Origin of the sequence: Hyphomonas sp. GM-8P (assembly GCF_003263315.1) — a bacterium.
In the GTDB taxonomy this organism is placed as follows: Bacteria; Pseudomonadota; Alphaproteobacteria; order Caulobacterales; family Hyphomonadaceae; genus Hyphomonas.
On the sequence record NZ_AWFE01000058.1, the window covers coordinates 1 to 57671 of the forward strand.

General features: G+C 60.0%; 52 protein-coding genes (1 of these 52 running past the window's edge). 33 read left to right on the top strand and 19 right to left on the bottom strand.

What is annotated here, in order from left to right; genetic code table 11:
- The coding region (locus tag HY26_RS05160) for a hypothetical protein (RefSeq protein ID WP_146740182.1) at window positions 1-301 on the bottom strand (301 nt) is incomplete at its 3' end.
- Between the two features lie 440 nt (window positions 302-741).
- Entirely contained in the window at window positions 742-1155 is a 414-nt protein-coding gene (locus tag HY26_RS05165) for a PaaI family thioesterase (RefSeq protein WP_034762920.1), read from the bottom strand.
- 81 nt (window positions 1156-1236) lie between these two features.
- On the opposite strand from HY26_RS05165, the gene HY26_RS05170 reads away from it, so the two are divergent.
- The 9 genes from HY26_RS05170 (at window position 1237) to HY26_RS05210 (ending at window position 11519) form a co-directional block, all read left to right on the top strand.
- On the top strand, window positions 1237-1818 hold the full coding sequence (locus HY26_RS05170; protein ID WP_034762919.1) for a TetR/AcrR family transcriptional regulator: 582 nt from the start codon (window positions 1237-1239) through the stop codon (window positions 1816-1818).
- Window positions 1819-1863: 45 nt separating this feature from the next.
- The gene (locus tag HY26_RS05175) at window positions 1864-4035 is read left to right on the top strand and encodes a primosomal protein N' (protein ID WP_034762918.1); all 2172 of its coding nucleotides are present in this window, start codon (window positions 1864-1866) and stop codon (window positions 4033-4035) included.
- Window positions 4036-4353: 318 nt separating this feature from the next.
- Complete coding sequence (atpH, locus tag HY26_RS05180) at window positions 4354-4899, top strand: ATP synthase F1 subunit delta (protein WP_051599656.1); 546 nt, start codon at window positions 4354-4356, stop codon at window positions 4897-4899.
- Window positions 4900-4906: 7 nt separating this feature from the next.
- Entirely contained in the window at window positions 4907-6442 is a 1536-nt protein-coding gene (gene atpA, locus HY26_RS05185; protein ID WP_034762917.1) for a F0F1 ATP synthase subunit alpha, read from the top strand.
- A 36-nt stretch (window positions 6443-6478) separates the two neighbouring features.
- The gene (locus tag HY26_RS05190) at window positions 6479-7357 is read left to right on the top strand and encodes a F0F1 ATP synthase subunit gamma (RefSeq protein ID WP_034762916.1); all 879 of its coding nucleotides are present in this window, start codon (window positions 6479-6481) and stop codon (window positions 7355-7357) included.
- Between the two features lie 45 nt (window positions 7358-7402).
- Window positions 7403-8827 carry a F0F1 ATP synthase subunit beta gene (atpD, locus tag HY26_RS05195; protein ID WP_034762915.1) on the top strand — a complete coding sequence of 475 codons (1425 nt, stop codon included), beginning with the start codon at window positions 7403-7405 and terminating at the stop codon, window positions 8825-8827.
- Window positions 8828-8840: 13 nt separating this feature from the next.
- Window positions 8841-9248 carry an ATP synthase F1 subunit epsilon gene (locus HY26_RS05200; protein WP_034762914.1) on the top strand — a complete coding sequence of 136 codons (408 nt, stop codon included), beginning with the start codon at window positions 8841-8843 and terminating at the stop codon, window positions 9246-9248.
- Window positions 9249-9477: 229 nt separating this feature from the next.
- Complete coding sequence (locus tag HY26_RS05205) at window positions 9478-10326, top strand: hypothetical protein (RefSeq protein ID WP_051599654.1); 849 nt, start codon at window positions 9478-9480, stop codon at window positions 10324-10326.
- Window positions 10323-11519, top strand: coding sequence for a hypothetical protein (locus tag HY26_RS05210; protein ID WP_112073090.1), 1197 nt, complete (start codon window positions 10323-10325; stop codon window positions 11517-11519). The genes HY26_RS05205 and HY26_RS05210 overlap by 4 nt, the downstream gene beginning before the upstream one ends.
- A 101-nt stretch (window positions 11520-11620) precedes the next feature.
- Here HY26_RS05210 and HY26_RS05215 read toward each other — a convergent pair whose 3' ends face one another.
- Window positions 11621-13669 carry a S9 family peptidase gene (locus HY26_RS05215; RefSeq protein ID WP_051599652.1) on the bottom strand — a complete coding sequence of 683 codons (2049 nt, stop codon included), beginning with the start codon at window positions 13667-13669 and terminating at the stop codon, window positions 11621-11623.
- A 382-nt stretch (window positions 13670-14051) separates the two neighbouring features.
- On the opposite strand from HY26_RS05215, the gene HY26_RS05220 reads away from it, so the two are divergent.
- Together HY26_RS05220 and HY26_RS05225 are read left to right on the top strand one after the other, a co-directional pair.
- Complete coding sequence (locus HY26_RS05220; protein ID WP_051599650.1) at window positions 14052-17144, top strand: TonB-dependent siderophore receptor; 3093 nt, start codon at window positions 14052-14054, stop codon at window positions 17142-17144.
- 100 nt (window positions 17145-17244) lie between these two features.
- The gene (locus HY26_RS05225; protein ID WP_034762911.1) at window positions 17245-18039 is read left to right on the top strand and encodes a hypothetical protein; all 795 of its coding nucleotides are present in this window, start codon (window positions 17245-17247) and stop codon (window positions 18037-18039) included.
- 61 nt (window positions 18040-18100) lie between these two features.
- On the opposite strand, the gene HY26_RS05230 is transcribed toward HY26_RS05225, so the two are convergent.
- The 4 genes from HY26_RS05230 to HY26_RS05245 all read right to left on the bottom strand — a co-directional run bounded on the left by HY26_RS05230 (window position 18101) and on the right by HY26_RS05245 (window position 22147).
- Window positions 18101-18892 (bottom strand): enoyl-CoA hydratase/isomerase family protein, encoded by a 792-nt coding sequence (locus tag HY26_RS05230; RefSeq protein WP_034762909.1) that lies wholly within the window; start codon window positions 18890-18892, stop codon window positions 18101-18103.
- Window positions 18889-19548, bottom strand: coding sequence for a DsbA family oxidoreductase (locus tag HY26_RS05235; protein WP_034762907.1), 660 nt, complete (start codon window positions 19546-19548; stop codon window positions 18889-18891). Before HY26_RS05235 ends, HY26_RS05230 begins: the two co-directional genes overlap by 4 nt.
- A 32-nt stretch (window positions 19549-19580) precedes the next feature.
- Entirely contained in the window at window positions 19581-20711 is a 1131-nt protein-coding gene (ubiA, locus tag HY26_RS05240; protein WP_051599649.1) for a 4-hydroxybenzoate octaprenyltransferase, read from the bottom strand.
- Between the two features lie 62 nt (window positions 20712-20773).
- Entirely contained in the window at window positions 20774-22147 is a 1374-nt protein-coding gene (locus tag HY26_RS05245) for an NAD-dependent succinate-semialdehyde dehydrogenase (RefSeq protein WP_065383070.1), read from the bottom strand.
- A 49-nt stretch (window positions 22148-22196) separates the two neighbouring features.
- Between HY26_RS05245 and HY26_RS05250 the strand changes: the two genes are divergently transcribed.
- Complete coding sequence (locus HY26_RS05250; protein WP_034762904.1) at window positions 22197-22967, top strand: 16S rRNA (uracil(1498)-N(3))-methyltransferase; 771 nt, start codon at window positions 22197-22199, stop codon at window positions 22965-22967.
- Between the two features lie 7 nt (window positions 22968-22974).
- On the opposite strand, the gene HY26_RS05255 is transcribed toward HY26_RS05250, so the two are convergent.
- Both HY26_RS05255 and HY26_RS05260 read right to left on the bottom strand, forming a co-directional pair.
- Window positions 22975-24633: a DUF389 domain-containing protein gene (locus tag HY26_RS05255; protein ID WP_065383069.1), complete on the bottom strand. Its 1659-nt coding sequence runs from the start codon at window positions 24631-24633 to the stop codon at window positions 22975-22977.
- Window positions 24634-24753: 120 nt separating this feature from the next.
- Window positions 24754-25392, bottom strand: a complete 639-nt coding sequence (locus HY26_RS05260) for a hypothetical protein (RefSeq protein ID WP_051599646.1) — start codon at window positions 25390-25392, stop codon at window positions 24754-24756.
- Window positions 25393-25497: 105 nt separating this feature from the next.
- Here HY26_RS05260 and HY26_RS05265 point away from each other — a divergent pair, with 105 nt between their 5' ends.
- Both HY26_RS05265 and HY26_RS05270 read left to right on the top strand, forming a co-directional pair.
- Complete coding sequence (locus tag HY26_RS05265; protein ID WP_051599644.1) at window positions 25498-26877, top strand: glutamate--cysteine ligase; 1380 nt, start codon at window positions 25498-25500, stop codon at window positions 26875-26877.
- A gap of 107 nt (window positions 26878-26984) precedes the next feature.
- Window positions 26985-28580, top strand: a complete 1596-nt coding sequence (locus HY26_RS05270) for a peptide MFS transporter (RefSeq protein ID WP_233351543.1) — start codon at window positions 26985-26987, stop codon at window positions 28578-28580.
- Between the two features lie 100 nt (window positions 28581-28680).
- Here the strand turns inward: HY26_RS05270 and HY26_RS05275 are convergent, their stop codons facing one another.
- The 3 genes from HY26_RS05275 to HY26_RS05285 all read right to left on the bottom strand — a co-directional run bounded on the left by HY26_RS05275 (window position 28681) and on the right by HY26_RS05285 (window position 31252).
- Entirely contained in the window at window positions 28681-29109 is a 429-nt protein-coding gene (locus tag HY26_RS05275) for a rhodanese-like domain-containing protein (RefSeq protein ID WP_051599642.1), read from the bottom strand.
- Between the two features lie 128 nt (window positions 29110-29237).
- Complete coding sequence (gene tldD / locus HY26_RS05280; protein ID WP_034762903.1) at window positions 29238-30641, bottom strand: metalloprotease TldD; 1404 nt, start codon at window positions 30639-30641, stop codon at window positions 29238-29240.
- A 59-nt stretch (window positions 30642-30700) separates the two neighbouring features.
- The gene (locus HY26_RS05285; RefSeq protein ID WP_034762900.1) at window positions 30701-31252 is read right to left on the bottom strand and encodes a tetratricopeptide repeat protein; all 552 of its coding nucleotides are present in this window, start codon (window positions 31250-31252) and stop codon (window positions 30701-30703) included.
- A 160-nt stretch (window positions 31253-31412) separates the two neighbouring features.
- Here HY26_RS05285 and coxB point away from each other — a divergent pair, with 160 nt between their 5' ends.
- From coxB to HY26_RS05340, 11 genes are all read left to right on the top strand, one after another.
- Window positions 31413-32378 (top strand): cytochrome c oxidase subunit II, encoded by a 966-nt coding sequence (coxB, locus tag HY26_RS05290; RefSeq protein ID WP_034762899.1) that lies wholly within the window; start codon window positions 31413-31415, stop codon window positions 32376-32378.
- A gap of 23 nt (window positions 32379-32401) precedes the next feature.
- On the top strand, window positions 32402-34072 hold the full coding sequence (gene ctaD, locus HY26_RS05295; RefSeq protein WP_034762898.1) for a cytochrome c oxidase subunit I: 1671 nt from the start codon (window positions 32402-32404) through the stop codon (window positions 34070-34072).
- A 99-nt stretch (window positions 34073-34171) separates the two neighbouring features.
- Complete coding sequence (locus HY26_RS05300) at window positions 34172-34570, top strand: hypothetical protein (RefSeq protein WP_034762897.1); 399 nt, start codon at window positions 34172-34174, stop codon at window positions 34568-34570.
- 87 nt (window positions 34571-34657) lie between these two features.
- Window positions 34658-35611, top strand: coding sequence for a heme o synthase (cyoE, locus tag HY26_RS05305; RefSeq protein WP_034762895.1), 954 nt, complete (start codon window positions 34658-34660; stop codon window positions 35609-35611).
- A complete protein-coding gene (locus HY26_RS05310) occupies window positions 35612-35950 on the top strand; it encodes a hypothetical protein (RefSeq protein WP_034762893.1) in 339 nt (112 codons plus the stop codon).
- Entirely contained in the window at window positions 35947-36525 is a 579-nt protein-coding gene (locus HY26_RS05315) for a cytochrome c oxidase assembly protein (protein ID WP_034762891.1), read from the top strand. Before HY26_RS05310 ends, HY26_RS05315 begins: the two co-directional genes overlap by 4 nt.
- Before the next feature lie 77 nt (window positions 36526-36602).
- Complete coding sequence (locus tag HY26_RS05320) at window positions 36603-37481, top strand: cytochrome c oxidase subunit 3 (protein WP_034762889.1); 879 nt, start codon at window positions 36603-36605, stop codon at window positions 37479-37481.
- Window positions 37482-37590: 109 nt separating this feature from the next.
- Window positions 37591-38280: an SURF1 family cytochrome oxidase biogenesis protein gene (locus tag HY26_RS05325; protein WP_081812962.1), complete on the top strand. Its 690-nt coding sequence runs from the start codon at window positions 37591-37593 to the stop codon at window positions 38278-38280.
- Complete coding sequence (thrC, locus tag HY26_RS05330; protein ID WP_034762886.1) at window positions 38277-39662, top strand: threonine synthase; 1386 nt, start codon at window positions 38277-38279, stop codon at window positions 39660-39662. The genes HY26_RS05325 and thrC overlap by 4 nt, the downstream gene beginning before the upstream one ends.
- A gap of 1 nt (window position 39663) precedes the next feature.
- Window positions 39664-40233 (top strand): GNAT family N-acetyltransferase, encoded by a 570-nt coding sequence (locus HY26_RS05335; protein WP_034762884.1) that lies wholly within the window; start codon window positions 39664-39666, stop codon window positions 40231-40233.
- A 12-nt stretch (window positions 40234-40245) separates the two neighbouring features.
- A complete protein-coding gene (locus HY26_RS05340; protein WP_051599640.1) occupies window positions 40246-41274 on the top strand; it encodes an EAL domain-containing protein in 1029 nt (342 codons plus the stop codon).
- Here HY26_RS05340 and HY26_RS05345 read toward each other — a convergent pair whose 3' ends face one another.
- Window positions 41275-41835, bottom strand: coding sequence for a YqgE/AlgH family protein (locus HY26_RS05345; protein WP_034762883.1), 561 nt, complete (start codon window positions 41833-41835; stop codon window positions 41275-41277).
- Between the two features lie 124 nt (window positions 41836-41959).
- Here HY26_RS05345 and HY26_RS05350 point away from each other — a divergent pair, with 124 nt between their 5' ends.
- The 3 genes from HY26_RS05350 (at window position 41960) to HY26_RS05360 (ending at window position 44082) form a co-directional block, all read left to right on the top strand.
- On the top strand, window positions 41960-42442 hold the full coding sequence (locus tag HY26_RS05350; RefSeq protein WP_034762882.1) for a peroxiredoxin: 483 nt from the start codon (window positions 41960-41962) through the stop codon (window positions 42440-42442).
- A gap of 174 nt (window positions 42443-42616) precedes the next feature.
- Complete coding sequence (locus HY26_RS05355) at window positions 42617-43534, top strand: SPFH domain-containing protein (protein WP_369802163.1); 918 nt, start codon at window positions 42617-42619, stop codon at window positions 43532-43534.
- A 71-nt stretch (window positions 43535-43605) separates the two neighbouring features.
- A complete protein-coding gene (locus HY26_RS05360; protein WP_051599638.1) occupies window positions 43606-44082 on the top strand; it encodes an NfeD family protein in 477 nt (158 codons plus the stop codon).
- Window positions 44083-44094: 12 nt separating this feature from the next.
- On the opposite strand, the gene HY26_RS05365 is transcribed toward HY26_RS05360, so the two are convergent.
- The 4 genes from HY26_RS05365 to bcp form a co-directional block, all read right to left on the bottom strand.
- Window positions 44095-45582 (bottom strand): S10 family peptidase, encoded by a 1488-nt coding sequence (locus HY26_RS05365; protein WP_197020219.1) that lies wholly within the window; start codon window positions 45580-45582, stop codon window positions 44095-44097.
- A gap of 185 nt (window positions 45583-45767) precedes the next feature.
- Entirely contained in the window at window positions 45768-46304 is a 537-nt protein-coding gene (locus tag HY26_RS05370) for a polymer-forming cytoskeletal protein (protein ID WP_034762877.1), read from the bottom strand.
- Window positions 46288-47517, bottom strand: a complete 1230-nt coding sequence (locus tag HY26_RS05375; protein ID WP_034762876.1) for a M23 family metallopeptidase — start codon at window positions 47515-47517, stop codon at window positions 46288-46290. The genes HY26_RS05370 and HY26_RS05375 overlap by 17 nt, the downstream gene beginning before the upstream one ends.
- Before the next feature lie 197 nt (window positions 47518-47714).
- A complete protein-coding gene (gene bcp / locus HY26_RS05380) occupies window positions 47715-48185 on the bottom strand; it encodes a thioredoxin-dependent thiol peroxidase (protein WP_034762874.1) in 471 nt (156 codons plus the stop codon).
- Between the two features lie 96 nt (window positions 48186-48281).
- Between bcp and HY26_RS05385 the strand changes: the two genes are divergently transcribed.
- Complete coding sequence (locus tag HY26_RS05385; protein WP_034762871.1) at window positions 48282-51665, top strand: AsmA-like C-terminal domain-containing protein; 3384 nt, start codon at window positions 48282-48284, stop codon at window positions 51663-51665.
- Between the two features lie 3 nt (window positions 51666-51668).
- Here the strand turns inward: HY26_RS05385 and tyrS are convergent, their stop codons facing one another.
- On the bottom strand, window positions 51669-52919 hold the full coding sequence (tyrS, locus tag HY26_RS05390) for a tyrosine--tRNA ligase (protein ID WP_034762868.1): 1251 nt from the start codon (window positions 52917-52919) through the stop codon (window positions 51669-51671).
- A 98-nt stretch (window positions 52920-53017) separates the two neighbouring features.
- On the opposite strand from tyrS, the gene HY26_RS05395 reads away from it, so the two are divergent.
- Window positions 53018-54109: an anhydro-N-acetylmuramic acid kinase gene (locus tag HY26_RS05395; protein ID WP_255567022.1), complete on the top strand. Its 1092-nt coding sequence runs from the start codon at window positions 53018-53020 to the stop codon at window positions 54107-54109.
- Here the strand turns inward: HY26_RS05395 and HY26_RS05400 are convergent.
- Window positions 54106-54783 (bottom strand): alpha/beta hydrolase, encoded by a 678-nt coding sequence (locus HY26_RS05400; RefSeq protein WP_034762866.1) that lies wholly within the window; start codon window positions 54781-54783, stop codon window positions 54106-54108. The two genes, HY26_RS05395 and HY26_RS05400, sit on opposite strands and share 4 nt — an antisense overlap.
- Before the next feature lie 87 nt (window positions 54784-54870).
- Between HY26_RS05400 and HY26_RS05405 the strand changes: the two genes are divergently transcribed.
- The 3 genes in view from HY26_RS05405 to sufB are tightly spaced (at most 5 nt apart) and all read left to right on the top strand, a layout consistent with a single transcriptional unit that may run on beyond the window.
- Window positions 54871-56037 (top strand): cysteine desulfurase family protein, encoded by a 1167-nt coding sequence (locus HY26_RS05405; RefSeq protein WP_233348609.1) that lies wholly within the window; start codon window positions 54871-54873, stop codon window positions 56035-56037.
- Window positions 56037-56261 carry a hypothetical protein gene (locus HY26_RS05410; RefSeq protein WP_034762862.1) on the top strand — a complete coding sequence of 75 codons (225 nt, stop codon included), beginning with the start codon at window positions 56037-56039 and terminating at the stop codon, window positions 56259-56261. Before HY26_RS05405 ends, HY26_RS05410 begins: the two co-directional genes overlap by 1 nt.
- 5 nt (window positions 56262-56266) lie before the next feature.
- On the top strand, window positions 56267-57671 hold the 5' portion of the coding sequence (sufB, locus tag HY26_RS05415) for a Fe-S cluster assembly protein SufB (RefSeq protein WP_051599636.1). The gene runs 158 nt beyond the window's last position; the window shows 1405 of its 1563 coding nt (coding positions 1-1405); its start codon is at window positions 56267-56269; its stop codon lies beyond the right edge, outside the window.

The following is a 57671-nucleotide window of genomic DNA, read 5'->3' on the forward strand; positions in this document are numbered from 1 at the left end:
GGATCGGCGGCACGTGCGGCCTTGCTTCGCCGGTAGCCTGCCAGCGCCGGATCGTGCGAGCGAGCCGCTGCGCCCGGCGCTTGTGGTGCTTCAGCGTGTCGAGCATGGCCTGCCACAGCGCGATCAGCGGCGCGGCGGGGACAGACCCGCGCGTGGGCAAGGTCACCGGCCCTTTCAGGAAATGTGGGCATGGACCTGATTGCGCGGTCACCATGGTGAAGACGTAGCGGTATTCCGCGTCTTCCTTCTTGGGTTCGTGATAGTTGCTGCCGATGCGCGGCGTCAGCGGCGCCAGTTCCATCTGCAGCGCCGCCAGAAAGATCAGACGGCGGAGCAGCGCAGCCAGCCGCTTCAGCTCCGCCCCGCACGCGCCGGTTTACGGATTTTGCAATCGTCTCAGGCGTCTTGAACAGGTCCACATTCACGCCCGCCTCGGCAATCGCGCGGGCAATCGTGTGGAACGCCTGAGAGAAGAAATCGGTGCGGTCTGTGATGGCAGGCAGACTGGCATGGGAGGCTATCCGGGAGGATAGAGTGGCCGGTTTTCCGCGCGCTGTGTAACGCTTCCCGGCATTGGGTGGTGGGTATCGCTCTGCTGAGCTCACCCGACTTTGCTGGTTTGAAGGGCATGTCCCCGCGATGAACCGGTCCAGCCATGACCGGCGGGGCACGATAAATGACCCGGTCATGAGCAGGCATGACCTGTCATGACGATAGCGGACTATGCCGGACTTTGACGGATCATGCCGCCTGGAGCGCGCGGAAGGTTGCGTTGGCCCGGGCGCAGAGGGTTTCGTCCGCATGGATCGTCGCCGTGCAGAAGGACAAATTCTTTCCCGTTCTGAGGACGGTGGGGCGGATTTCCAGCCACTGGCCGAGGCGGGCCGTGGACAGAAAGTCCAATGACAGGCCCACCGTGACGAGCCCGGAAATGCCGATGAGAGACAGGCCGCAGCTGAGCCCCATCGCATTGTCAGCCAGGGCGGAGATCAGTGCGCCATGGACGAAGCCGCGCGAATTGGCGTGGGCCTGGCCGGCGCGCAGGCCGATCCGGATCGCCTCGCCGGTATTGCGTGAATAGAGCGGCTCCCACGGGTCGGTCAGGCCGCTCTTCCTGAAGTGCGGGGCGAACCCCTCCGGAATGTTGTCCGCCATCTGCCGTCTCCTCATTGCCTGTTAACGGATCGAGGTGTATCGAAATCATGTAGACCAGTCTATATAATTTTGGAGAGCGGGATGGCGGCTGCTGCGAAACATCGGGAAACGCTTCTGGCCACGTCGGTGAGATTGTTCCGTCAGAAGGGATACGCGGCGACCGGGCTTGCCGAGATCCTGGCGGAGAGCGGCGCGCCCAAGGGGTCGCTGTATCACTACTTTCCGGGCGGCAAGGCCGAAATCGGGGCAGAGGCGGTTCGCCTGGCCGGCAAGACCGTGACGCGCACGCTGAAAGAGCTGGCTGAGAAGACGGCCGGGCCCGGCGACCTGATTGAACGCTATTTCGACATGCTGGCCGGGTGGATGGCCGCCTCGGACTATCGGGACGGCTGTCCGATTACGACGACCCTGCTGGAAACCGTGCCGGAGCATGAAGCGATCCGCGAGGCGGGGGCTGCGGCATTTGCAGACTGGGCCAGTGTGCTGGCGGACTCCGCCGTATCTGCCGGGATCGCGCAGCCCCGTGCCGAACGCCTTGCCCGGTTCACAATCGCGGCGCTTGAGGGGGCGCTGATCCAGTGCCGGGTCAGCGGGGATGAAGCGCCGTTGCGGCTGGTCGCTGAGGAGTTTGGCGCGCTTTATGCTGCCGCCCAGCAGCGCTGAAGGCGCGGCGTGACGGAGGCAGGCTGAGGGGCTAAGCCTTGGGCCATGCCCGTCGCACGGATTCTCTTTCCCATGCCCTTGCCGGAGCCGTTTGACTATGCGGTGCCGGACGATCTGGACGTGGTGGAAGGGAGCTATGTCGCCGCGCCGCTCGGCAAGTATGAGCGACTGGGCATTGTCGTCGAAATGCTGGGGGATGAGGCGGCTGAAGGGCGCACGTTGAAGGTCGTGTCGGAGGTCTACCCAACGCCGCCGATGACCAGGGCGATGCGGGACTTTCTGGCCTTCGCGGCACGCTACACTGTCAGCCATCCGGGGCATTTGCTCTCCATGGCGCTGAGGGCGCGGGCGGGCCTGCTGCCGTCACCGACGGAGACGGTGTTCACGGCTACCGGCAAGACACCGCCGCGCATGACGGATGCGCGCGCGAAAGTACTGGATGTCATGGAGGCGGCAGACGCGCCCATGACGGCGGCGCAGATCGCAGAGGCGGCAGGTGTATCGTCCGGCGTGGTGCGGGGCCTCGCCGAAGCAGACGCGCTGCAGGCGATCGACGTGCCGACGGACCCGCCGTTCCCACCTGTGAACCCGGACCTGACGGGCGCGACCCTGACAGCGGAGCAGGCGGAGGCGGCAGAAGAACTGCGCGCGGCGGTCCGCGAGAATACGTTCCACACTTTCCTGATCGACGGCGTCACCGGCTCCGGTAAGACGGAGGTCTATTTCGAGGCGATTGCCCAGGCGCTGAAGGCCGATCCGGAAGCGCAGGTTCTGGTCCTGCTGCCGGAGATCGCGCTGACACAGGCGATCCTGTCGCGCTTCACCGCGCGGTTTGGCGCGCCGCCTGCGCCCTGGCATTCCGGCCTGTCGGACAAGGAACGCCGGCGCACCTGGCGCGAGACGGCGCACGGCCGCGCCCGGATCGTGATCGGGGCCCGCTCGGCCCTGTTCCTGCCTTTCCAGAAGCTGAAACTGATTATCGTGGATGAAGAGCATGATGGCAGTTTCAAGCAGGAAGACGGCGTAACCTATCATGCGCGCGACATGTCCGTGATGCGGGGCAAGCTGGAGGAGGCGGTCGTGGTGCTGGCCTCGGCGACCCCGGCGCTGGAGACGATCGTAAATGCCGAGATGGGGCGCTACACGCGGCTGAAACTGTCGGCGAGGCCGGGCTCTGCGCGGCTGCCGGACGTGGAGCTGGTGGACCTGCGGTCAGATCCGCCGGGCAAGGGCATGTGGCTGTCGTCCCGGCTGGTGCACGAGATGCGCGTGACGCTGGAGGCAGGGGAGCAGACGCTGCTGTTCCTGAACCGCCGGGGCTATGCGCCGCTGGTCATCTGCAAGGCGTGCGGGGAGCGGCTGAAGACGCCGGGCACCGAGAACTGGCTGACCGAGCACCGCTACACCAATCGGCTCGTCTGCCACGTCACGGGCTATTCCATCCTGAAGCCGCAGATGTGCCCGCACTGTGGGGCGGTCGATTCGCTGATGGGCGTCGGCCCTGGCGTGGAACGTGTGGCCGAGGAAGTGCGCGTACTGATGCCGGAGGCGCGGATCGAGATCTTCTCGTCCGATACGGCGCAGGGCGGGGAGGCCACGCGCGGCATCGTCGAACGGATGGAGCAAGGCGAGATCGATGTCCTGATCGGCACGCAGATCGTGGCCAAGGGACATAACTTCCCGAACCTCACGCTTGTGGGTGTTGTGGACGCCGACAGCGGCATGAAGGGCGGGGACCTGCGCGCAGGTGAGCGGACCTACCAGCTGCTGAGCCAGGTTGCCGGCCGGGCCGGCCGGGCCGAACGGCCGGGCCGCGCGCTGGTGCAGACCTATGCACCGGACAATCCGGCCATGCTGGCGCTGGCCGACGGCGACCGGGACGGCTTCCTGCAGATCGAGCGAGATGTGCGGGCGGAGCTCGGCCTGCCGCCATTCGGACGGCTCGCGGCAGTCATTCTGTCGGCGCCGTCTGCGGAGATGGTTGACCAGGCCGCGCGGGACGTTGCGGCTCTTGCGCCGAACGGGCAGGGAATTGAGCTGTTCGGACCGGCCCCGGCGCCGATTACGGTACTGCGCGGACGCCACCGCCGGCGATTCCTGGTGAAGTCCCCCCGCAATGTGGACCTGTCGGCCTATATGACGGCGTGGCTGGCGAAGATTAAGCTGCCGACACCCGTGCGTATGTCGGTGGACATCGACCCTTATTCCTTCCTCTAGCCGGCCGAGAATCGGTAGGGGGACGGCCTCAGCGGCCGAGCCGCAGAAGGTACCGTTTCGGCGTGTTCCTCAGGATGCCGGAGGGCAAAGCCGGTTGGTCCCGGAAAGCCAAAGACTGCGGGGCTTTAGGGGCATGTTGTCATAATTGTCATTTCGCCGCAGACATTGGCGCCATGCCTGTGTTGTCAGGTCAGATGACTGATGCTAAGCGGCGCACAGTTTTCATGGGCGCGGGCATTTCGCACGCAGCCCTGTTTGCTGTTTTCGGGCCAGACCGCCCACCTGAACATGGACGATAGACCCTTGGCTGGATCAAAGATGACACATGCGAACGAAGCTGCACGCCGTTATGCGAGTGCGCTCTTCGAACTCGCGCAGGACAAAGGCGAACTCGCCAATGTCTATAAGGATTTCAAAGCCTTCGCCGAAATGGTGAATGGCTCTGAAGACCTGGCGCTTCTGCTGGATTCGCCGGCTTTCTCCCGTGAAGACAAGGTGAAGGCGCTGGGCGAGGTGACAGCGAAGGCAGGCCTTTCCGGCCTGTTTGGCAAATTCGTCGGCACCATGGCGCAGAACGGCCGTTCGGGCGACATTCAGGGCGCCGCGATTGCTTTTGACGAACTTTACGCGAAACAGCGCGGTGTGAAGCGCGCCATTGTGCGCACCGCCAAGGAAATGACCGGCGCCGAGCGCCAGCGCATCGAATCAATCCTCGCCAAGGCCGTTGGCGGCGAGGTGGAACTTACCAGCGAGGTTGACGCCTCGCTCATCGGCGGCATCCAGCTGCGCATCGGGTCCCAACTCGTTGACGCAAGCCTTGCCGCCAAACTGGAACGCATGAACACCGCCATGAAGGGAGCTTAGTCGCTCGATGGATATCTCAGCAGCAGAAATTTCGGGCATCCTGAAGTCGCAGATCGAGAATTTCGGCGTTGAAGCCGAAGTCTCGGATGTCGGTCAGGTTCTGTCAGTGGGCGACGGTATCGCCCGCATCTACGGTCTGGACAGCGTCCAGGCCGGCGAAATGGTCGAATTCGACGGCGGCATCAAGGGCATGGCGCTGAACCTCGAGAATGACAATGTCGGCGTCGTGATCTTCGGTGACGACCGCGAAATCAAGGAAGGCGATACCGTCAAGCGCCTTGATGAAATCGTTTCGGCTCCGGTCGGCAAGGCATTGCTCGGCCGCGTCGTGGATGCGCTCGGTAATCCGATTGATGGCAAGGGTGCTCTGGAAAACGTCGCTGCGCGTGAGCGTGTGGACGTGAAAGCGCCGGGTATCATTCCACGTAAGTCGGTGGACGAGCCGATGATGACCGGCCTGAAGGCCATTGACGGGATGATCCCGGTCGGCCGCGGGCAACGCGAACTTGTCATCGGTGACCGCCAGACCGGGAAAACCGCGATCTGTGTGGACACCATCCTGAACCAGAAAGCGACCAATGAGGCGGCCAAGGACGACAGCGAAAAGCTGTTTTGCGTCTACGTCGCAATTGGCCAGAAGCGCTCCACTGTGGCGCAGGTGGTCAAGACGCTCGAAGAGCGCGGTGCGCTTGACTACACCATCGTCGTGGCTGCGACGGCTTCCGAACCGGCCCCGCTTCAATATCTTGCGCCATTTACCGGCTGCGCCATGGGGGAGTGGTTCCGCGACAACGGCATGCACGCCCTGATCATCTATGATGACCTTTCCAAGCAGGCTGTTGCGTATCGTCAGATGTCCCTGCTGCTGCGCCGTCCTCCGGGCCGCGAAGCCTATCCGGGTGACGTGTTCTACCTGCACTCGCGCCTTCTGGAGCGCGCTGCCAAGCTGAACGACGACAATGGTGGCGGCTCGCTGACGGCCCTGCCGATCATCGAAACCCAGGCCAACGACGTGTCGGCCTACATCCCGACGAACGTGATCTCGATCACCGACGGCCAGATCTTCCTCGAGACGGACCTGTTCTACCAGGGTATCCGCCCGGCCGTGAACGTTGGTCTGTCGGTGTCGCGCGTGGGCTCTGCTGCCCAGACGAAAGCGATGAAAAAGGTAGCCGGCTCCATGAAGGGCGAACTCGCCCAGTACCGCGAGATGGCCGCCTTCGCGAAATTCGGTTCCGACCTCGACGCTGCGACCCAGCGCCTGCTGAACCGCGGTGCGCGCCTGACCGAACTCCTGAAGCAGCCGCAGTACTCGCCGCTGCTGATGGAAGAGCAGGTCTGCGTGATCTACGCCGGTACGCGTGGTTACCTCGACAAGGTCGAACTGAAAGACGTGACGCGCTACGAGAAAGAGCTTCTGGCTCACCTTCGCGGTGCGAACAAAGACCTGCTGGCCAAGATCGCCGCTGAGAAAGCCCTCACCGACGAGATTGAAGCTGAAATCAAGAAGGCTCTGGACGACTTCACTTCGAAGTTTGCCTGAGCCCCGGACGACTGAGCACCAACTGGAAGGCCTGACATGCCCAGCCTGAAGGACCTGAAAAACCGGATCTCAAGCGTGAAATCCACGCAGAAGATCACCAAGGCCATGCAAATGGTGGCCGCGGCGAAGCTGAAGCGCGCGCAAGACGCCGCGACGGCTGCCCGCCCGTACGCCGAACGCATGGCTGCGGTTCTCGCCAACCTGTCGGCATCTGCCGGCGCTGGCGGACCGAAACTGCTCGCCGGAACCGGCAGCGATCAGACACATCTGGTTGTCGTCATGACCGCAGAGCGCGGCCTCGCCGGTGGCTTCAACACCTATACCGCCAAACTCGCAAAGCAGACGATTTCCGCGCTGCAGAGCGAAGGCAAAACGGTAAAGGTGCTGACCGTTGGCAAGAAGGGCCGGGAGCAGCTGAAGCGCGACTTCGCAGACCTGTTCATCGGACACGTCGACATGTCTTCCGTGAAGAGTGACGACTTTGCCGAGCCGGCAATTGCCCTCGGCAAGAACCTCACCGCCCGGTTCGAGGATGGCGAGTTCGATGTCGCGACACTGATCTATTCGCAGTTCAAGAACGTGCTGAGCCAGGTTCCGACCGCGCAGCAACTGATCCCGGCCGCGGCCCCTGCCGATGCCGAGACCATCGATCTGGGCAATGCGATCTACCGTTATGAGCCGTCGGAAGATGCGATCCTTGAGGCGCTTCTGCCGCGCTACATCAACACGCAGATCCTGTCGGCCATGCTGGAAGGCTCTGCTGGTTTCTACGCCAGCCAGATGACCGCCATGGATAACGCGACCCGCAATGCCGGCGAGATGATCGACTCGCTGGAACTGCAGTACAACCGCGCACGCCAGGCCCAGATCACCAAAGAACTCATCGAGATTATTTCGGGCGCGGAAGCGCTCTAGAGAACAAGAACCCAGAGAATACCCGCTCCAAAGGAGACGACCCGCATGAGCACTCCCGCAAACGCCAAAGGCCGCATTTCCCAGGTCATCGGCGCCGTTGTCGACGTTGAGTTCGATGGCGAGCTGCCGGCTATCCTCAACGCGCTTGAGACCGACAACAACGGTACGCGCCTGGTGCTGGAAGTTGCTCAGCACCTCGGCGAGAACACAGTGCGCACCATCGCCATGGACTCCACCGAAGGTCTCGTCCGCGGCGGCCCGGTGGCCGACACCGGCAAGGCCATCACGGTTCCGGTTGGTCCGAAAACGCTCGGCCGCATCATGAACGTCATCGGCGAGCCGATCGACGAACGTGGCCCGATCGGTTCCGACATGGATCGCCCGATCCACGCTCCGGCCCCGGAATTCATCGATCAGTCGACCGAATCCGAAGTGCTCGTCACCGGTATCAAGGTTGTCGACCTGCTCTGCCCCTACGCAAAAGGCGGTAAGATCGGCCTGTTCGGCGGTGCCGGCGTGGGCAAGACCGTTCTCATCCAGGAACTGATCAACAACATCGCAAAACTGTTCGGCGGCTACTCGGTCTTCGCCGGTGTCGGCGAGCGGACCCGCGAAGGTAACGACCTCTACCACGAGATGATCGAATCCAAGGTTATCAACTTGGAAGGCGAGAGCCGCGTGGCTCTGGTCTACGGTCAGATGAACGAGCCTCCGGGCGCCCGTGCCCGCGTCGCCCTGACCGGCCTGACACAGGCGGAATACTTCCGCGATGAGGAAGGCAAGGACGTGCTGTTCTTCGTGGACAACATCTTCCGCTTCACCCAGGCCGGTGCCGAGGTGTCCGCACTTCTCGGCCGTATCCCGTCCGCTGTGGGCTATCAGCCGACGCTGGCCACCGACATGGGCCAGCTGCAGGAACGGATTACCTCCACGAACAAAGGCTCGATCACCTCGATCCAGGCTGTGTACGTTCCGGCTGACGACCTTACCGACCCGGCGCCTGCCACCTCGTTTGCCCACCTTGATGCGACGACGGTTCTTAACCGCGCCATCTCGGAAAAAGGCATCTACCCGGCCGTGGACCCGCTGGACTCCACCAGCCGTATCCTCGACCCCCTGGTTGTTGGCGAAGAGCACTACTCGGTTGCTCGCGGCGTGCAGGAGATCCTGCAGAAGTACAAAGAGCTGCAGGACATCATCGCCATCCTCGGCATGGACGAACTGTCGGAAGAAGACAAACTCGTCGTGGCCCGCGCCCGGAAAGTGGAACGCTTCCTGTCGCAGCCGTTTGACGTGGCGGAAGTCTTCACCGGTTCGCCGGGCGTGCAGGTCAAACTGGAAGACACGATCAAGGGCTTCAAAGGCCTGATCGCTGGCGACTATGACCACCTGCCGGAACAGGCCTTCTACATGGTTGGCGACATCGAAGCCGCCAAAGCCAAGGCCGCCAAGATGATGGCAGACGCGTAAGCGGACAGGATAGATGGCCGATAAACTCCACTTCTCGCTCGTTTCGCCCGCGAAAGAGCTCTTCTCCGGAGAGGTCGATCATGTGATCGCGCCTGGTTCGGACGGCGAGTTCGGTGTGCTGGTGAATCATGCGCCCTTCATGACGACGCTGCGCAATGGCGTGGTGCGCGTGCTGGAAGGCGACACGGTCAAGATGCGCATCTTCGTGCGTGGCGGCTTTGCAGACATCACGTCGGCCGGCCTCACCATCCTTGCTGAAGAAGCCCGCATGCTCGATGATGTCAAAGCAGAGGACGTTCAGGCCGAGATGGAAGCCACTCACCTGAAGATCCAGTCGCTCGACAAGGACGATTCCAACCGCGCGACCCTGCAGGAACATTACGACTATCTCGAGAGCCTGAAGGCTGCTCTGGTCCACTAGGAACAGAACTCCATTCAGGCCGGATAATTCCGGTAGATAGAACGGGCCGCTGACGAGTTCAGCGGCCCGTTTGTTTTGTGGGACAATCACGGCTTTCGCGGCGGCGTCCGCCGCTTGCCTCCTGTTTTTGCTGAATATTTCGGGCTTCCCTTCCGGGTAGGGCCGACACGGTCCGATTCATGCATCCCTGTGTCCCTGTTTCTAGGAAAGGTTGGGAAGCGGTCACGGAATGCGCAGCGATACCCTCATCAGCATCTCGAACCTGACGCCTCAGATGCCGGAGCATTACATGTTGTCGGCGTTGATGCGCCTGTGGCGCGAAAAAGGCCTTCAGGTCGAGTGCAACGACATTTATTCGGAACATGCGGACGTCTGTATCCTGCATCACGACAAGACGCGGCTGAATCCCAGCGAACTTGCGAATGCGCCGGAAGGCGTTGCTGTCCTGAACGGGAACGTCCTCGACATATCCAAAACGCATATTTCTGTTCTTCAAACCACTGAGGCGGATGACTGGAATGGACCGGTCATCGTGAAAACAGACCTGAATCATTTTGGCTGTCCGGAAGACGGCGAGGTGGAACGCGCCGGCCTGATATCATCGTTCTGTACCAAGGTCCGTAGCCGGCTTTCCCATCGTTCCTGGAAACTGGCTCGCCAGTTGCCGCCCGGTCTGTATCCCGTCCTGGAAGGCAAGGACGACGTGCCTGGCTGGGTCTGGAAAGACGAACGCCTGATTGTCGAGAGGTTTTTGCCGGAGCGCACCGAAGATGGATTATATGGCGTGCGCGGATGGATCTTCTTCGGCGACCGTGAATACGCCTATCGCAATCTCGCAACTGACCCTCTGGTGAAGGTGGCCACGACCGAGCGTCACGAGTTCTTCTCCGACATTCCTGAGAACCTGCGCGCGCTTCGCGATGAAATGAAATTTGACTACGGAAAGTTCGACTATGTCGAGCATGACGGAAAAGCATTCCTGCTCGATGCGAACAAGACACCTTCTTTCGGCCATTCGGATCCGGCGGAGTCGCCACGTGTGCGGATGCTGTCTGAAGGAATTGAGGCATACCTATGAAAATTCTGGAATCTCCCCTTGTCTCCACGGCCGGAAGCCATGGCTTTCTGCCGCCTGGTGTTGCATTTGCGCCGCGCGTGGATGTTGCGCAGCTGAAGTTTCTGGGCGTGCCAGAAAGTGCGGCCGATACAGTCTCAACAACCATGATGGGGTTGATGAACGGGCGGCCGACCATCCGGCATAAGGTTGGCGCGACGCCAGACTCCCTGGCAATGATCGCGCGCTCGGGCATTGATGTCTCTGAAGACATGCGCACCTTTAGCGAGCCGGAAGAGGCATACAGGCATGCGAAAAGCCTGATACGCGATGGTTACAAGCTCGCATGGCCCTATCCTCCACAGAAAGGCTGCTATCGGGAGACTGCGAACCTCGTCGCACCTCGCCTGTGGCGTAAACTGAATTCCAAGCGGAACCTTCCGCTGATTGTGCCAAGCGAGTATCTGGCCGAGCGGGCAATTATCAGTATCAATACAAAATCGGCACCGACTATTTCGACCCCCTGTTATCTCAAGGCGGGCGGCGACATGCCAACCGGCATGGGGTACGCGGTGCGGTATTGCGAGACACAGGCCGACGTGGAGGACGCCTGGGAGTTCTTCAAATCCCTCGGGGTGAGTGACGAACTCATCGTGGAAGAAGCGGTCCCCGTGATTGGATGCTGGTGTATCAGCTTGTCAATCGATGAGACCGGCGTGCGGTATCTCGGAGCGGCTGAGCAACTCTTCTCTTCTCCCGCGCGTCAGAGCGGCAGTGTGATCGATGACGACCACCCCTTCCCAAAGGAAGGCGTGAAGGTGGCTCTTACTGTCGGCGAAAATGCAAGGACGATGGGATTCAGAGGTCCGGCTGGAATGGACATCGGCGTGTCCGCCGATGGACGGTTCGTCGTCTTCGATCCCAATTTCCGGCCGCAGGGATCTACTCAACAAGCCTCGTTCCACGCTGCGGCGGCAAAACGTGGCGGGTTTCGCGCGAGCCGTTCGCTGAATGTGAATTCTGATCTGGATATCAGGGGCGCAGAACGCGCATTGCGCAGGCATATCGATTCCGGGCGCGTTGTCATTTTCCGCGCAATCGATGGACGCGAAATGCCGTCCGTTCCATCAGCATCGGTCGTCACGGGATTTGTCCTGGGCGCGGACAGAGAGGATGCCGATCATTGGCATGCGACGATCATGAAGTGCCTCGACTAGCTGAACGTCAGAGCGGGGCCGGTGCACGCTAGCCCGTAAAAGAGCGAGGGCCGCCGATCACTCGGCGGCCCTGTCTGTTTGGAGCATTCCACGATTGCGGCTTAGCGGCTGCTGTCCAATCCGCATTCGCTGGCCAGGAAGGACTCGATGGCACCGAGGCTGGCACGTTGCTGGTCAGGCGTCCAGGGCAGGCTGTGCGGCATGTCGGGGATGCTGACATATTTTGCCCTGGTGTGTTTTTTCACGGCGTCATAGAAGGCCTTGCCATATTCGTTCGGCACACGGACGTCCCTGTCGCCATGGAATACCAGCACCGGAATTTCGGCATTCTCCACATCCTTGATCACATCACGGCCTGACAGGGCGTTTGCATATGCCATCCGTCCGAAACGGCTGCGGTCCAGACCGTTGTTGATCTTGGCGGACTCCGCATAGCCAGCGCCAGCGATGGCGCACTGGAAGGGAGAATCGGCCCGCGTGGTCGCAGCCATCGCGGCGTAGCCTCCGTATGAGTAGCCGAAGATGACGACCTGGTTCGGATCCGCATATCCTTCATCGGCCAGCCAGGCCGCAGCATCCTCATTATCGTCCTGGGCCTTGTATCCGAACTGCGCGTCGCCCGCGAGCCAGAGGTCCAGCCCCCAGCCGGTGCTGCCACGGAATTGCGGCTGGATTACCGAAAAGCCGCGCGATGTCAGGAAAGGGACCCAGCCGCTGGAATCCCAGCCACCGTAATCACGTGACCATGGGCCTCCATGCGGCAGCACCACGGCCTTGCCGGGCGCGTCACCCGGCTGCCAACCGGCCCTCGGGGTCAAAATCGCCGGCAATGTGCGGCCGTCTCGTGCTTCATAGTAAGTCAGCTTGCTGTCGCCGATGGAGGCGGTGTCGATCCATGGCCTTTCGGACCCGATGAGTTGCAGCTGGGACTTGTCCTTCAGCATGAAATAACGGGGTGGCTGGCTCGAGCTTTCGGTAGAGAAGACCACCTTGTTGAAGTCGTCGGATATATAGATCGGCGAGACATGTTCGTTCTCGAAGCTTTTCTCGATGCCGAGCATCAGACCGCCGACTTCAGGATCCACCCAGAGCGTCTTTCTGACATCCGCATCGTAAGTGAAACCAAGAATTCTCCCGAATCGGCTGGGAGCCTGGGATGTGACCACGCCTGAGGCATCGAAGTCCGGGTTCGCAAACAGGGGGGCTTCGCTATATTTCCGCGCGACGGGATCGTATCCATAGATCGCTTTCTTGTCGGAGAACTTGTTGGTCAGGACAAAATAGCGGCCGTTCTCTTCGTCCCAGTGGATAATGTCCAGTTCCTGGCGTTTGACGAGATCGACTTCCAGCTCTTCCTGGCGCTCAAGTTCGGCACCTTTTTCCGGTTTGACCCAGACCTGAAGTTTGTAGGTGCCATCCGTATTGTCCGATCCGGCTGCAGACATCACTTCGCCGTCGGACGGGTCAATGTATCCTGCCTCCCGCGTAGAGGTGTTCTGGAAAAGCATTTCGCTGCGCCCAGTGTTCAGATTGTAGCGGACGAGGGCGCTATCCAAAGTCCTGGCGTCCAGCCGGGAGATGACGATATCGGTCTGATCAAGAGGCAGGCGGGAGTAGACGGAGCCTCTCGCTTCCAGGCGAAGACATGTCTCGGTGGATTTGCTGGTTCCCTTGCCGCCTGTACTTTCCAGGAAAGGCTCATCGAATTTCTTGAATGACGTATCGGTGATCAGGGTTTTCCTGACCCAGGTCCGGGTGCTGCCGATGAGCTTGCCTTCGGAACATCCCCGAAGAGATCCTGTGAAAGGTTCACGCACATAGGTAAGGACCTTTCCGTCTTTCAGTGCGCGGAGAAACATGAATTCGGAATCGTTGCCGTCTGGCGCGGCGGTTACCGGCGGCTTGGACAGGTCATTGAGGTCCCAGGCAGCGATTACGGAACGATCCTGATCGTCTCCTGTCGCGGGGCCGACGAGGGCGAACATCGTGTCTCCGTCGGTGGAAACAGTGACGCTGGAAATGGCCGGCAGGCGAGCGATGTCCTCGATGGGGACCGGTTGCGAGGCGGCTGGCGCTGCCAGTGCGGTCAATCCCGCAATAATGGCGGCAAGCGGTTTCGTGGTGTGGCGAAAGATGATTCGGCCGGGCATGAGTTCATTGAGCCTTTCGCAAGCTTGGATTCGAGTTCCGCTCAATGGGCGTTTTGACCTTGCGAGCGGAGGCGGGGCTGGATTTCAGCATAGAAGCAATTCTACCGATGAGGGATACCCCGCGAACCCTCATTTTCGGCTTGTTGCAGTTTGTGTGGAAAATGACACGCTTCCCAAATAAATTTCGCTCGCTGCAAAAAAAGGGGCAAAAACGTTCCACATGTATTGATTTTAATGTTGGGGCTTACCTAGAATGTTCGCCTAGGGGGTGTGGTTCGTTCGTCAATTGCAGATCGCGTTTGTCGTTCGTGGGCGTGTAGGGCGCCCAGTGGCTACACCAGCGTTTGGACCAAGTTGTGGCTCAATTGAGGAAACAAGTAATATGAAAAAACGTGGATCTGGTGATCTGCTGTTGCGTACAGCAGCATTGTCGGCGCTTTGCGCAGGTATGGCGTTTGGCGCTTACGCCCAGGACGCTGATCAGGCGGGCGAAGATGAAGTCATTCGCACGACTGATGCGGACGAGCCGGCTGAGGATGAGGCCCGCCTTGAAAAGGTGCGCGTGACGGGCTCCCGCCTCGCAAACGAATTCACGAGCATCGCGCCGCTGGACGTGATCACGGCTGACACGGCCGCGCTGGAAGGTATCGCCGACGTTGGCCGCCTGCTGCAAACTGCAACGGTTGCTGCAGGTTCTCCGCAGGTGACGGCTGCAACGTCGTCCGCCTTCGTGCAGGGCGGTGGTATCGGCGCCGAGACGATCTCGCTGCGCGGTCTGGGTGCGAACCGTACGCTGACGCTGCTCAACGGCCGTCGGGCTGGTCCGGCTGGTACCCGTGGTGGCGTGTCCGCATTCGACCTGAACGCCATTCCGCTGTCGGCTGTGGAGCGCGTCGAAATCCTGAAAGACGGCGCTTCGTCAATCTACGGTTCGGACGCTGTGGCCGGTGTTGTGAACATCATCACCAAGACCGATGATGTCTCCGATATCGACTTCTTCTACAGCGCGCCGGAAGAGGGCGGCGGTGAGCAGCTGCGTGTCAGCGGCGCCTGGGGCAAGAGCTGGGACCGTGGCCGCATCCTCGCAACCGTGGATTACACGAAAAACGAAGAACTGGCACAAGGCGACCGCGACTATTTCAGCTGCGGCCAGCCCTACGTGTTCAATCGCGACGGCAGCCGTGCCGACGTCATTGACCCGCGCACGGGCAATTTTGCCTGTCAGGACCTGCTCTGGGGTCATGTCTGGCTGTACAACTATCTCGACAGTGGCTTTGTAGGTCGTCCGTGGCAGTCGCGTCCGCAGCTGCTGCAGTATGACTATGACGGTTCGCTGGCTGCTAACGGCCTGGCGCCGTGGGGACCGAACGATTTCGGCCTGGGCGTTCCGGCCAACTGGTTCCCGGTCGGCCTTGGTGAGCTTGCGCTTCCCGGCGCGACTCCTGATGCGTTCTATGGTCCGACAGCACTTCTGTCTGAAGGCCTGCTGAACTACGATCACCCGTTCCAGGACCAGCAGTCGATGATTCCGGAAATCGAACGCGCCACGTTCTATGCGAATGGCGAGTTTGAGCTGACGAACAGCGACACCCTTTATGGCGAGTTCCTGCTGAACCGCCGTGAAACGCAGGTGAACGGCTACCGCCAGTTCTGGCAGTACGACTACATGTACAACTATCTGGGCTATATCTACACGAATAGCCCGAGCCTGGTGGCCAACGGCTTCACGGCAACGGCAGGTGAGTTCAGCTTCATCGGTCTTAGCCCGACGGCGATTACCGACCATGCTGACGACTCCGTGACGGTCGATTACATGAGCGCCGTTGCCGGTGCACGTGGTGAGCTCCGCTTCATGCCGGGTTGGGAATACGATACCTTCCTGCAATTCTCGCGTTCGGACGGCGACTACACCTCTGACGTGATCTACGACGATGCGATCTCGCCTTATGCGTGGTTCGATGGCGGCAATTGTGCGGCTTATCCGGTCACCCCGGTTCGCGGCATCCCTTGTGTTGACGTCGACTGGTACAGCCCGGACCTTCTGGCAGGTAACATCTCGGATGTGGACCGCGCGTTCCTGTTCGGCCGTGAAACGGGTAATACCGTGTACGAACAGACCCAGTTCGAAGCGTATATCGATGGTCCGCTGTTCACCCTGCCGGCCGGTACGGTCAATGGCGGCTTCGGTGTGAGCTTCATCGACGAGCGTATCAATGATACGCCGGCTGAAACCTTCCAGATCGGCAATGCCTGGGGCTCCAGCTCTGCAGGCATTACGAAGGGATCGAAGGAAACGACCGCTGTGTTCGGCGAAGTCGCGATCCCGATCGTGAAGGATCTGCCGCTGGCTGAAGCAGTCGAACTGTCGCTTTCCGCCCGCTACACGGATGTGGACGTCTACGGTTCCGATACGACCTACAAGGCCGGTCTCGGCTGGCAGATCGTTCCGTCGGTGCGCCTGCGTACGACCTATGGTACCTCGTTCCGTGCTCCGGCTCTGTTCGAACTGTACCTGGCAGAGCAGACCAGCTTCGCAAGCCAGCGGACGATCGACCCTTGTATCAACTGGGGCGGCAACCTGGCCGACGGCAGCATTTCTCAGCGTCTGGCTGACAACTGTGCCGCTGACGGAATTCCGTCGACCCACAATGGTTCGGGCAGCAGCGCCACGGTCTTCGCATCGGGTAATGCCGGTACGCTGGAAGCCGAGACTTCGGACTCCTTCACCGCTGGTCTCGTCTGGGCACCTGATTTCGTGGACTTCCGCGTCGCGGTCGACTATTTCGAGATCACGATCGAGGACCAGATCACCCAACTTGGCGCAAACAACATCCTGCTCGGGTGCTACAACTCGGACAACTTTGCGACCGAGCCTCTGTGTGACCTGTTCTCCCGGAACTCCAACTTCCTGGTGACTGATGTCACGAACAACTACATCAATGTCGCGGAACAGACGAACCGGGGTATTGATATCTCCGCTGAGTACTCGAAAGAGCTTTCCTTCGGTACGCTGTCGGTGAACACGCAGCACTCTTTCCAGATCGAGGACAAGATCTCGCTGTTCCCGAACAGTGCTCCGATCGACACCAATGGTGAAGCTGGCGACCCGAAATGGGTTGGTGAGCTGAACTTCACTCTCGACAAAGGCCCGTGGTCCTTCTTCTGGGGCATGGACTTCGTTGGTGAAACGTCCAACGTGAAAAGCTATGGCGGCACGACGGGCACCTATTTCGGTACCCCTGTGTTCTTCAAACTGGAAACTGAAGCGACGACCTATCACAACGTCTCACTCAGCCGCGAACTGCCTTACGACATTGATGTTCGTGTGGGTGTGTCGAACCTGTTCGACGAGCATCCGCCGGCAGTCACCACGCTGGGGCTTGGCGAGTACAATACGGTTGGTACGTCGGCCTTCTACTCCCAGTATGACTGGCTGGGCCGTCGCGCCTTCGTGAACTTCACCAAGAAGTTCTAGTAAGACCAAATTGATCATGAAAAGCGGCGGAGGCAGCTCCGCCGCTTTTTTTGCTTTTTGCAAAGGGTTAGAATAACCCACCCATAAAGGAGGAAGTAAATTGCCTCAGATCACGATGAAGCAGGACAATCTGAATGACCGGAACCGGGAATTTATCCAGGCGCCGCTGCAGTCTCCTGTCTTTCTGAATTCTGTTCCGAAATCCGGCACGCACCTGATCCGCAATATCATGCGCATGTTCGTTCCGGTGGAGCAGCAGTATCATGAAACGTTCATTCAGATCCCGAATCTTCGGAATCACGCGCCGAATGTCTTCAATCCCGCCAAGCCGATGTTGAGTTGGGGGCATCTTCTGTTCTCGGACGAATCCGTCATGGCGACGCGCACAGCACGCCATGTTCTGCTGGTTCGTGATCCATACACATGGGTGCTTGCGCGTGCCCGCTTCTTTGTTTCGGAGAATTTCGACGCAAATCTCGAACATCTGAAGCACGACATCTTCTCACCGGAATCGTTGATGAACATGATGATCTTCGGGATCCATCAGAAGGCGCCGCCTATGAGTGACGTCTTCTCATTCAATGCGGCTGCATGGATGGGGCTGCCCGGTGTGCATGTGTACCGTTATGAAGATATCGTCCGGAATCTGAAAAACCTCGATTCAGATGAGGCGAAAACCTTCTTTGGTGAACTGTTGGATATTTGCGGCATCGCGATGCCTGATGATTGGCGTCAGCGGATTCTGATCGGCAGCGACAAGAAGCAGAGCGCCACTGCCCGCGAAAATCTGACCATCGAACATGACCGCTTTCCCGATGAGCTGCCAGAGGCTCAGAAGAAGCTGGTGGATTACGCCGTGCCCGGGCTCCGTGAACTGCTTGGATATACCCGCTAACGGTCTGGACAGTCGATCAGGGCAACAAGGTTGAGCTCCTGCCGCAAGCAGGGGCACACAACTAGTCGCCGGTAAATTCCGGGTCGCGACCTTCGAGGAAGGCTTTGATGCCTTCCCGGAAATCGTCGGACCGTTGGAGCAAGGCGAAAGCTTCAAGATCCCGGTGCGCGGTGGCCTTCGCCAGGGCGTGGGCTGCCACGTTTACATCCTGTTTTACCATTTTGAGTGCCGTGGGCGGCAGGCGCGCAGCGGCTGCAGCCACTTCCCGGGCTTTGTGCATCGCCGTACCGGCCGGGACGACATGATCGGCAAGCCCCCAATTGAGGGCCGTTGCAGCGTCAATCTTCTCACACAGGCCGGCAATCCGCTTTGCCCGCGCAGGGCCGACCAATGCAACGAAACGGGGGATAGAGCCCCAGCTCATGTTCATGCCACGCTCCACTTCCGGAACGTAGAAGACGGTGTTCTCGGCGGCGACACGCAGATCGCATGATGTGGCAAGCGCGACGCCGCCTCCGACGCACCAGCCTTCCACGGCGCAAATGGTCAGGGCGTCGATATTCTCCCATGCCTCACACATGCGTGGGCCGCGGCGTAAAAGAATTCTCCGTTCCCGGAGGGAAGACTTCGCTGCGGTTGTGCCGGCTGGATCTTTCAGGTCTGCGCCCATGGAGAATTGGTCGGCGCGGCCGGTCAGGATGACGGTCGATATTTCCGGTGTGTCGTGGAACTTCAGGGCGGCCTCGGTCAGGTCCTGCATCAGCTGTTGGCTGAGGGCGTTGGCACGCGCTCCTGTGTCGAAGCGGACGATGGCGACCCGGCCATCAATCTCGATCTGGACGAGGTCACTCATGCGGTCTCTGCAGGGGGATGTTCGGCTGCATGACGAATAAAGCGGGCGAGCTTTTCAGGTGTCTCAGCGCCTTGAGCAGCAAATTGCCGGTTCGCGATATAGGTCGGAACGCCGGTGATGCCGACTTCTCGGAAAAATTTCTCTTCGGCGCGTACGGTCACCACGTCGGCGTCCGTGGCCAGAAGATCAGCCACAATCGTCGGGTCGAGGTCGATCTGGCGGGCAATGTCCACAAGGACGCCATGATCGCCAATATCACGCCCATCATGGAAGAACGCACGGAACAGCGCTTCCTTGGCGGCGGCTCCCTTTTGCTGGCCTTGCGCCCAGTGGACGAGGCGATGCGCATCCAGGCTGTTCGGACGCCAGCTGATCTCGTCGAACCGGTAGGGGATATCTTCGGCTTCGCCGTAGTCGATCAGTGCCTGGCGCATGGCGCCTGACCGTTCCTTCGCTTCAGGCGAGCTGAAGGCCTTGCGCATGTATTCCTTATAATCGACGCCGCCCGCAGGGATGGTGGGGTCAAGTTCGTAAGGGCGGAACAGGAGCTGCACATCCACGTCCGGCACCATGGCAATGGCCGCTTCGATGCGGCGCTTGCCGAGCCAGCACCAGGGACAGACGAGATCGGAAACCATTTCAATGACAACAGGCATGGGTGCCACCTTATGCCATCGTGCGGCCTGCGTCACGGCTCGTCTGGCGTTTCCGGGGGGGCAGGGAAGACATAGCCATCACGTTCCAGTGTGCGGCGTATTTCGCTGACAAGCCATGTCTCAGGCAGCCCGGGCTCGCGGGGGCCTTTCTTCAGCTCCAGGCCGAAGGGCAGGGAGACTTTGTCCGGTTCGCCCGCAGGCACGATTTCCGGCCCTGAGAAAATGGTACGGGGGGCGGGTTCTGGTGTCATGGCCGCCAGTGTCAGGCCGAGTGTCACCAGCGCGCCAGTCCACACATTCGATTTGAATACAGCCAGCGCGACGCCTTCGCCTTTGCGCTTCAACCGGGAAATTTGCGCTGTGGCATGACCGAGAAAGGCCAACGATGTCACAGCACCCATCCTACCAGCGCCCTGTAGGCCGGAGGCAGCAGCAATCAGCGCGGCAGCAATGATGAAAAAGCCGAAGCTGTAGAGGGCTGCATGCTTGCCGAAGAGACGCGCGGTGGACTTCACACCGATCAGGGCGTCGTCTTCGCGATCCTGTAAGGCGTAGATGGTGTCATAGGCTACCGTCCAGCAGGCCAGCCCGATATAAAGGAGGATCGCTGGAAAGCCGATCGAGCCGGCGACGGCGACACCGACCAGCGCGCCCCAATTGAACGTCGCGCCCAGCCAGGCCTGCGGCCACCAAGTAACGCGTTTCATGAACGGGTAGGCTCCGACCAGCGGGATGGATAGCAGCGCGACGATCTTGGCGTCGCCTGGCAGGCAGAGCCAGACAAGGAGGCCTACGGCCAGCTGGATACCCAGGAAGATGTGCGCCTCGCGCAGGGTGACGAGGCCTGCCGGCAGCGGACGCAGCGCCGTTCGCTCCACCTTGGCATCGAAATCACGGTCGGTGATGTCGTTCCAGGTGCAGCCGGCGCCACGCATGGCGATCGCGCCGGTCAGGAACAGGATCGCCCAGAGAAAGTCGGTCAGGTAGAGGCCGGTCTTGATCCGTTCAAAGGCGAGACCAATCAGGCAGGGCAAATAGAGAAGCCAGATCCCCACAGGCCGGTCCCAGCGCGCCAGCATGGCGTAAGGGCGCAGGCCCGCCGGTAGCTTGGAAAGCCAGCCCGGCAGCGCGCTGTCAGCAGGAGAGAGTTGTGTCTCTGTCATCGGAGCGGCTTATAGCGCGGATTCCCGATTCCGACAGGTCAACGCACCTCTCAGGGGAGTGCTTACGCCACCGAGACGGTTTTGCGGTTCATGAAGGCGCGAAGACCGTCAGCCGCCAGTTCCCGGCCATAGCCGGACTGTTTGATCCCGCCGAAGGGGAGACGCGGATCGGACGCCACCATGGAATTGACGAAAGTGGCGCCCGCTTCGAGCTCCCGCACCGCTTGGTCGATTTCCGATTCTTCTTTTGAAAACAGAACAGAACCGAGGCCGAACACGCTGCGGTTCGCACGGGTGATTGCATCGTCGAGGTTGGACACTTTCCAGAGATTGGCGACCGGGCCGAACATTTCCTCGTCTGTCGAAGGCGTTCCAGAATGCGCATCCGCCAGGATTTGCGGCGCGATCCAGGCACCATTTCCGGGCACTGTGCGCTCTTTTGTCAGGCGTTCAGCGCCGCCTTTCAGGGAGCGTTCGACCTGATCTGCGAGTTCGTCCCGGATCGCCAGAGTGGCAAGCGGACCGACATCAGTGTCCGCTTTCATCGGATCCCCGACTTTGAGGGCATCGAATGCAGTGGTGAACCGTTTGGCGAAATCATCATAGATGTCGGCATGCACAAAGAATCGTTTCCCCGCGATGCAGGACTGCCCCGAATTCTGGATGCGCGCCGTGACGGCCGTTTTGACCGCCTTGCCGAGGTCGGCGGAAGGCATGACGATGAAGGCGTCCGACCCGCCGAGTTCCAACAGGCTGGGTTTGATGCTGTCGCCTGCTATGGCGGCGACGCTCCGTCCGGCCGGGCCTGATCCGGTCAGGGTGACGGCTTTGACCCGGTTGTCGCGAATGACGCCTTCGACTTCAGAAGATCCGATCAACAATGTCTGAAAGCACCCCTCCGGAAAACCGGCCCGGTGGAAGACGTCTTCAATATTCAGGGCGGAGCGCCAGACGTTTGAGGCGTGCTTCAGGAGGCCGACATTGCCCGCCATAAGGGCTGGAGCAGCGAAGCGGAAGACCTGCCAGAACGGAAAATTCCACGGCATGACAGCGAGCACTGGCCCCATGGGCAGGTGACGGACAAAGGCGCGATGAGCCTCCGTGCTGATGGTTTCATCCTGCAAATAGGCCGCGCCGTGCTCGGCATAATGGCGGCAGGCGGCGGCGCACTTTTTCACTTCGGCTTCGGCCTGTGAGATCGGCTTGCCCATTTCCAGGGTAATGTCGCGAGCATATTCGGAGGCCTTGGCCTCCAGGACTTCGGCTGCGCGGTTCAGCAGTTCAGCGCGCTCTGCCAATGGCACTGTCCGCCAGTTGCGGAACCGGTTGGCTGCTTTATCCAGCGCGGCGTCGATACGTGCCGCATTCAACGGCGTGAAGCTTTCGATCACCTCACCATTTGCCGGGTTGATTGACTGTACTTGTCTTTCTGGCATGGCGGGCTCCTGACTTAACCTTGTCCCTTTATAAGCCTATACCCCGCCCATGAGTTCCACACCCCGACTGTTTATGATGCAGGATCTGGCCAAAGGCGTTGCCTTCCCACTGGACGATGCGCAATCCAATTACCTGCTCCGTGTCCTGCGACTGGGCACTGGCGCGCCCGTGCGCGTGTTCAATGGACGCGATGGCGAATGGGAATCCCGGATCGGAGACGTTAAGGGCAAGCGGGCCAGCATCGAGCCGATGACTCTAATCCGGCCACAACCGGCCTCCCCGGCAAGTGCACCCATTCTGCTATTTGCGCCGGTCAAGAAAGCCGAGACGGATTTCATCGTGGAGAAGGCGACCGAACTGGGTGCTGCGCGCATCATGCCGGTGCTGACCGAACGAACCCAGACCCGCACGGTTCGGTTGGACCGGTTCCAGAAGATTGTTCTTGAAGCGGCAGAGCAGACCGAACGGCTGGACCTGCCCGAGGTGGAAGACCTGCAGCCGCTCGCAAATGCGCTTGATGTTCTGGCGGAAGGTACGGTGGTGATCTTCTGCGATGAACGGGGCGACGATGCGGATGCACCATGGGGTGGCGAGACGGGTCGTGCAGGTCCCATTATCGAAGTACTCGCCGGTCTTGGAGATGTGCCGGTCGCCATCCTGATCGGCCCGGAAGGCGGCTTCAGTCCGGAGGAACGCCGCTGGTTGCGTACGCGTGACAATACCGCGGCAGTGAGTCTTGGTCCGCGTATCCTGCGGGCGGAAACGGCCGCCGTGGCAGCCCTCTCGGTCTGGCAGGCCCTGAAAGGAGACTGGCGCTGAGCGCGGTTTAGCCAGTGGGGCGGATCAGTACCGTTTGGTAGCGCTGGTAGCCTCTCAGTTTTTCATCAGTCGACTGCCGGAAGGCGCGATACTCTCCTGTCGGCGAAGCGATAAGGCCTCGTTCTTCCAGAATCGTAGAAATGTTCTGTGCACGGCGCAGCGCCAGGGATTGATTGTCGAATCGGCGGACTTCTCCGGACGTGGAGGCATATCCAACGACTTCCACGCTCTTCACGATCCAGCGGTCCAGCACCCAGAGAATGTCATCGATCAGGCCTGCATTGGCGGGGGACACGACATCGCTGCCATTGTCGAACCCGATAAGCGGTAGTTCGCTGGTTGGAGGAATGACCTTGATTGACCAGTCCGGGAAGTTCCCGGAAAGCCCGGTTTCCAGCGTTCTGTAGGAAGTGACGGTTAGACCCGGTTGCGGCGCGGCGATCAGGGTCGCCTGGCGGGAGGCCGCGTCTATGTCGGCTGCGGTTACCTGGAACGGAATAGCTGCGCGCAGCTCAGCTTCCGACTGGCGTAGCTGCCCGTATTGTTCGAGACGCGACATTTCCGTCCGCAGAGGCGCTGCAAGGCTTGATTCAGCAAGACGCAGGAAGGCTTCTGCTTCAAGTTCCTTGTCCTCGTCCACGAGGACTTGACCCAAGTTGACAGTCACAGGCCGGCCGAGTTGGTCAGCAAGGTCTGCCGCGAGGGTTGTTTCTGCGTTCGGCACGATGGTTTTCGTCAGGACCGTCGCATCGATCTGGATCGATTCCTTGCGAGGGAATGCGACCGAAACGTCGGATATCCGCGCTTCCTCGTCGTCGAAAGGCAGCAGGATGCGGGACTTCACCGTACTGACGGCCTGCGTCTCATAGGCGATATCCCGAAGTGATAAGCCGAGCGGTATGGACAGGGCACCAAACACGAACACAATGGCGACGCTTTGCCAGAGCGTGCTGCGCCGTCCATGGCTGGCGCCGAAGCTGAAGATGCGGGATAGAACGGTCACTGACAGGGCGATGGCCAATAGGTTCGTCATGAAAAGGAAGAATGCACCGCCTGAAATGCCAGCTGAACCAACAGCCAAGCCGTAGCCAACGACGGCGAGCGGCGGCATGAGTGCCGTTGCGATCGCCACGCCGACGATGGTTTCACCCTTCCGGTTGATCGTGGCATAGCCGCCAGCAAGGCCGGAGAAGATGGCGACCAGCAGATCAAAGAGGTTCGGCCGTGTACGGGCGATGATTTCCGGTGTCACTTCACTCAGTGGAGACAGGCGAACGATCAGGAACGAGATCGAGATTGCGGCAATGACGCCCCAGGCCATGCTGACCATCGCCCGGCGCATGGCTGGAAAGTCAAACGTGCTGAGCGAGAAGCCCATCAACATGATCGGCCCCATCAGCGGCGAGATAAGCATGGCGCCGATGATGACCGCTGGAGACGACAGGAGTAGGCCGAGGGTCGCAATGGCGCAGGACATGACCACCATGAATACGAAGCGGCCGGACATCTGGCCTTCTTCGCGGGCATGCTGGATCACTTCCTCATGCGCCACAGAACGCGCAAGCTGGCGCAGGACGATCCGGCTCCAGCGGCGGACCCAGTTTAGGCGCTCTTCAATCGCATCCTTCGCGGATAGATCGTCTTTGTCATTCTTGTCGAAGGCCATGGGCCCGGGTTCCGATCTGCCAAATTCGAGGATTGCTGGACGCAGCAATCCGTTTGCCGCCACATTATGGCAGTTTATAAATATTCCAGATGCAGGATTTGTGCAGAAACTCTGCGGAAATCAGTAAAACCAGCGCTTCATCGGCTTAGGTGTGGCACCTTCCCAGCGGCGCTTCCAGTCTATCGCAAGTCCCACGCGGTGGTTGAGCTTGCCGTCCCAGACAGGCTTCAGCCCGACGGACTGAAGGATATCATGCAGACGCTGACCGATAGCGATGTTCTCTTCCGGAGAGGCCGTGGCGTCTGCCGCGCCATAGCTGATATAGAGGCTGCCGCTTTCGACAGCACTTTCCGTGTCTTGCTGATGGAAGAAGACATAGCCTGTCGGCTCGCGGCCGGACATGTCCCGGAAGTCGTCCATTTCGATACCGATTTCGGCGGCGCCGCACGTGCCGCAGCAGGTAAAATGCTGGCGGGCGACGATGTCTTCATCCTCCAGCATGTCAAAAGCGAGGGAGAGGCGGTCAAAATCAGTGAGAACCGGCCAGGATTCCTGATCCTCCATGAGCGCTGTCACCGCATGCACCAAGGCATTTCGAACCTCGATCTGGCGGTCGCGGTCAGAGAGGGGGCTCCGGAAATCCTGAACGTAATCCAGCAGGATTTCCTCGATTTCTTCCAGCGGTTCATAGCCGCCCCGAACGTGCAGATGCGCCCACATTTTCAGGTCGTCGCGTTCATCGGTGGTCATCTTGGTCATCTGCGGACTCTCATCTAAACGAATTCGTGAGAATAACGCGGTTGGCGTTCAAGAGAAACAACCTTATCTGCAAGCCTCATTCTGGTTCGCAACAGGGGGTTCGGGATGACCACGCCAACGTCGGACATCGACGAAACCTCTCCGCGCATCGCGGGAAAGCATGAGCTTGTCGAGTATCTGGAAGCCGGCTGCAAGCCGTCGGAAGACTGGCGCATCGGGACGGAACACGAGAAGTTCGGTTTCCTTCGTGAGAATCTTGCGCCGCTGCCCTATGAGGGCAAGGCTTCTGTGCTGGCCATGCTGGAAGGCCTGCGCGACCGGTTCGGCTGGGCCCCGATTGTCGAAAGCGGCAAGCTGATCGGCCTGCAGCGCGACGGCGCCAGCGTTTCGCTGGAGCCGGGCGGTCAGTTCGAGCTTTCCGGCGCTCCCCTTGAGACCATCCACCAGACCTGTACCGAAGTCGGGCGTCACCTCGAAGAAGTCCGCGAGATTGCCGATCCGCTCGGCATTTCGTTCCTCGGGCTTGGCGCAAGCCCGCTGTGGAGCCTCGCCGAGACGCCTGTGATGCCCAAGGGCCGTTACAAGATCATGATGGAATACATGGACAAGGTCGGGCGTCTTGGCCGCCAGATGATGTTCCGTACCTGCACGGTGCAGACCAATCTCGACTTCGGCTCCGAAGCTGACATGGTGAAGAAGTTCCGCGTGGCACTTGCGCTGCAGCCGCTCGGTACCGCGCTGTTCGCCAATTCACCCTTCATGGAAGGCCGCCCGAACGGCTTCCTGTCCTATCGATCGCAGATCTGGACCGATACCGACCCGGACCGCACCGGCATGCTGCCCTTTGTGTTCGAGGATGGAATGGGGTTCGAGCGCTATGTCGACTATGCACTCGACGTACCGATGTATTTCGTGCGCCGCGGCGGGAAATACCTGGACGCCAGCGGCCTCAGTTTCCGGGACTTCATGGACGGAAAGCTGGAAATCCTGCCCGGCGAGCTGCCTGCAATGGATGATTTCGCCGACCACCTCTCCACGATCTTCCCGGAAGTCCGCCTGAAGCGATTCCTTGAAATGCGTGGCTCCGACGCTGGGCCCTGGTCGCATTTGTGTGCGTTCTCAGCTTTCTGGGTTGGTTTGTTGTATTGCCCGGTCTGTCTCGATGGCGCCTGGGATCGCGTGAAGACCTGGACCGCAGCGGAGCGTGAAGCCATGCGCCAGTCCGTCCGGACGCTGGGCCTGAAGACGCCAATTCCAGGCGGTGCCACGATGCAGGACCTGGCGATGGAGATGCTGGACCTTGCCCGTATCGGTCTCAGTAACCGTAACAATCTCTCCGCGTCTGGCGAGAATGAAACCGGTTACCTTGCCGAACTCGACGAGATCGCCCGATCCGGCAAAACGCCGGCGGACCGGCTTCTGGAACGCTACTATGGCGCCTGGAACCGAGACGTGCGTCACGTTTTCACGGAAAAGGCTTACTAGGGCATAGCCTTCCCCCCATTCCTTCCGAAAAAGCAGAAACTGCCTTGAGCCTTGCCGCATAGCACGCTCAATATGCGCAATTCAGGGAAGCTGAGGGAGTGAAACAAGTGACCGACAACGCGATTGCTGCCGGCCAGGGGCAGGAGAAAACCTTTCTGGGCCATCCGACAGGGCTGTTTGTCCTGTTCTTTGCTGAGATGTGGGAGCGTTTTTCCTACTACGGCATGCGGGCTCTACTGGTTCTCTATCTGACCAAGCACTTCCTGTTTGATCGAGAGGCCGCCTATGGCCTGTACGGCGCCTATACGACGCTGGTCTATATCGGACCGGTGATCGGCGGCTTCCTGGCCGACAAATACCTTGGCGCCCGCAAGGCGGTCACGATCGGCGCCATTTTCCTGGTGCTCGGCCACCTTGGAATGGCGGTGGAAGGGGACCCGGTCCTGGATGGGCAGTCACCCGATCCGGGCGTTCTCAATATTTTCTATTTCAGCCTTGCGCTGATCATTGTTGGGGTCGGCTTCCTGAAAGCGAACATCTCGACCATCGTTGGCTCGCTCTACAAGAAGACGGACACGCGGCGCGATTCCGCTTTCACCATCTTCTATGTAGGTATCAATACCGGCGCCTTCCTGGGGGCTCTGATTGCAGGTTATCTGGGTGAGACCTTCGGCTGGGCATATGGCTTCGGCGCGGCCGGGATTGGCATGCTGCTCGGCCTGATCGTCTTTGTCTGGGGCAAGCCAGCCTTGCGCGGGGCGGGCGAACCGAGTGATCCGGCAAAACTCGCCGCACCGATGGTGGGACCGCTGAATCGCGAGCACATGATCTGGCTGGGCGCCATCGTAACGACGTTCATTGTCTGGTTCCTTGTGCGCAGCCAAGGCACGGTGAACACGCTGCTGCTGATCGCCATGACGATCACGTATCTCTACATTGTCTGGCGCGCGATCGCGAAATTGAACCCGCACCAGCGAAACCGGATCATCGTCGCGCTGATCCTGATCTCCACCAACGTCCTGTTCTGGGGCCTGTTCGAGCAGGCGGGGTCGTCACTGAACCTGTTCACGGACGAGCATGTCGACCGCAACCTGCTTGGCTGGGAAGTCCCTGCTTCCATGTTCCAGTCGATCAACGCCTTCTACATCATGACGTTGGGCCCGGTCTTTGCCGCGCTCTGGGTGTGGCTTGGCAAGAAAGGATGGGAGCCAAGTGCACCGATGAAGTTCGCCCTGGCTCTGATGCAGCTTGGCGCTGGCTTCCTCGTGCTGGCGTTCGGTTCCAGCGCCGGAGCCATGACGCCGGTGATCTTCATCTTCCTGATCTATCTGCTGCACACGACAGGCGAGCTTTGCATGAGCCCGGTTGGCCTGTCAGCCATGACCCGGCTGTCAGTTACTTCCATGGTCGGCCTGATGATGGGTGCCTGGTTCCTGGCGTCGGGCGCTGGTAACGCGGTGGCGGCCATCATCGCCCAGGCGACTGCCGCTGGCGGTGAAGGTGTCGGGAACGTGCTGTCGGTCTACATAAAGGTCGGCTGGTTCGCGATTGGAGTCGGAGTCCTGTTTGCGATTGCAGCGCCTTTCATGACCAAGATGATGCATCTTGATACGTTGTCGGACGATTCCGTGGCGGATGTCGGCACCGTGGATACGTTCGGGTCGAACACCGATCCGGGGGCGCCGGACAAGACGCTCAGCTAACGCCTGCTAAAAAAAGAAACCAGATATGAGAAGGGCGGCCTCTGACTGGGCCGCCCTTTTTCATGGGACTGTGCGTCTGAAATGCGGTCGAAGGGATGCGTCAATTGTAGGGGGGTATGAAGGGGTCAGTTGGCAGGCCGCGTTTCAGCCAGCCTTCGCCGCTTTCTTCATTTCCGACCATGCCTTCGCGGATGTCAAAGACGTGGGTGAAGCCAGCCTTCTCCAGAACGCTCGCTGCTTCACTTGAGCGCTTGCCGCTCCGACAGATCACGGCGATCGGATGATCCAGATCGCCCAGGACAGCGCCGCGTGCCTGGGCAATGAAGTCCCGGTCTTTCACATTGATGCCATGGCTGTCGCGGGGAAGGCCCGTCATCGCCCACTCCGTTGGGGTTCGTACATCAAGCACGACAATCTCGCCCCTCTGCACCATCTGCCAAGCCGAATCTGCTGGCAGGGCGCCAGGCTCAGCCAATGCAGGAGCTGCCATGAAAGTCGCCCCCAGAAGGGCACCCATCAGGAAACGCATCGTATTACCGTCCTCTACTGACCGGGCGCACGAACGAATCAGTTCGTATCCCTCCGCCCGATTGTGGCCAGAAAGTGACAAAACGGTTCCGGCGCTTCAAGTCCCAAGCCCCGGTTGTTACAGCAATTTTAGCCTGCGCCGCCTACAGTCAGGGCACCAATCTTGAGGGTCGGCTGTCCAACACCCACCGGAACAGACTGACCGGCCTTGCCGCACATGCCCACGCCGTCATCCATGGCGAAGTCGTTGCCGATCATCGTGACGTCCTGGAGGACGGTCGGACCGTGGCCGATCAGGGTGGCGTTTTTCACCGGTGCGATGACCTTTCCGTTCTCTACGAGATAGGCCTCCGTGCACTGGAAGACGAAATTGCCGGAGGTGATGTCGACCTGGCCACCGCCGAAATCGACCGCCCATAGACCGCGCTTGATCGATGAGACGATTTCTTCCGGATCCTTGTCACCACCCAGCATCACGGTGTTGGTCATCCGCGGCATCGTTTGCGCTTCATAGCTTTCGCGCCGACCATTGCCGGTCGGCTGCTGGCCCATGAGGCGGGCATTCAGACGGTCCTGCATATAGCCTTTCAGGATGCCGTCTTCGATCAGAACGGTCCGCTGTGTCGGCGTGCCTTCATCATCAAATGAGAGCGAACCACGGCGGGCTTCTATGGATCCGTCATCGATAACGGTGACACCCTTCGCGGCGACCTGCTCACCGATGCGCCCGGCATAGACGCTGGTGCCTTTGCGGTTGAAGTCGCCTTCCAAGCCGTGGCCAACTGCTTCGTGCAACAAGACGGCTGGCCAGCCCGGGCCGAGTACGACTTCCATTTCACCAGCTGGCGCAGCAATGGATTGAAGATTGACCGATGCCTTGCGAATGGCGCGGCGGACCATGTCCTGCCAGCGTTCCGGCCGGATCCAGTCGTCATACGCAGCGCGTCCACCTGCACCGGCGCCGGCTGATTCCCTTCGGCCATTTTCCTCCAGCGTGACGGATACGTTGAGGCGCACCAGAGGACGGATGTCCGAAAAGGCTGCGCCGTCCGGGCGCAGGATGTCGATTTCTGTATGACTGCCGGAAAGGGAGACCGAGACCTGCACGACTCGCGGGTCGCTTGCCCGGGCCCAGGCATCGATCTCTGCCAGGAGCCCGGTCTTCACGGAAAAATCGGGCGCGGCGGTAGGGTCGATTGGCTGATACAGGCGTCGATTGGTCGGTATCGGACTTGCCGCCAGCTTTCCAGAATAGCCGCGTTTGGCTTCCGATGCTGTCGAGGCCGCCCGACGGATTGCCCCCAGTGTGAGTTCGGATGCGTAACCTGACCCCTGCGCTTCACCGGCGACCACGCGCAGGCCGAAGCCCTGATCCGTGTCGAAAGCGGCCGACTTCAGCCGGCCATCGTCAAATACGAAGCTCTCGGAGCGGGAGCGTTCGACATAGAGGTCGCCGTCATCGCCGCCGCGTACGGCGTCAGCGAGAATTTCAGTGGCTTGGCGGAGATCGAAGGGCAGGGCGTTTTCTGTCATTCAGACTAGATGCGCGTCCGCAGCAGGGGCGGCAAGAGGCCTGCATGAGGATTCCGGGCTCAATTCGTGACGGTGAACCGGGTCAGCTGCCATTTCGCGCGCTCGAACTCCGGATTGAGTTCCAGGGTTTTCTGGAAATCTGCGTACGCCCCTGCCAGATCTCCGGTATTTTCCCGTGCGATCGCCCGGTTGTAGTGGGCGGCGTAGAGCTCCTGGCTGTCGAGTTCGATCGCCTTGTCCAGCGAGATCAGGGCTGAGTCGAAATCCTTGAGGAAAATGTAGGCGGCTCCCTCATTAAGCCAGATCGCGCCAAGTTCAGGCTTCATCTTCTTGGCAGTGGAGTAGTCGGACAGTGCACCATCATAGTCGCCAGCCCGCATGCGCAGCACGCCGCGATTTGTATAGGTTGCAGCCCGGTTCTCCATTTTCATCAGTTCGGCCTCAATGGCCTTGGTGCAGATTCGCTCGCCTTCCTGGTTAGACGTGCGTCCATAAAGGGCCGCTTCGTAGCAGTCACGGGCGATTCCACCACCAATCACCGATACTTGGGCGTATGCGGTTGGCGCGGTGAGCGCGATAAGGCTGGCGGCGAGCAGGGCAGTCCGGATCATGATAGCCTCCGAATGAACGAGTTTATGTAGGATCAGTTTAGCATCAAAGCGATGGAGCGACGACAGGCTGCGACAATATTGAGCGCGGAAAGAGGTAGGTTGCGGCTAATACGTATTGTAGATACAGGAGCAGAGATTCCAACGAGACGAGGATTCCTTCGTGCGACACCTTCTTGCCGCTCTTAGCGCAGCGTTGTTCGCCGCTCCGGCCTTTGCTGCCATTCCGCGCGATGGCGCGCTTGGTATGCAACCGGCCGCGACGCGTATTGCCGAGCGTATCCACCATTTCCACACTTTCCTGCTGTGGATCATTATTCCAATCACGATTTTCGTTCTGCTGCTGCTGCTTTATGTGATGCTGCGCCACAATTCGCGGTCGAACCCCACACCGCGCAAATTCAGCCACAATACGCTGATCGAGGTCATCTGGACGGTTGTTCCGGCGCTGATCCTCGTGGCCATTGCCAGCCAGTCCTTCCCGAACCTTTACTATCAGGATGTGCCGCCGAACCTGCAGCAGGTTCAGGACAAGGCCAACCAGCTCCTCGCTGATGGCAAGTCTGCGGAATACGAGCGCTTCACCAAGGAATATAATCCGGAAGCCGCTGCGAAAGGCTTCGTGAACGTCAAGGCGCAGGGCAACCAGTGGAACTGGACCTATACCTATCCTGACATCACCGACGACGCCGGCTACCCGCTGGAGTTCGTTTCGAACCCGCTTCAAGTCGGCCTGTCGACCGACTCTACTGAAGGTGTTCGTAACCTGTCCGTTGATTATCCGATGGTCGTGCCGGCTGGCCGCTATGTCCGCTATTACACGGCTGCCGCTGACGTGATTCACTCTTTCGCTGTCCCGGCTTTCGGCATCAAGACTGACGCCGTTCCTGGCCGCCTGAATGAAGGCTGGTTCCTCGTCGATGAGCCCGGCACTTACTACGGCCAGTGTTCCGAACTGTGCGGTGTGAACCATGCCTACATGCCGATTGAGGTCCGGGTTGTGCCGCAAGAACAATTCGATCGCTGGGCGGAGCTGATGCTCGCTGGCGACTATGATGCTGCGGCCGCTTCGGTGCAGAACATCGCTTCCATTGAACCGGCGACCAAGTTCGCTGCGGTCACTGAATAAACCGAGAGAGAAGAGTACGTCCCATGCCTATGGATGAAGTCGCCCTCGACCACGCCCACGACGATCACGACCACAAGCCTGGTTTCTTCACGCGTTGGCTGTTTTCCACCAACCACAAGGACATCGGTACGCTGTACCTGATCTTCGCGATGATCGCGGGGATCGTGGGCTACACGCTGTCCGGCCTGATCCGCTGGGAACTCGCTGAGCCCGGTATCGGCGTGCTGACGCGCTTTGTTGCCGGCGAAGGCGACGTGGCGATCCAGAACGCCAAGCACTTCTACAACATGGTCATCACCTATCACGGCCTGATCATGATCTTCTTCATGGTCATGCCGGCCCTGATCGGCGGCTTCGGCAACTGGTTCGTACCGCTGATGATCGGTGCGCCGGACATGGCGTTCCCGCGTATGAACAACATCTCGTTCTGGCTGACGGTCGCTGCCTTCATCCTGGCTTCCATTTCGATGATGATCCCTGGTGGCTCGGCTGGTAATGGTTTCGCTGGCGGCTGGGTGCTTTACCCGCCGCTGTCCTCGACGACTGGTCACCCCGGTCCGGCGATGGACGTGCTGATCCTGTCGCTGCACACAGCCGGTATCGCGTCGATCCTCGGTGCCATCAACTTCATCGTGACCATCCTGAACATGCGTGCCCCGGGCATGACCCTGCACAAGATGCCGTTGTTCGCCTGGGGTGTTCTTGTGACGGCTGTCCTGCTGCTTCTGTCCCTGCCGGTGCTTGCCGCTGCGCTGACCATGCTTCTGACGGACCGGAACTTCGGTTCTCAGTTCTTCAATCCGGCTGGTGGCGGTGACCCGATCATGTTCCAGCATCTGTTCTGGTTCTTCGGTCACCCGGAAGTCTACATCATGATCCTGCCGGCCTTCGGCATCATCAGCCACATCGTGTCGACCTTCTCCAAGAAGCCGATCTTCGGCTACCTCGGCATGGCTTACGCCATGGTGTCGATCGGTGTCATCGGCTTCGTCGTGTGGGCGCACCACATGTACACGGTCGGTATGGACGTTGACCTGAAAGCCTACTTCGTCGCTGCGACGATGGTCATTGCCGTCCCGACAGGCATCAAGATCTTCTCCTGGATCGCCACGATGTGGGGCGGCTCCATCGAGTTCAAAGTCCCGATGCTCTGGGCTATCGGCTTCATCTTCCTATTCACCGTTGGCGGTGTGACGGGGGTCGTCCTGGCCAACGCAGGCATCGACCACTCGCTGCACGACACCTACTACGTTGTGGCCCACTTCCACTACGTGCTGTCGCTGGGCGCCGTGTTCGGCCTGTTCGCTGGCTGGTATTACTGGTTCGAGAAGATGTTCGGCATCAAGTACAACGGCATGATTGGCGGCCTGCATTTCTGGCTGATGTTCATCGGTTCGAACGTCCTGTTCTTCCCGCAGCACTTCCTGGGCCTGCAGGGCATGCCGCGCCGCTACATCGACTATGCTGATGGCTTCGCCACCTGGCACCAAATCTCGTCGATCGGTTACGCCATCACCATGGTTGCAACGCTGATCTTCTTCATCGGCCTCGCCGAAGCGCTGATCCGTCGTCGCAAGGGTGTCGCCAATCCGTGGGGCGAAGGTGCCACGACGCTGGAATGGACGCTGCCTTCGCCGCCGCCGTTCCACCAGTACAATGAACTGCCGCACGTGACGGCCAAGGGCGGTCACTAGGCCTACATTGCCTGAACCACTCAATCGCAGCGGCCTCTCGTCCCACGGGAGGCCGTTCGCTTTCGAAAGTCCCGGAAAGAAGGACCTGATCTGTTGAATATGCGCTTGCCCATCGTGATTGGCATGTATGCCTTCATCGTGGTGTTCCTGCCGCGAAATCCGGCCGTGGACCGGCTGTTCGACAAGGTACGGACGATCGATCCGAATATCGCAATAACGATCTCCGTTGTTGCACTGATTGCCGGGGGAATCGGCCTCTGGATGCTCTGGCGCCAGCCGAAAGGCCTGCTGAGGACAAAGCCGAGCCGTAAGCTGGTGATCATCAATTCCGGCCTCGTCGGGATCGTGTTTGCGGCCATATTCGACGTGATGCAGAAACTCTCCGGCTCGGCGACTGACCTGATCAGCCTGATCCTTGTGCCGATTGCCTTCATGATCGCCGAAGCCACCTACCTCGCGCTCGAATGGCGCCTGAACCGCAAGTTTGATAAGGAATAAGCCCGCGTTCGGCCGGAACGGCCCAATTGTCGCGCTGACAGCGCCGGCTCGCAGACCCATACCAGAAACACACCAACTGGACCCGAAATGACCGACGCCCCCGCCACTCCTCAAAAGCGCTACGGCACCGCTGGTGATTATGTTCAGCTGCTGAAGCCGCGCATCATGATGCTGGTCGTGTTCACCGCAGTCGCCGGCCTGATCGCGGCCACTGGTGTGACCGGGCAGTCGATGAACCCGGTGATGGCGGCGATTGCTGTACTGGCGGTCGCGCTTGGGTCTGGCGCCGCCGGCGCGATCAACATGTGGTACGATTCCGATATCGACCTGGTGATGACTCGGACGTCTACACGGCCAATTCCATCCGGTGCTGTGCCGCGCGAAGAAGCGATAGCGATGGGCATGATCATGAGCGGCGTGTCCGTCCTGCTCATGTGGCTCGCATCCAACTGGCTGGCAGCCGGGTTGCTGGCTTTCTCGATTTTTTACTACGGCGTCATCTATACGATGTGGCTGAAACGCTCGACGCCGCAAAACATTGTTATCGGCGGCGGGGCCGGGGCCTTTCCGCCAGTCATCGGCTGGGCCGCAGTGACGGGGAACACACCCCTCGATGCGTGGATCCTGTTCGCCATCACTTTCTTCTGGACGCCCCCGCATTTCTGGGCGCTGAGCCTGCTGGCACATTCCGAGTACGAAAAGGCCGGCGTGCCCATGCTGCCTGTGACGCACGGTGCGAAAGCGACCCGGCTGCAGATGCTTATCTATACGGTCGTCCTTGCGGCTGTTTCGATGATGCCGCTGGTGACCGGACTTGGTGGCTGGATCTACGGCGTGGTGACAGGTGTGCTGAACCTTGCCTTCCTGTATTTCGCGGTGCGCGTCTGGCGCTCGCATGCAGGTGACAGCGGCGCGCCTGGAGCAGACCAGAAACTTGCGCGCAGCATGTTCCTTTTCTCGATCCTGTACCTGTTCATCGTCTTCGCGGCCTTGATCGTGGAGCACGCAGCTGGTCTGCATTTTCCTGTCGGAGGCCTGTAAATGAGCGGTGATGGCTTGAAGAAGGGCGACGAACAGTTCCCGGAACCAGCGCATCTGGATGACGCAGCGCGTGCGGCTCAGAAGCGGCGTAATCTGTGGCTCGGACTGGCGCTTTTGGGCTTTGTGTTTCTCGTCGGGCTCACGACGTTCGTCCGCCTGAGTGGCTCAGAGGACAACCAGGCCAACTTCTATTACAATATGAACCAGACTGGGCAGGAGGAGGCACCTGCGCTTCCGCCCGGAATGTCGCCGGATCAGGCTGCGCCGCCGGCAAATCTGTCGACAGAACCGGTTGGGCCTGATGCCACGGCCGACGAAGAGGAGACACCCGAGCAATGAAGCTGTCCAACGCCAAGGTCGCCGGGATATCGCTGACGGTTTTCGCGGCGATGCTGGGACTCGGTTTTTCAGCGGAGCCGCTTTACGGCACATTCTGCCGGGTGACCGGTTATGGCGGGACGACTCGTATTGCGACGTCGGCCCCGAAGGAGATTGTCGACCAGACAATCACGGTCCGTTTCGATACGAATGTGGCAGATACGCCACTGGAATTCCGCCCGCTTCAGCGCTCCGAAGACGTCAAGATCGGCCAACATGGGCTTGCCTTCTTTGAGGTTTCCAATCCCACGGACGAGGAAATCCACGTCATCGCGGCCTACAATGTGACGCCACATTATTCCGGCAAGTATTTCAACAAACTGGAATGTTTCTGCTTCGATGAGCGGGTCATCGCCCCTCATGAGACGAAAAAGCTGCCTGTGGTCTACTTCATCTCGCCCGACATGGTGGAAGACCACGTGGCAGATCAGCTGGAAACCATCACGCTCAGCTACACTTTCTATGAAAGTTCGAAGTATAAAGGGCCAACGACACAGGCGGCCGTGGGTGCGGCGAATTCAGCCACGGGCGGCTGAAACTGTTGCACTTTCGGTCCGGAGCGGTCTAAACAGCTCAGAGATTCTAGGGATATAAATCAAGGGGTCCGCCAGACATGGCTCACGGCGAAGTCAAACACGATTATCATCTGGTCAACCCGTCACCGTGGCCGCTGCTCGGCTCGTTGTCGGTACTGGTTCTGGCGCTTGGCGGCGTCAATTACATGAAGGGCCTTTTCGGCATGGAAAAGGGAACCGTATGGCTGCTGGCCGTCGGTTTCGCCATGGTCGGCTGGGTCATGATTGGTTGGTGGCGCGAAGTCATCAAGGAAGGCAAGATCGGCGATCATACGCCGGTTGTTTCCATCGGCCTGCGCTACGGCATGATCCTGTTCATCGCATCAGAAGTGATGTTCTTCGTCGGCTGGTTCTGGAGCTTCTTCGAATTCGCAATCTTCCACAGCGCGCGCGTTGGCGAGAACTGGGATGCAGCGAACCCGCTGTTTGCAGATGCCCTTGCAAAGTTCGGCGACTGGCCGCCGGTCGGCGTCGAGACGTTTGATCCGTTCCACCTGCCGCTGATCAACACGCTGATCCTGCTGCTGTCCGGGACCACCGTGACCTGGGCGCACCACGCTCTCCAGCATGACGACCGTTCGGGCGCGAAGCTGGGACTTCTGGTCACTATCCTGCTCGGCATGGCCTTCACTGCGCTGCAGGTGTTCGAATACAGCCACGCACAGTTCAGCTTTGATGGCACGCTGTATGGTTCGGCCTTCTTCATGGCGACCGGTTTCCACGGTGCGCACGTCGTGATCGGTACACTTTTCCTGATCGTGTGTCTGCTTCGCCTGCTTACGGGTGGCATGTCGGCCCAGAAGCACCTCGGCTTCGAATTTGCTGCCTGGTACTGGCACTTCGTCGATGTGGTCTGGCTGTTCCTGTTCGCCTTTGTCTACGTGACCCCATACCTCGCACTGGGCGCAGGGCACTAGACGGCCGCGCATCCCATGCGCTGACTTTCAGGGGCCCGCCGGCGCGCAATCGCCCGGCGGGCTCTGCTTATTGGGGCAGGGCCGATCCCTGCGCTTGAAAGGGTCGAAGATGACTTTTCGTCCGTATCCCGTGATGACCGTGTTCACGCTCATCAGCCTGGGTATTCTGATCTGGCTCGGCAACTGGCAGTATGGCCGCTTCCTCCAGAAAATGGAGATCGACCGCCAAACGCCGGACTGGACCACGCTGGAAGGCGAAATCATTCCGGCGAGTGAGGTCCTTTCATATTACTATGTGGAAGGGCAATCCGGCTGGATGCGCGTTGTTGCGGTCGATACTGGTGATGCAGTGGTCTATACGCCGATCGAAATCGTCCAGCAGATCGATCCGCCTGCCGCATGCGAAGGTGAGACTTGTCCGGCCGGTCAAATCGCAACCCGTGGGATCTACAAGCCGGCCTTCAAGCGGAATGCCTTTACCGCAGCAGACGACACAGCCAATCGCGTTTTCTATGTGCTTGACCCGGCGGTGTTTGCGTCGCTTTTGCCGGGTGAGGCGGCTTCACGTGTATCGGCAGACGTGTTCGAGCCCGAAGTGATCCGGTTTGTGTCTGAGAACGGGCCCTACCTGATCGACAATCCCTATGCACGCCTGCGCCTGGATGATGAATTGCCGCCACAACGACATTTTGGGTATGCGATCACCTGGTGGGGGCTGGCCATGGCGCTCATCGGCGTATATCTCGCCTTTCATCACCAGAAGGGACGGCTCAGGTTCCGGAACGAGGGCAAATCGTGAAGTATATTTCGACCCGGGGCCAGGCTCCGTCTACAGACTTTGCCGGCGCATGTCTGGCCGGTCTCGCGCCGGATGGCGGCCTCTATGTGCCGGAGAGTTTCCCGCAGATTGATCCACCTGCCAAGGGCGAAACCTATCACGAAGTGGCGGCGCGGATTTTGTCAGCTTTCACAGGTGATGCGATCCCGCTCGAAGACCTGAAGCCGCTTTGCGAGCGGGCCTATGGCAGCTTCGCGCACCAGTGCGTCGCGCCGCTGACGCAGTGGCGGCAGGATGCCTGGCTGATGGAGCTGCACCACGGGCCGACGCTTGCATTCAAGGACATCGCGATGCAGATCATCGCGCAGATCTATGATTACCTGCTGGCCAAATCCGGCCAGCGCATGATGATTGTCTGCGCAACGTCGGGTGATACTGGCGGCGCAGCGGCAGCGGCTTTTGCCGGAACGAAGCACGCAGACCTGATCATCCTTCATCCCCACGGTCGTATTTCACCGGTGCAGCGGATGTTCATGACGACGACCGGTGCGTCGAACGTCGTGAATCTGGCGCTCGATGGCGATTTCGATGACTGCCAGGCCATTGTGAAGGATATGTTCGGAGACCGGGAATTCGTGAACCGGGTGAACCTGTCCGGCGTGAACTCAATCAACTGGGCCCGTGTGGCCGCTCAGTCGGTCTATTATGCAACCGTGCAGGCGGCTCTCGGCGGTGCGCTGCGGTTCGTCGTGCCCAGCGGGAACATGGGTGATGCACTGGCAGGCTATGTTGCGGCCCGATGTGGCTTGTTGAGCGGTGGCTTCGAGGCGGTTTGCGCTGTGAACGCAAATGACGCCTTGGCCCGCCTGTTCAATACCGGCGTCATGTCCCGCGCGTCAGCCGTTGCGACCCCAAGCCCGGCCATGGATATTTCGGTACCTTCCAATTTCGAACGTCTCTTGTTCGAAATGACCGGGCGTGATGCTGATGCGGTTCGTAACACCTATGACACTTACAAGCAGGTCGGCGAAGCGTCATTGCCCGACGAAGCGGTTTCACGCCTCAAGTGTTCAGGCCTTTCGGCTTCCTCTGTCAGCAATGACGAGACTATGGGTGAGATGAAACGATTCGAGCAGGAGACGGGGTGGCAGATTTGTCCGCATACGGCAGTTGGTACATTTCACGCGCGGCGCCTGCCGGCGGCTGATGTGACAACGGTGGTGCTGGCCACGGCCGCAGCGGCGAAATTCCCGGAAACGGTGGAAGAGGCCACAGGTCGCAAGCCGACAATGCCCGCCCGGGCTGAAGTGCTCTATGAGCAAGAGGAAGTGTTCGAGCGGACAGAGGCTTCACTGGCTGCAGTTCGGGCACGTATCGAACAGCACGCTGGCCGGAGCCGGTAAAATGCTGCCGCCCTTGCGCGAAACGCTGGTAACATCGGAGCGGCTGGTGCTTTCACCACCATTCCGGGCGGATTTCGCGGAGTGGGCTGATGTACGTGAACGAAGCCGGGCGCATCTGGAACCGTGGGAACCGGTTTGGCCGGATGATGTACACTCAAAGGCAGACTGGGGGCGGCGGCTGAAGGCCTGGCATAGCAGTTGGCGCAATGGCCGGGCTCATGTCTTCCTGATCCGCCGCCAGAGCGACAACCGGCTTCTGGGCGGCGTGTCGATCACCAATGTACGTGGCTGGCCGGCGCAGGCCGCCAATCTCGGCTACTGGATCGGGGCGGAGTTCCAAGGTAACGGATACATGCATGAGGCCGTTGGCACGATCTGCACCTGGGCATTCCAGGTATTGGATCTCTGGCGCATCGAAGCCGGGACCCTTCCGACGAATGAACGGTCCCAACGGGTGCTCGCCAAGGTCGGGTTCGAGCGTGAAGGCTATGCCCGGGATTATCTTGAGATCGCGGGACGGCGGGAAGACCACATACTTTTCGCCCTCGTCAGGCCGGCGATGCCGCGCTAGATTCCGGTCATCATGGCGCAAACCTCCGAGACAAGCCTTCAGGGCAACTGGCACTGGAATGCTCAAGCAAGGCGCCTTGTGATCGAAGTGCCGCGAGGGTCAGCCTATTCCGAACTGTCGGGCGACTGGTCCATTGATGCTCTGGAACAGATGCTGGAAGGGCTGAGCCGCGGACGACTGGAGCGGACCTTCGATGCAGGGGAAGGCCCTGTGCGGTGTAATCTTCGCCTGTCGAGCGGACGGGGCGTTCATCTCGTGGGAGCCTTTGTCGGCGATACCGAAGCACGTGGGATGCTACTGACCGGCGACGATCTGCAGGAGATCGATCCGTCGGACCTGAAGCCCGGTCCGGATCTGGCACCGGTATTTCAGCCCATCGTATCGCTTCGCAATGGACAGGTTGCCGGGTTTGAGGCGCTGGCACGCTGGGACGACGGTGACCTCACTTCGCCGCCAAGCCGGTACGAGGATGAGGCGCTGGCATCTAACATGTTGATCCGCTCGGCCGAGGCGCTCGCGAGATTGCGGGACATTACCGGCAGGGACGACCTGTTCATGCAGGTGAACCTCACCGCGCGGGACCTTGCCCGCGGGACCTTGCCTGCGCTCGTCGAGGCGCTGATCAATGGGTACAATTTGCCGGAACGGTCGATGAAGATCGAACTGACGGAACAAGCCGCCCTTCGCGATGCCGATTTTGCCCTCTCGGCTGCGCTTGCCCTGAAGGCGGTCGGGGCGGGACTGGTTCTGGATGATTTCGGAACGGGACATTCTTCGTTTGCGTGGCTGGCCGATCTGCCTGCTGACAGCCTGAAGATCGATCACGGCCTGACACGGCGTCTCGGGCAGCATCGGACCGACACGATCTTGTCGACAATCACGCTTCTTGCAAACCGTCTCGGCATGACCAGCACGGCTGAAGGGGTGGAGCGCAAGGAAGATGCGGCACGGCTACGTGCGCTTGGTTTCGATCATGTCCAGGGGTTTGCGTTTGCGCGGCCGATGGACATCGAATCCGCGATCCGCTTCATGCGCTACTGATCAGGCGTTTCCAGGAACAATCTGCAATCTCGCGCTATCAATACCAAGCCGGCCCAGCGCATGACGCCATTTGCGTTCATGAGCGCTGGAGAAGATCAGCTCCGGATCAAGGTCGCAGACGAGCCAGGCATTTTCCGCGAGTTCCGTTTCCAGTTGGCCTGCACCCCAGCCAGAATAACCGAGTGCAAGCACGCTGCGCCTGGGGGGGTGAGTGGAGCCCATGGCGTGCAGGATGTCCCGCGTTGCGGTCATGCAGATATCACCATCAACCGGCAAGCTGGCGCCTTCATTGTAGACATCGTCGGTGTGAAGCACGAACCCGCGATCAGAGCTGACCGGGCCGCCATCCAGAACAAACGTGTCCGGTACGTCAGCTTCGATGGGCACATCGAGCTGTTCGAACAATTGCGGTAGGCGCAAATGGGCCATCGGCTTGTTCAGCACGATGCCCATGGCGAACTCCGGGGAATGTGCACACACGAGGATGACAGATCGCGCAAACCGGGCGTCGCCAATGCCGGGCAGGGCGATCAGCAGTTTTCCTGTCAGGTCTGTGTCCATGGCGCGCGGAAATCCTTCAGAGCCGAGGCTGGGCTATCCCGGTCGCTTTGGCAAGGGCGGGAATCCTTGCTTCGCAGCACCGGGAGACCTATGTCCTTGGTCAAACCTGCAGGGAGAAAAGCAGATGAGCATCAAGGTCGGTGATAAGCTTCCAGACGCAACTTTCATGGAAATGACCGCAGACGGTCCAGCGCCGTGCACAACAGCAGACGTATTTGGCGGCAAGACGGTCGCCCTTTTTGCCGTTCCGGGTGCTTTCACCCCGACCTGTTCCGCTAAACACCTTCCGGGCTTCGTTGAGAAGCTCGACGACCTGAAAGGCAAAGGTGTGGACGATGTGGTCTGCACCTCCGTCAATGATGTGTTCGTCATGGGCGCATGGGGCAAGAGCGCTGGCGCGGACGGCAAGGTCCGCATGCTGGCGGACGGTAACGGCACCTTCGCGAAGGCGCTCGGTCTTGAGATGGATGGCTCAGGCTTCGGAATGGGGCAGCGTTCGCAGCGCTACTCGATGATCGTCAAAGACGGAGTGGTTACAGAGCTCAATGTCGAGCAAGGCGGCGAATTCAAAGTTTCCAGCGCTGACTACATGCTCGAACAACTTTGATTTATCAGGCATAACGCGTTTTAACCAATTTGATCCATGATCGGCGTGCTTGGGGACGAGCACGCCGTTTTTGGTTGGGTATTTATTGAAAAACGGAAAACTCTCCCCACCTTTATGGGCGTAACAAAGGAGAGGGACCCCATGGATCCGTTTTTTGCAGTGATCGTGCTGGTAATGGCCGTCGCGGTCATTGGTCTGGTTTCGGCATTCAAATTCGTGCCTCAGGGCTACAATTTCACGGTCGAACGGTTTGGCCGTTACACGAAGACGCTGACGCCCGGCTTGTCTGTCATCACGCCCTTCATCGACAGAGTGGGGCGGAAAATGAACATGATGGAGACGGTCCTTGATGTTCCTCAACAGGAAGTCATCACCAAGGACAATGCCATGGTGTCCTGCGATGCCATCGTCTTTATCCAGGTGATCGACCCGGTGGCTGCGGCTTACGAAGTCAACAATCTTCACCACGCTATCCAGAACCTTTCACTGACAAACATCCGTACCGTGGTCGGCTCGATGGACCTCGACGAAGTCCTGTCCAACCGCGATGACATCAACGCCCGCCTGCTCAACGTGATCGATGCCGCGACCAATCCGTGGGGCGTAAAGGTGACCCGGATCGAGATCGCCGACCTCAGCCCGCCGGCAGACATCACTGAAGCCATGGCCCGCCAGATGAAAGCTGAACGTCTGAAGCGTGCGGAGATCCTGACCGCAGAAGGCGACAAGCAGTCGGCGATTCTGAAAGCTGAAGGCCAGAAACAGGCGCAGATCCTTGAAGCAGAAGGCCGCCGTGAAGCCGCCTTCCGGGATGCTGAGGCCCGGGAACGCGAAGCCGAAGCGGAAGCCAAGGCCACCGCAATGGTGTCCGAAGCGATCGCGCGCGGTGACGTTAATGCGATCAACTACTTCCTCGGCCAGGCCTATGTCGAAGCCTTCGGCAAATTGGCGACTTCCAACCAGCAGAAGACGGTCATCATTCCGGCAGAGTTCTCCAGCATCATCGGAGCGATCGAGGGCATTAAAGGCCTTACGGGCGCTGCGAAGGACGTTCAGGTTCAATCGGGCGCTGTGCCGCCCACACGGACTTAAGGCTGGATTTTTCCTGGTGTCCCGGCCTCGGCCGGGGACCGGAATGCCAACCTGCTTCTAGGAGACCGACAATGTTGGAAGAACTCTTCACCCATCTCACTGTCTGGCACTGGCTTGCGCTTGGCTTGATGCTCTTCGGCATCGAGATGATGACCGGGACGTTCGATCTGCTGATGATTTCCATCGCAGCCTGGCTTACCGCCGCTTTTGCCTGGCTCGCCCCGGACAGTCTCGCCACATGGCAGGGGCAAGTCCTGTTCTTCGGCGCAGCATCGGTCGGCTTGTTTGTTGTTGGGCGCACGGTCCTGTCGGGCATGCGCAAGACCACACCAGAACATCCGACGCTCAACAAGCGAATGGATAGCCTTGTCGGTCAGCGCGGCGTCGCCACATCGGACTTCACGAATGCCGGGCAGGGACGCGTAAAGATCGGCGACACTGTCTGGGGCGCGGAGATCGTCGATGGCTCCGAGATCATCCACAATGGCGATGTCATCGTGGTCGAAGGCGCCCGTATGAACACAGCGCTGGTCCGAAAGAGTGCGTGATTCCGATGGAGCTTACTGGCCAGCCTCGATGAATTTACGGACGTCGTCGGAGAGCTTCGTGCCGTCAGATTCCTTCAGGTACATCATGTGACCGGCGTCGTAGTAATCGAACTGAACCCGATCAAGAACGACGCCATTCTGATACATGGCCATTTCGGCACCGAAGAACGGGGTCGCCAGATCGTACCAGCCTGAGGCGAGAAGTACCTTCAGATCCGGGTTTTCACGCATGCCTTTTCCAAGCCAGGGGGTGACGTTCACGTAAGCAGGCCAGCCACCTTCGCTCATGCTCCAGTTCCATTGGGAACCCGGTCCGCCAGTCAGGACTTTGTAGGGGCGCGTGAAATCCACGTCCAGCTCGCGGGTCAAGTAGTCGTTGATCGCAGCGACATAGGCTGTATCCATTCCGTATCCGGATGGATCATTTTCAGGTGTGTCTGACGTGCCTTCGCTGTCGATGCCTTTGTAGCGGCCATCGAACCGCCCAACCGTATAGCCTTCATTGCGCAGCAGCTCCTTGCGGAACCGCGTTGGGTCCACTCGCAGGTTGGCCAGCTCAATCCACTTCGCAGCAACGCCCAGATAGTCACTCATGTCAGCGGCAATGGCGCTCTTTTGCTCTGCGGTAAGAGTGGAACCGCGGATCAGGGCCGGGGCCAATGTGTCTGTCGCATAGTTGCGGGCGTCAGCCACGAACGCATCGAAATTATTGTTCCATCGTGCCTTGTTTGCCTTGCCGTGGTACCAGGCGATGGCTGCTTCTGTTGGGAAGAAAGAGATATGCGCGGAGTCATTTCCAGGCGCAAATCGGGCGTTCTGGAAGTCGAGGATCGCCGAGATCAGGATGACACCATTGAGACCGATGCCGTTCCAGCCGCCTTGCAGCTTCTCCGTCAGGGCAGCCGCCCGGGTGGTTCCGTAGCTTTCACCGGCCAGGAATTTCGGGCTGTTCCAACGGCCATTTTCGGTCAGCCAGATGCGAATGAACTCGGCAATACTCTCCGCGTCCTCGTTGACGCCGTAGAACTCCTTGCCTTCTGTGTCTCCCAGCGGACGAGAGTAACCCGTCCCGACGGGATCGATGAAGACCAGATCGCTGACGTCCAGGAGTGAATTCTGATTGTCCTGGATCGTGTAGGGCGGGGCGCCGACACCGCGCGCGTCCGATGGCGTGATCACCTGTTTCGGTCCGAAGGCGCCCATGTGCAGCCACAGCGACGCGGACCCAGGGCCACCATTGAAGACGAACGTCACAGGGCGGGTGGTCGGATTGCTCACGCCATCACGGATATAGGCCACCGAAAAGATGGATGCGGTCGGCTCGTCTTTCTCATCCCGGAGATAGGTTTCACCCGCGATCGTCTTGTACTTGATGGTCTGGCCGCGAAGTTTGAACGTGTGGTCGGAAGTGAAGACTTTCGCCTCAGGAATATCTGCTTTGCTGGCGGCGGGTTCAGACGTTCCAGGTCTTGCCGGTTCTTCAGCAAATGCGGGTCCCATGGACAGGGCCAGACCTAAGGCAATCAAACACGCACGCATATCAGATACTCCGCAATCACGATTGCGGCGGACCCTATCAGGTGGAAAACGCCGGGCAAGACCAGGGCTCAGGCCAATGTCTTGCGAAACAAAGAAAAACGCCGGCATCTCTTGATGCCGGCGTCTCAATTCAGAAGCAGGACCGATCAGGAAGCGGTCGGTGCAATACCGAAGCCGCTGGTCGCGTTCGGGGCCGCGCTGGACGACGGCGAAGTAGAAGGACGAGCATCGCTGGCGGCAGCGCGCGGTGCGGCATCCTTCAGCGGATCCTCGGAATGCTTCACCTGGCCTTCGAACACAGCGTTGGACTGGATCTGCAGTGAGGAGTGCACGATGTCACCCTTCACATGAGCACCCGTCTCAAGCTCGACCTTACGGGCACGGATCGAGCCCTTGATACGGCCTTTGACCTTCACGACTTCGGCTTTCACTTCGCCGGTGATGTGACCGGAAGCGCCGATCGTGATGTCGGTTGCGGCGACGTCGCCATCGACGGTGCCGTCGATCTGCAGTGCGCCTTCAGAGGTCACCGAACCGTTGATCTTCATGTCTGCGCAAATGATGGACGCAGCCCGGGCAGCCGGCTTTGAAGCGGCGCCACGGATGGCATCGACGGAAGGTTGGACCTTTGCTGGCTCAGGAGCCGGCGGCGTATCGTTGTGTTTGTTACTCTTGGTGAACATGACGGCCTGCTTTCAGGAATTTTATTGGATCATAAGGTTTGCCGTTAAACCAGACTTCGAAGTGAAGGTGGTCCCCCGTGCTTCGACCGGTTGTACCCATCTTGCCCACAAGATCGCCGACCTCCACGGTTTGTCCCTTTTTTACCGTAATTCCGCTGAGGTGGCCATAGCGCGACTTGAAGCCGTGCCCATGGTCGATTTCTACAAGCCGCCCGTAGCCCGAACGGGGACCTGCATAAGAGATGACGCCAGGCCCTGCGGCGACGATCGGGGCTGCGTGATAAGCCGCCATATCGATGCCGTTGTGCCAGCCTGGGCGTTTCTTGAATGGATCGACGCGAACGCCGTAATTACTGGTCAGCCGGTACGGTACCCCGACGGGGCGTCCCAGCGGCAGTGAGGAAACAATGTCCTCATAGTAAAGCATTTCCGCGACGCGCGCCTGAGTCTGCGACAGGCGGGAATAGAAAGTGGTATCGGTCAGCGAGAGATTGCTGAGATCGGGCCCGGCGGTCGCATTGGCGAGCGAAATGAACGGTCCGCCCGTTTCGCTGCTGGCCACGATTCGGTCTGAGCCAACGGATGTGAGTGCCAGGATGCCCCGGGCGCGTTCAGTGCGCTCCGTGGCGATTTCCTCGGCTTCATCTAGAATGCGTTCCTGATCCATTTTCAGGGCTCGCACCGACCCGCGAGAGCTGGCTGTTTCAAACTGGGCGGTGATGCGGACAGGTTCACGCGACTGACGGCTGTCGGCTTCTTCGATAGATGCCTGCACAAGCAGCGCAGCGCCATCGCCCTTCAGGGAAGACGTTTCGAGGTCGTCCTCGCCTTTAAGCTGCTTGTAGAGGTCTTCGAGGGCCTTCTGACGCTCTTCCCACTCCACGGTTTCTTTCTGGAAGGCGTCGGTACGTTCTTCCAGCAGCGAACGGGACAGCGCATCCTTGGCGCGCAGTTCCTGAACCCAGCGCTCATACTTGGCGAGTTCGCGGCCATCCGGATTACCGGAAAGGGCGCTGCTACCGCCACTGAGGACAAAGGAGCCGGTCGCAAAAACGGTCCATCCTGCCAGGGCGGCAATGCCCGCAGCAAAAATCGCCTGCTGCCATGGAGACACAGAAATATAGCGGACTGTGCCGCCGCTACGATGGTAAATTTGACGCTCAGGGAAGGCTTTATTGAAGGCCGCCTTCAGATTCGCGCTCAACTTCGCCATTCACGCCACCCGTAGAACCGGAAAATCACGCCCCCACTGCAGCAGTCACTACAGCAGGTTTCCCAAACCCTTGAAGATAATACATACCGATTTCGATACGAGGTGTAACCCCTCGGGCACAGAATTCATGTAAATTTTCGCCCATGAGGGTAAAAGGCTTGTTAAACATGGGAAAATTGTTTGCACGAGGCCAGATTTCAGGCGCCCGATTTGATGACATTGAGTACATCTTCGGCATGGCCTTTGACGCGCACTTTTCGCCAGATTCGGATTACCTTTTTGTCAGGTCCGATCAGGAATGTTGAGCGCTCGATTCCCATATACGTCCGGCCATAATTCTTCTTCTCGACCCAGACGCCGTAGGCTTCGCAAACCTTGCCGTCTTCGTCCGACGCAAGCGTCACGGCGAGATCATGTTTTGCCGCAAATTTTTCGTGCTTCGCCAGCGTGTCACGAGACACGCCCACGACTTTCGCGCCGGCCTTTTCGAACTCCTGTGCAAGGTCTGTGAAGTCTTTCGCTTCGGTCGTGCAGCCAGGCGTGTCGTCCTTCGGATAGAAGTAGAGAACCAACACCTGATCCTTGTAGTCGCCGAGCTTTATCGGCCCTTGCGTTGAATCCATGCTGAAATTCGGGGCACGTCCGCCTTCTTTGGGCCCGATTGCCATGTAATCCTCCTATGGTGCGCTCCGGCTGTACTGCTTATACCAGACACAGCGCTGAACGGCGTATATGACTGGACCCGACTTGTACGGAGCGCGCCCTTGGTCCGCCAGACCGCCTCACTGATTTTTCTCGAAATCCTCGGCGGTTTGATCCTGCTTGTGTTTGTGGCAGCGGGATTGCTCGCCGCCCGGCTCTATTCCGGCCCGATGGACCTGTCGATGTTCCGGGACGACCTGGAGCGCGCAATGACAGAAGCGCGCGATGGACGGGAGGTGCGCCTCGGCGGAGTGCAGCTCGAATGGTCGGCGGAAGACAAACGTCTCCATATTTCCGGATCACGGCTCCAGATGATGGATGCGAAAGGCAATGTCAGTGCGGAAGCACAACATGCCAATATCGTCCTTTCAGGATCATCGCTGGTTCTGGGCGATATAGAAGTCCTTCGCCTCGATCTCGAGGATGGCTGGGTCAATATCGACCAGGAAACACCCTCCACCTGGTTTGTCGGCGGTGAGCCTCTGCCGGAAATCCCTGTCGGAAAGCTGCCTGAAACCCCGCAGGAGTGGCTGCAGCGCGCTAATGAAGTGATTCCGCCGATCCTGGAGGCGCTGAAGCAGGGCGAGCAGAACTATGCGCTCGAATATCTGGGCTTTGCCGGCTTCGAATTCCGTCTCCGGGACAGCAACCAGCAACCCGTTCTCGACATAACAGATGCGAAGGGGCGGATTTCACGTGAGGAGGACGGTATCCTGGTCAGCGCGGCCGGGACTGGCGCGGGCGCGGGTTTGCCAGGCGGGCTGGCGGCGACGATCCGCTCCTACACGCTTGAGGAAAAGCTGCATGCAGAGTTCGCGGTGGCGGATTGGCCGTTGGCGGATCTGGCGGCCCGCTTCGGTGCGCAAGTGGATGCCTTCGATGGCCTGCCCGCCAATGCCGATGTGACTCTCGACTACGCTCAGGCCACCGGCATCAGCGAGATCGCCTTTCATTCCAATATGGGCGAAGGTCACATGCCGTTTGCTGGTGGTCTTGACGTGCAAGGGCTCGATGTCACCGCGACCTATCTTGCCAATGACGACACGATGCGGGTGGACGTGACGGGCGACAAGGTTGGTCCGGCCAGCGGACAGGCGAGCCTGACGCTGAAAGACATCCTGCAAGGACAGTCCGCACACGACTTTGAGCTCTCGAGTGAAGAGCTCACGCTGGATTTCACGCCGGTGTTCGAGCGTCCAATTACCCTGACTGGCCTGAAGGCGTCCGGATTGATGAGTGTCGCTGACCGGAAAGTCGACGAGCTCGCCCTCGTGTTTATGGAGCAGGACGCAGGCTTTCTTGTGACGGGTAACATTGGCCTTACGCAGGACCAGCAGGAGGGTGAGCCGCCGGTCCTCGGCCACATCGCTCTGGAGACCAGCGGGGATGTGACCAAGGATACGGTGATGGCGTTCTGGCCCGTTGGGCTTGGGACCGGTGGCAGGAACTTCGCGCGGGATCATGTCGAGGCCGGCGCACTTAAGGACATCAAAGGCCATATCGACCTGAAGCGCGACAGCTTTGGCGAAGACGGCTACCTGCGCGATTCAGACCTTGAGCTTACCTTCGTAGCGGAAGACGCCTGGGTGAAATTCCTGTCGGACCTTCCTCCCGTCGAAAAAGGACGCGGGACTGGGTGGCTGACCGGCAACTCTTTCCGGGTGACGCTGGATTCCGGCGAATATGGCGGGTGGGACCTCGACGAGGGCGCATTTCTGATGCCAGCATTCAATGTTCGCGGTGGAGATTTCCGGGTTTTTGCGCGCGGTCATGGGCCCATTTCTCTGATCATGAAAATGCTGGTCGACTCTCGCCTTGAAATCGATTTCGACCCTGCGCGCCTGTCTGGCGACGGGGAAATGACTTTCGAAATGTTCCGGCCTGCGCTGGACGATGTTCCGTATGAAGATATCCGGTTCACTGCGATCGGCAACGTCGCTGAGGCTGGGCTCAGGGATGCTGCGCTTGGCTTCGATCTGACGGAAGGTTCGGCGAAAGTGAATGTTGACCAGGACGGCATGACCATTTCCGGCTTTGGAAACCTTGGTCCGTCTCCTGTTCAATTCACCTGGCGCGATGCATTCAATGACAGTGACCAGCCATCGCTATTGTCGGCGACCAGTATTGTTACGCCGGACTTCCTGAACGAGTTCGGTGTTCTGGGCCGTGCTTATCTGTCAGGAGAAATCCCGATCGAGGTGCAGGCTGAAATCGGGGAGGGATCCCGCATCATTGCAGACACCGCATTGGACCTGACCGAATCCCGACTGGATCTTTCCGAGATCGGCTGGGTGAAAGGACGGGACAAGCCGGCCAAGGCTTCGGTTCACTATGAAGGGTTCGAAGAAGGCTATACGGCCACAGTGGTGTTCCATGCGGACGACGCCTATCTCGACGGTGACTTCACGCTGGGTGGCGATTCCAAACTTGTTTCCGCGACGCTGCGTCGGGCTTATCTGAAGAACAAGGCGGATGTCGGCGGAACCGTCACGCGCAGGGACGGTGCGCTCAATTTTGGCCTGACCGGCACCTATCTGGATCTTTCCGGCGCGATGCCCGGTGTAGGTGCCATTGGGGATGCGGATGATGCAGGAAGTAAAACGCCCATTCGCGTTTCGGCGAATGTCGACACGCTCACCCTGCGCCCCGGCCTCGACATGACGGAGGCGAAGTTCTCCATGGCCACCGGCGCCGCCGGCATAGAGACTTTCAAGGCCACAGGTCTCGCTGCCGATGGATCCCCCTTTGAGGCGCGTTTCGACACCAATGGTGGCCAGGCGGCGACCTTCCATGTTTCCAGTGGAGATGCAGGCTTCATCGCCAGCGCTTTCCTCGGCATCGACTATCTCGATGGCGGCAAGCTGGAAATGGATGGCATGCTGGCGAACGACAACAAGCCGTCCAAGTTCGATATTTCCATCACCAACACCCGTCTGAACAATGCACCCTTCCTGACGCAAATTCTCTCGCTCGCGTCATTGCGCGGACTGGCGGATACGCTCGGCGGAGAGGGCGTCTTGTTCTCCCGGCTGGATATTCCGCTGACCGTGGCGGGGGAGCGATACGTCGTATCAGGTGCAAAAGCACAGGGGCCTGCTCTCGGCCTCACGACGAACGGCTATTTCGACGCCAAGGACGGCACGATCGAGTTCGACGGCGTCCTCGTGCCAAGCTTCGGTATGAACTCCGCCCTCGGAACAATCCCGATCCTGGGGGATCTGGTTGTCGGCCGGGACGGTGAGGGCGTGTTCTCGCTTACCTATGCGATCCGCGGCACGATGGAGAAAGCGAACGTCTCGGTGAATCCGCTTTCCGCGCTGGCACCGGGCGTCATCCGACGGATCTTTGAAAACCCGTCGGATACGCGGATCCCGGAAGCCAGGCCGCGCCCGCCGGATGAGCCGATCCCCTCGGAGCTGCCGCCCATTCCAGACGAAGAGTTCTAGGGGTTAGGCTGGCTTTACCAGTGCATGGCGTTTCTTGCCGGCGGACAGCTTGATCGTGCCGTCAACCACGTCGGATTCCGCCAGCGTAGCGTTCTGATCTTTCACCTGCTGGTCATTGATCTTCGCGGCGCCTTGCTTGATCAGTCGGCGGGCTTCACCATTGCTTTCTGTCAGGCCTGCGGCTGTAAAAGCCGCGGCAACCAGATAATCGCTGAACAGCTCCGCAGACGGAATCTCCACGGTCGGCAAGGCGGCGGCTGTTCCGCCTCCGGCAAATACAGCGGACGCTGCCGCTTCGGATTCCTTTGCTGCCGCTTCGCCGTGCAGCATTGTTGTCGCTGCATTGGCAAGTGCAACTTTGGCCTTGTTGATCCCGGCACCTTCAAGGTTTTCCAGTGCTTCGATCTCATCCAGCGGCAACTCGGTGAACAGGCGCAGGAAGCGGCCGACGTCGGCATCTTCGCAGTTACGCCAGAACTGCCAGTATTCGTAGGGGCTCTTGCGGTCTGCATTCAGCCAGACCGCACCATCGGCCGTCTTGCCCATCTTGCCGCCGGAAGCGGTCGTGATCAGGTGGGCTGTGAGTCCGAAAACGTCACCGCCCGCTGCCTTATGAACGAGGTCCACGCCGCCAACGATATTTCCCCACTGGTCAGATCCGCCGAGCTGCAGACGGCAATTTTGCCGGCGGAACAGCTCAAGGAAGTCGTAGGACTGCATCAGCAGGTAGTTGAATTCGAGGAAGGTGTAGGGCTGCTCATTGGCCAGACGCCGGGCAACCGTGTCCTGTTTCACCATCGTGTTGATGGTGAAGTGCACGCCGACTTCGCGCAGCAGTTCGATGTAGCCGAGCTTGCCCAGCCAGTCGTCATTGTTGACCATGATGGCGTCGGTCGGGCCGTCGCCGAAGGTGAGGAACGGTTCGAAGGCTTTCTTGATGCCGGCAATGTTCGCCTCGATCTGCTCATTTGTCAGCAGGGGGCGGGACTTTTCCTTGTCGGTCGGGTCGCCCACTTTCGTGGTGCCGCCACCCATCAGGACGATGGGCTTGCCGCCGGCCTTCTGAAGGTGGCGCAGCATCATGATCTGCAGGAGCGAGCCGACGTGAAGGCTGTCCGCCGTCGCGTCGAAGCCGATATACGCAATTGGAACGCCCGCCATGCAATAGGCGTCAAGCTCGGCCGGGTGAGTGACCTGCTTGATGAAGCCGCGCGTCTGCAGCGTCTTCAGGAATTCCGACTTGTATTCGCTCATCTTCTCGTGTCTCCGTGAAGGCAGGGCGCGTAGCACGGAAAGGGAGCCGCTTGAACACCGCGATTTCAGATTCCCTCTCAGATTCTGGGCCAAAATGGGTGGCGGGCTTCATGTCCGGCACCTCTCTGGACGCTGTGGATGCAGCGCTGATCCTGACGAATGGCGAGCAGGTGCTGGAGTTTGGCGCGACAGCCGAGCGTAAATACCTGCCTGAGGAACGCCGTATCCTGCAGCAGGCAACAGATGCGGCCCGCGCCTGGAACTGGTCCGGCCCCGAGCCGGAATCGGCCTTTGAGGCGGCGAAAGCGGTCGTCACGCAGACGCATGCTGAAACCATGCAGCAATTGCTCTCGGCCTGGTCTGGTCCGGCGCCGGTGCTGGCGGGCGTGCATGGCCAGACGGTTCTCCATCGGCGTCCTGTGCCCGGCAAACCGGGCGCAACGCTGCAGCTGATTAATGCGCCTGCCATGCAGGCGGCTTTGGGTGTGCCGCTGGCCTGCGATTTCCGGACGTCGGATGTCGCCGCAGGCGGGCAGGGCGCGCCGCTCGCCCCGGCTTATCATTCAGCACTCCTGCAGCGTCTGGGAGATGGTGCGGCTTGCGTCCTGAATCTTGGCGGTGTGGCGAACATCACGGCCAAACTGGCTGACGGTACGCTGATTGCCTTCGATACTGGCCCGGCAAATGGCCCGATTGACGAATGGGTCGAAGGGCATGGGCGAGGCACGCATGATTTTGGCGGCGCCCTTGCGAAGACCGGCACGGCGGACGAGGCGCTGCTTGAGCGGCTGTTGCAGCATGACTGGTTCAGCGAGGCGCCGCCCAAATCGCTGGACCGCTATGATTTTTCGGCCGCCATGGTTGAGGGCATGTCCGTGGAAGATGGCGCAGCGACCCTGACAGAGTTTTCGGCGCGGGCTGTCGCTGCGGGTGTTTCTCAACTTCCGGAAGTGCCTTCCCGGGTCATTGCCTGCGGTGGCGGGCGCCATAATCCGGCGCTGATGGATGCCCTCGCCCGGGCATTGCCGTGCCCCGTGCTGAGTGCGGAGGCGGCCGGATGGCGAGGTGACAGTATCGAGGCTGAAGCCTTTGCCTATCTGGCTGCGCGTTCGGCTCGGGGCCTGCCCATCAGCTGGCCCGGCACGACGGGCGTGCCGGAACCAATGACGGGTGGAATTGTGCTGGCTTAGTCGCCTTCAGCTTCAAGGCGCAGTTTCTCTTCGGCGGCAGCAAGGCGGCGAAGCAGGTATTCCTCGCAGGTGCCGATCAGTTCTTCGCGGCGATCCTGGTAGAAATGGTTCGCACCTTTCACGGTGGTCCGCTCGATTTCCTCGCCTTTCTGGACCCGCACTTTGGTGAGAGCGCGCTCCACATCTTCCGGGGAAGAAACCGCATCACTGTCACCGGACACGATCAGGCCGGACGCCGGGCACGGGGCCAGGAACGACAGGTCGTAATGGTTGGCCGGCGGCGAGATGGCGAGAAAGCCATCGATTTCCGGGCGGCGCATCAGCAGCTGAAGCGTGATCCAGGCGCCGAAAGAGTAGCCGGCGCACCAGACATAGCGTGGGCTTTCTGCCATGTTTTCAATGTAATCAAGAACATAGGCGGCGTCTTCCAGTTCGCCAATGCCCTGGTCATACTGGCCCTGGCTGCGGCCGACGCCGCGGGAATTGTAGCGCAGAACGCCGAAGCCATGCTTCTCGAACATCTGGTACAACATGATCGAGATCGGGTCCTGCATCGTGCCACCGGCTTTCGGGTGGGGATGGAGGATCAACGCAATCGGCGCGCCATCATATGGCGGCTCTGTGTAACGCGCTTCGATACGGCCCTGAGGGCCCGGAATGATGAGTTCTGCCATGGCATCCTCGGAATTTCGGGTTAAGCGCCGGGTGATAAGCCAAACGCGCACTGAAAAGCAAATTTTTCTGCAGGTGCACCCATGCGCATGAAAGGCTATATGGGGCGCATGATCTATGCCGACCACAATGCGACCAGCCCGCTGCGCCCGGAAGCGCGCGAGGCCATGCTCGCCGTTTATGACATGGGGGCCGTAAACCCGTCCTCTGTGCATGCGGCTGGGCGCGCGGCGCGTGGCGTTGTCGAGCGGGCGCGCTCGGTGCTGGGGGGTGCCATCGGCAGCCGGGCGGAGGACATCGTTTTCACCTCCGGCGGCACCGAATCCGACAGCCTGGCGGTCCACGGCGCAGTGGCAGGACTTGAGGGCAAATGCACGCTGATCGTTTCGGCGCTGGAGCATGAAGCCATTGGCAAGGCCGCGGCGCATTCCGGCGTCGTGATGGAGACGGCCTACCTTACCTCTGCCGGGACGGTGGACCTGGAAGACCTCGCAGGTCGGTTGAAGACATGGAATCATGCTGCCAAAGGCACGCCTGTGTTGTGCCTGATGCTCGCGAACAACGAGACGGGCATCATCCAGCCGGTCGCAGAGGCCGCCGCGCTGGTTCGCGAAGCTGGCGGGCTGACCATCTGCGATGCAGTCCAGGGCCTTGGAAAAATACCGGTGAATGTGGGTCTGTTGGGCGTCGACTACCTCGCTGTCAGCGCCCACAAGATCGGCGGGCCGCAGGGCGCAGGTGCCCTCTGGCACCGGGCCGGTGCGCCGCTGAAAGCCGTCCAATATGGCGGCGGGCAGGAGCGAGGGCTCCGCTCCGGTACGGAGAATGTCGCTGCGATCGCCGGGTTTGGTGCAGCGATTGAGGCGGCCATGCGCGATTTGTCGAAATACGCGGCGCTTGGCCCTCTTCGTGATGCCATGGAGGCCCGCCTCGAAGCTGAAGGCGGTGTGCTGGTTACTGGCAAGCGAGCCCCACGGCTCTCGGGCGTCTCAAATTTCGCAAAGCCGGGCTTCTCCGCGGAAACGCAGGTCATGGCCATGGATCTGGCAGGCGTGTGCATCTCTGCGGGCTCCGCCTGCTCCTCCGGCAAGGTCAAACGCAGCCTTGTCCTCATGGCGATGGGCGCGGATGACACCCTTGCAGAATCGGCAATCCGCACCAGCTTTGGATGGAGTACACTGCCGTCAGACTTTGACGGCGTCGCGGATGCATGGCTGAAGGCGGCCGAGCGCGCAGTACAGAAGGAGACAACCTGATGCGACTGACAGGCAAACGTATTCTGCCAATCGCGGTGCTGGTGAGCACTCTGGTGATGTCTGGCTGCTCTGCGCTGAATGTGTTCGGGAGTGGGTTCTACGACCGCGAAGCAATCAGGGCCTGCGAGCAGGAGGTCGACGTCGAAGCCCGTCGAGCCTGCTTTGAGCGGCTGGACAAGGCGCGGCATGAGCGTAGCACCGGCCAGACCGATGAGGACAAATAAGTAAGATGGACTGCTGCGGCGGAACGGACGAGCACGAAGACGACTGCACGGAAGTGACGGTCAAGGAAGGTATCGACGCGAAAACGGTCGAGGCCGCGAAGGCGCTCGAGTCCGAGAATTATTCCGCTGGCTTCTCCACCGCCATCGACATGGAGTTCTCGCCGAAGGGCCTGTCGGAAGACACGATCCGCTTCATCTCGGCCAAGAAGGAAGAACCGGAATGGCTGCTGGATTGGCGCCTTGCTGCCTATCGCCGCTGGCTGACCATGGAAGAGCCGACCTGGGCCAAGGTCCGGTACGAGCCGATCGATTATCAGGCCTATTATTACTACGCGGCCCCGAAGAGCGGCGCGAAGTATGAGTCCATCGATGATGTTCCGAAGGAAATCCTCGAGACCTACGAGAAACTCGGCATCCCGCTGCGAGAGGCCGAAGTGTTGCTGGGTGTGGAAGGCGCTGCCGAGACCGCGGCTGCTGCCCGTGAGGCCCCGCGCGTTGCCGTCGATGCCGTCTTCGATTCGGTTTCCGTCGCCACCACGTTCCGCAAGGAGCTGGAAAAGGCTGGCGTGATCTTCATGTCGATCTCCGAAGCCGTGCGCGAGCATCCGGAGCTGGTGAAGAAATATCTCGGCACTGTCGTTCCGCAGTCTGACAATTTCTTTGCCACGCTGAACAGCGCCGTGTTCTCGGACGGCACATTCGTCTATGTGCCGAAGGGCGTGCGGTGCCCGATGGAGCTGTCGACCTATTTTCGCATGAATGCGGAAAATACCGGTCAGTTCGAACGTACCCTGATCGTCTGCGACGAAGGTGCATATGTTTCCTATCTCGAAGGCTGTACCGCGCCGATGCGTGACGAGAACCAGCTCCACGCCGCCGTGGTGGAACTGGTCGCCCTCGACGATGCCGAAATCAAATATTCCACCGTCCAGAACTGGTGGCCCGGCGATGAAGATGGCAAGGGCGGCATCTACAATTTCGTGACCAAGCGCGGCGATTGCCGGGGCGCTCGCTCCAAGATCAGCTGGACCCAGGTCGAAACCGGCTCTGCCGTCACCTGGAAATACCCGTCCTGTATCCTGCGCGGCGACGACAGCGTGGGCGAGTTCTACTCCATCGCTGTCACCAATGGCCGCCAGCAGGCAGACACTGGCACCAAGATGATCCACCTCGGCAAGCGCACGAAGAGCCGGATCATTTCCAAGGGCATCAGCGCCGGTAAGTCTGACAACACGTATCGCGGCCTCGTCTCGATCAACAAGCGTGCCGAGAAGGCCCGCAACTTCACCCAGTGCGATAGCCTGCTGATCGGCGGCCGCTGCGGTGCCCACACGGTGCCTTATGTCGAGAATCGCCGCGCCGACGCACAGCTTGAGCATGAGGCGACGACGACCAAGCTCTCCGAAGACC

Bases quoted from the DNA above. Each gene is read 5' to 3' on its own strand.
- tyrS (WP_034762868.1), bottom strand. From the start codon at position 52,919: ATGAGCGAATACAAGTCGGAATTCCTGAAGACGCTGCAGACGCGCGGC.
- ctaD (WP_034762898.1), top strand. From the start codon at position 32,402: ATGCCTATGGATGAAGTCGCCCTCGACCACGCCCACGACGATCACGAC.
- HY26_RS05365 (WP_197020219.1), bottom strand. From the start codon at position 45,582: ATGGGACCCGCATTTGCTGAAGAACCGGCAAGACCTGGAACGTCTGAA.
- cyoE (WP_034762895.1), top strand. From the start codon at position 34,658: ATGACCGACGCCCCCGCCACTCCTCAAAAGCGCTACGGCACCGCTGGT.
- HY26_RS05250 (WP_034762904.1), top strand. From the start codon at position 22,197: ATGAGTTCCACACCCCGACTGTTTATGATGCAGGATCTGGCCAAAGGC.
- HY26_RS05320 (WP_034762889.1), top strand. From the start codon at position 36,603: ATGGCTCACGGCGAAGTCAAACACGATTATCATCTGGTCAACCCGTCA.
- HY26_RS05345 (WP_034762883.1), bottom strand. From the start codon at position 41,835: ATGGACACAGACCTGACAGGAAAACTGCTGATCGCCCTGCCCGGCATT.
- HY26_RS05200 (WP_034762914.1), top strand. From the start codon at position 8,841: ATGGCCGATAAACTCCACTTCTCGCTCGTTTCGCCCGCGAAAGAGCTC.
- HY26_RS05210 (WP_112073090.1), top strand. From the start codon at position 10,323: ATGAAAATTCTGGAATCTCCCCTTGTCTCCACGGCCGGAAGCCATGGC.
- HY26_RS05285 (WP_034762900.1), bottom strand. From the start codon at position 31,252: ATGATCCGGACTGCCCTGCTCGCCGCCAGCCTTATCGCGCTCACCGCG.
- HY26_RS05170 (WP_034762919.1), top strand. From the start codon at position 1,237: ATGGCGGCTGCTGCGAAACATCGGGAAACGCTTCTGGCCACGTCGGTG.
- HY26_RS05255 (WP_065383069.1), bottom strand. From the start codon at position 24,633: ATGGCCTTCGACAAGAATGACAAAGACGATCTATCCGCGAAGGATGCG.
- ubiA (WP_051599649.1), bottom strand. From the start codon at position 20,711: ATGACAGAGACACAACTCTCTCCTGCTGACAGCGCGCTGCCGGGCTGG.
- HY26_RS05400 (WP_034762866.1), bottom strand. From the start codon at position 54,783: ATGGCAGAACTCATCATTCCGGGCCCTCAGGGCCGTATCGAAGCGCGT.
- HY26_RS05360 (WP_051599638.1), top strand. From the start codon at position 43,606: ATGTTGGAAGAACTCTTCACCCATCTCACTGTCTGGCACTGGCTTGCG.
- atpD (WP_034762915.1), top strand. From the start codon at position 7,403: ATGAGCACTCCCGCAAACGCCAAAGGCCGCATTTCCCAGGTCATCGGC.
- HY26_RS05205 (WP_051599654.1), top strand. From the start codon at position 9,478: ATGCGCAGCGATACCCTCATCAGCATCTCGAACCTGACGCCTCAGATG.
- HY26_RS05340 (WP_051599640.1), top strand. From the start codon at position 40,246: ATGGCGCAAACCTCCGAGACAAGCCTTCAGGGCAACTGGCACTGGAAT.
- bcp (WP_034762874.1), bottom strand. From the start codon at position 48,185: ATGGCAATCGGGCCCAAAGAAGGCGGACGTGCCCCGAATTTCAGCATG.
- HY26_RS05310 (WP_034762893.1), top strand. From the start codon at position 35,612: ATGAGCGGTGATGGCTTGAAGAAGGGCGACGAACAGTTCCCGGAACCA.
- HY26_RS05215 (WP_051599652.1), bottom strand. From the start codon at position 13,669: ATGCCCGGCCGAATCATCTTTCGCCACACCACGAAACCGCTTGCCGCC.
- HY26_RS05230 (WP_034762909.1), bottom strand. From the start codon at position 18,892: ATGAGTGACCTCGTCCAGATCGAGATTGATGGCCGGGTCGCCATCGTC.
- HY26_RS05410 (WP_034762862.1), top strand. From the start codon at position 56,037: ATGCGACTGACAGGCAAACGTATTCTGCCAATCGCGGTGCTGGTGAGC.
- tldD (WP_034762903.1), bottom strand. From the start codon at position 30,641: ATGACAGAAAACGCCCTGCCCTTCGATCTCCGCCAAGCCACTGAAATT.
- HY26_RS05370 (WP_034762877.1), bottom strand. From the start codon at position 46,304: ATGTTCACCAAGAGTAACAAACACAACGATACGCCGCCGGCTCCTGAG.
- HY26_RS05245 (WP_065383070.1), bottom strand. From the start codon at position 22,147: ATGCCAGAAAGACAAGTACAGTCAATCAACCCGGCAAATGGTGAGGTG.
- HY26_RS05190 (WP_034762916.1), top strand. From the start codon at position 6,479: ATGCCCAGCCTGAAGGACCTGAAAAACCGGATCTCAAGCGTGAAATCC.
- HY26_RS05235 (WP_034762907.1), bottom strand. From the start codon at position 19,548: ATGCCTGTTGTCATTGAAATGGTTTCCGATCTCGTCTGTCCCTGGTGC.
- HY26_RS05350 (WP_034762882.1), top strand. From the start codon at position 41,960: ATGAGCATCAAGGTCGGTGATAAGCTTCCAGACGCAACTTTCATGGAA.
- HY26_RS05175 (WP_034762918.1), top strand. From the start codon at position 1,864: ATGCCCGTCGCACGGATTCTCTTTCCCATGCCCTTGCCGGAGCCGTTT.
- HY26_RS05300 (WP_034762897.1), top strand. From the start codon at position 34,172: ATGCGCTTGCCCATCGTGATTGGCATGTATGCCTTCATCGTGGTGTTC.
- HY26_RS05220 (WP_051599650.1), top strand. From the start codon at position 14,052: ATGAAAAAACGTGGATCTGGTGATCTGCTGTTGCGTACAGCAGCATTG.
- HY26_RS05315 (WP_034762891.1), top strand. From the start codon at position 35,947: ATGAAGCTGTCCAACGCCAAGGTCGCCGGGATATCGCTGACGGTTTTC.
- HY26_RS05265 (WP_051599644.1), top strand. From the start codon at position 25,498: ATGACCACGCCAACGTCGGACATCGACGAAACCTCTCCGCGCATCGCG.
- HY26_RS05405 (WP_233348609.1), top strand. From the start codon at position 54,871: ATGAAAGGCTATATGGGGCGCATGATCTATGCCGACCACAATGCGACC.
- atpH (WP_051599656.1), top strand. From the start codon at position 4,354: ATGACACATGCGAACGAAGCTGCACGCCGTTATGCGAGTGCGCTCTTC.
- HY26_RS05165 (WP_034762920.1), bottom strand. From the start codon at position 1,155: ATGGCGGACAACATTCCGGAGGGGTTCGCCCCGCACTTCAGGAAGAGC.
- HY26_RS05375 (WP_034762876.1), bottom strand. From the start codon at position 47,517: ATGGCGAAGTTGAGCGCGAATCTGAAGGCGGCCTTCAATAAAGCCTTC.
- atpA (WP_034762917.1), top strand. From the start codon at position 4,907: ATGGATATCTCAGCAGCAGAAATTTCGGGCATCCTGAAGTCGCAGATC.
- HY26_RS05335 (WP_034762884.1), top strand. From the start codon at position 39,664: ATGCTGCCGCCCTTGCGCGAAACGCTGGTAACATCGGAGCGGCTGGTG.
- HY26_RS05355 (WP_369802163.1), top strand. From the start codon at position 42,617: ATGGCCGTCGCGGTCATTGGTCTGGTTTCGGCATTCAAATTCGTGCCT.
- HY26_RS05275 (WP_051599642.1), bottom strand. From the start codon at position 29,109: ATGCGTTTCCTGATGGGTGCCCTTCTGGGGGCGACTTTCATGGCAGCT.
- HY26_RS05260 (WP_051599646.1), bottom strand. From the start codon at position 25,392: ATGACCAAGATGACCACCGATGAACGCGACGACCTGAAAATGTGGGCG.
- HY26_RS05325 (WP_081812962.1), top strand. From the start codon at position 37,591: ATGACTTTTCGTCCGTATCCCGTGATGACCGTGTTCACGCTCATCAGC.